The following is a 57,671-nucleotide window of genomic DNA, read 5'->3' on the forward strand; positions in this document are numbered from 1 at the left end:
GTAATGCCCCGGCAAGCCGGGGCATAGAGTGCGAATTGCGCAAGCGCAATTCGGATTCCCGCGCAAGCGCGGGAATGAATTCCGTAAACGGAATTCTAAAGGCGGTGCCTATTCGCGCAGGCGCGAATAGGGGGATTCCCGCAAGCGGGAATCCTGGGCGTCCGCTGCGCTCCCGCCCTACCGGCTTCGCCGGGCAGCGAGGAGTGAGGGTGCATCAGGACGTGTGCTGTGTAAGGTCTGGGTTCTGGCTTGCTGTCCCCTGGGTCTGTTGTCCTGGTGTCTCCTTGTTTCTGACTGCTCGTCATGTGGGATTGAAAAGCTGCTCATTGGCTGCCGGATTTGGGGGGAAGGGTGCAGGTCTAGGTATTCGGATCGTCTCGCGCTCGCCGAAGCGCACTGTTGGGTGAGCGAGTTGAACCCTTTTGGATCGCTCGACATCCTCCGCGTGCATCACATTTTTTTGCTGTGTAAGTTCTGGGATTCTGACCGTCCCCCGGATCGAGGTCTCCCCTCTGTATCTGTCCGGGATTTGTGTGTCCCATTCTGGCCATGCTGGATGGCCAATAATGAACGGTTAGAGGCTCACGCACAGAGGAAGAATAAAGGTGTCCGAAGAAGCGGTAACTTCCTCGGTCAAAAAATCTCTCAGCGAGCAAAGGGAGCAAGAATGAAGCTCAAGCCGATTTCCATGGACGTATTCGCTGACGCGCGCGAGGAGGCAAACACGGTGCTGGCCCGGGTTATGGGCGGCCTTGCGCCGGGTGAGCACGTGATGCGGCTGGGGGTGGACATGGACGGTCAGGAGCGCCCGTTGTCCGCCACGCTGCCGCTCACCGTGGAGGGCACCGGCACATTGGACGACGTGGTGGGTGCGGACGCGAAGTACTTCGACAACTTCGCCTTCTTGCTGGCTTGCGGGCTGGCTCAGAGCCTGTGCTACGGCGTGATGTACCTGCGCTCCCCCGCGACTGAGCCGGGCGGCCCGGTCACCGTGCAGGCGTGGCACCTGGCGTGGGGTGTGCTGAACGAGTGCAGTGCCGCTGAGGCGGCTGAGCTGGTGGGGGACGGCGAGCGGGCGGCTTTCGTGGATGCTCCGGGCGTGCATGCGGAGGATGACGGCGACGGCGAGGCGGTCTATCCGCCGGTGGCTTACACGGTCTTGTAGCGGCTTCGCGGGCTGCGGATGGCGACCTAGCCCGCGTCCCTGCCCCGGGATGGTTCACCCAGACTGTCCCGGGGTGCGCGCGGCGGGGGTGTCGGGTTCCAACGGCCTGGCACTCCCGCCGAAGGCGCGCAGCGCCGTACCCGCGCTGGGTTTCCCGCTTGCGGGGAACCGTCCCTTGAAAGCCCCGGCTTGCCGGGGCTTTTTCCCTTGCCCGGGGCGCAGCGCCGGGCCCCCCGCTCCGCGGGGAAGGATGAGACTTTCTTGTGTTCGCTGAGGTGGCGGGCGCGGCCTGCGGCTCGGTGCCGGAGGCAGGCGAGGAATGAAAGAGGCGATTGCTGCGCCCGGGATTTTTCGTTTTGTGCTGGCGGGGAATTCGGTGTCCGGTAGGCCGGTAAACCTGGTCCGGGAATTCCCCGCCAGCGTGCTTCTCCCAGCGAAGCTCTCCTATCCTAGGGGGTGTTGTGTCAGGGCGGCATGCGGTGCGGGTGGATGGGGGATGGTCGTGTCGGAGGGGATGGGGCTGCGTCGGGTGCATGAGGGTCGGTGGGTGGTGAGCCGGGCGTGGATCCGTGAGCTGACGGGTGCGTCTTCCTCGACGGTGGAGCGCTGGTATGCGCAGCGTGGGGTGCAGCCGGAGGGGCGTCGGCATCCGGAGGTCGTGCTCACGGTGGGGCGGACGCATTACTTCGATCAGCAGGCGGTGGAGGCTTTCTGGGCGGCCTGGCAGGAGGAGGTCGGCACGGGCCGGCTGGGTGCGGCAGGACGTAAGCCTGGTGACGGCCACGGCGGGTACAGCGCCGACCGGAGTCAGCGGGACCAGGCGGTGGGCGTGGCGCTGGCCGCGCTGCGCGAGGAAGGTGGTCCCCGTCGGGGGCTGGCCGCGCGTCTGGCTCGAGAGCACGGGGGCGTGGTGCGCAGCTGGCAGCGTGCCGTGGCCGAAGCCCGTGCCCTGTACGAGGCGGAAACCACAGGCACCGCTCCAGAGGGGCTGTAAGCCCCGCTGCGCCATCCTGGGTGTCCTGCAGACCATGTCGCGCCAGCATCCGGTGACCTCCCCCGGCCGTCTGTTGGACGCCCTCTCCCGATGGGCCGTCAGCTGTCATCCTTAACCGAACTCCCACCTCATCCCCTCATCTTGGAGAGCAGCATGGACCTGAGCGCTACGGGCGAACCTGTTGTGGTGCACGAGGACACCCAGGTCGACGTCGGTATCCACCTTCGGCCAGGCACCCTCACTCTCACTCTCACTCGGGATGGTGAGGACTTCGTGGTGCACCACGCCGAGGTGCAGTTCGCTTCCGTCGACGAGAAGCCGTGGGCAGCTCAGGAGGTCAAGTTTTCGGCGAAGGGTCCGGACGGCAGGTCGGTGGGCTTGACCGTGGATCTCCTCAATGATGCCTTCGACGGCCCGCGGGTTGGCGTCCCGGCCGTGGTCTGGGAGGTCGTGGCTCTCGCCGCGACCTCCGCCGGTGACGTCGGCATCACCTACGGGCCTCCTGGCCGTACCTGATGTGGGTATGCGCGGAGGCCTCGCCGACGCGCAACACACCTACAGGCGCCCCGATCCCCCGGCCGCGCGCCCACCCACCCGTCCCTTCCCGCTTCTCTTTTCTGTTCCTGGACCGGGTGTTGGGGTGTGCTGAGGGGGATGTCGGGGTCCCGACCACGCTGAAAATGCTGGGGTGACCTGCGGTGATGCACGCGCGAGGCCACGGGTGCGCGTGCCGCTGAGGGCGGGGTTGTCGGCGGGGATTTACGGCCCGGTCGGGGGTGGTGTTGTCGCACTGTGACCGTGGTCGGGCCTGGGTGGTCGGTGGTGTGGTCGGGGCCGGCTGGTGCGCTCGGACGTACGGCGGTGCCGCATCAGGGCGGCACCGCATCGGGTGCGTGCGGGAGTTGCCGATGATGACGAGAGCGAGGGCGGATGTGGGTGCCGGCGTCAGGGATCTGCTGGCTTGGGGCTATAGCCTCGGCCTGTGACCAACAGCGGCAACTGGACGGCAGAGGGCTTTCCCTCCGAGGTACCTCACCATCAGGAGGTCTTGGACGGTACGGACTGGGCGTCGCTCGCCACTGTGTACGGGACGGGCGATTCTCTGCCGTCCGCGCTGGTACGTCTCCTGGACCTCGACCCGTCGGTCAGGGCGGGTGCCGTCAAGGATGCGCTCGATGAAGTGACGCACCAGAACAGCATCTACGAAGCCACGGTGCCTGTGGCGCTGTACGTCGCGGCCGTGCTCAACCATCCGGCCACCGCGGCAGGCGAAGACGACCACGTACTTCACCCCACGCGTGAGCAGCTCCTGGACTGGCTCGCATACACCGCCTACGACGCCGACGACGAATGCGTCGCCATGGGGCGGCAGCATTTCGGTGAAGGCTTCCTCGACGCGTGTCCTCACATGCGGGCTTTCCGGGACCTTCGCCCGCAGATCTACTGCGCCGTTCAGCCCCTCCTGACCGACGGCAACGCGAGCGTGCGCGACGCGGCCCTCGTCGCTGCCATCCCTCTCACCGAGCATCCCGCCCTCACCGAACGCCGCAACGAGCTGGCCCCCCACGCCGGCCGCCTGCTGGGCACCAGCACCGACCGATTCCGGCGCGACCGCGTCCTGGACGCGCTCCAGGCATGGGGCCACGACGCAAGTGCCCTGGAGAACGCGGACGACATCACAGCCCGCGAACTACGCGCCCGCCTGGCCGATCCCGACTACTGGTGGGCAAACAACGGGACAGGCGCCAGCGCCGGAGACCCGCCGTTCTGACACAAGGACCCGCCCGGACCTGCACGGCGTGCCGGACGCCACACGTCCTACCCCTCTGAACGGCGTGGTGACCTGCGGCAAAGCCACCCAGGAGCGCCAGGGGACGGGTACCGCTGTAGGCGAGTCGTCAGCGGGATACCGGCCCGGTCGGGGGTGGTGTTGTCGCACTGTGACCGTGGTCGGGCCTGGGTGGTCGGTGGTGTGGTCGGGGCCGGCTGGTGCGCTCAGTCGCATACGCGGTGCCGCATCAGGGCGGCATCGCATCGTGTGCGTACGGGGAGTTGCCGACGATGACGAGAACGCGGGTTGATGTGGATGCCGGCGGCGGGGACCGGCTGGCGCTGGCGGTGCTGGTGCAGTACCGGATGGCGACCACCGAGCAGCTGCATCTGATCACCGCCCCCGGGGTGCGGATCGAGCAGACGAGGCGACGGTTGGCCAAGCTGCGTGCCGAGGGCCTGGTCGACCGGATCACCCTGCCGCAGGCGGGTCGTACCCGGGTGTGGTTCGCCACCGGGTACGGGGTGCAGGTTGCCGGGGAGTGGCCGGAGCTGCGCGGGCGGCGGCCGCCAAGGCTGGTGTCGGATCCGGTGGCCGCGCGGCTGCGGGTGAGCCACACCTTGACGGTCACGGAGACGGGGCTGCAGTTCCTGCTGGATGCCCGCCGTCGCGGGGAGGTGTGCCGGCCCCTGGACTTCCTGCCCGAGGTCCACCACCCCATCGGAAGCGGTGAGGCCGTCATCCCGGACGCGCTGCTCTACTACCAACGCGGAAGCCGGGTTGGTGAGGGGGGTTCGATGTTGCGGGCGTTTCTCGAGGTCGACCGGGCGACGATGGGGCCCGAACGCCTCGCTGCCAAGCTCCGCGCCTACGCCCGGCTCCACCAGTACGCCCCTACGCCGGTTGGCCGGCGCCGCACGATGGAGCAGGTCCCGGAGGAGTGGCGGCGGCGCTACCCGCTCTTCCCGCGGCTGCTGTTCGTCCTGGACGGCACCGGCACCGCCGGCATCGACAACCGTCTCCGAGCACTCCACGCGGCCGACGTCGACCACGCCGTCGCCCTCTTCCTACGCGAGGTGACGGTGCTCGCCGCGCCGATGACCGACCTCCTCCAGCACGGACCCGCCGCGGCTGTCTGGCGCCCCGTACGGGACCCGGAACGCCGGGTCGGCTGGATGGAATAGCTAGTGCCGTAGGCGGTGCGCAGCAGCAGGCGATTGCGCAGCGCTTCGTGGTTGGTCTGCGCAATCGCTCCCGTGGTCTGCGCAATGCCCCCGACCACAGGCCCGACCACGGTGGGCCGTGACCCCGACCACAAGCCCGACCACCGCAGGTCAGCGCATTGCGCAGACACTGCGCAGACCCCGGACCCAGGTGCCCCGCCACCACCCCGCCGACTGCGCAGAAGGACCGGCTGCGCACGGCCGGCGCCCACCGCCCGGTCGTGCGCAATCAGCGACCGGGCCGATTGCGCAGCCACCTGACTGCAACCGCGCTGTCGGCTGCGCAGGCGGTCGCTCGGCTGCGCAGGGCGGAGCCGACTGCGCACCGCCCGCCGCCTGGCGCCCTGTCCTGCGCCCGGCCGGCCGGGTACGGATGGGCATGGAGTGAACTCCCGTAGCTCCTTGGGAAGTTGGCAGGCATATGCGTAGCCTTGCGGTTGCACACGTGCACCACACCCGTGTCATGACGGAGAGGGAACGTGACCAGACAATCCACCACCGGACCGTTAGCCAGCGGAGCGCTTCGCACCCGCACTCGTCTCACCGCCCTGACGGCCGTGCTCTGCGCTGCCGCGGCCCTGGCCGGGTGCAGCGGCGGGGACGGCACCACCGCGGCGGAGTCCACCGCTCCCACCCTCACGGCGTCGGCCGCGCCCGTGTCGACAGCGCCGGCGGATCCGGAAGCCGAGGCGAAGGCGAGCGCGTTGACGGTCTACCGGGGCTTCTGGCAGGAGATGCAGGCGCTCTACGCCGACCGCAACGGCACCACCAAGGGCCTGGAGCAGTACGCGGCGTCCGAGACGTTGTCGAAGGCCGAGAGCGATGCGCAGCGTGCGCACGCGCAGGGCCGGATCTACCTCGGGAAGGTCACCTTCTCCGATGCGGTGGTCACCAAGACCGAGCTGGACAGCACGACGCCGAGGGTGACGCTCTCCAGCTGCCTCGATGTCTCGCGGTGGCAGCCGGTCGATGCCGAGACCCGTGTGCCCGTCACGCTGCCGGCCGATCGGATCACGAAGTACCAGGTGCTGACCACGGTGGAGAAGTGGCCGCAGGGCTGGCGGGTCGTCCGCGACGAGCCCCAGGGCAAGAAGTGCTGACCCGGACCAGGGCTACGGCGGCCGCAGCCGCCGTAGCCCTGGCGGTCGTGTTCGGTGCGGCGCCCACCGCCCTCGCGGACGGGCCCGACGGCGGGGTGAGCTGCGGTGACTACATCTGCGAGGTGGAGGCCGACGACCCAGGCCAGGCCGGCAGCACCGGGGGCCATGCGGGCAGTGAGCCGCAGGGCGGCAGCGGGAGCGGCAACGGCAGCAATCCGTGGACGTGCGTGTACGAGCTGCTTGCACCGCAGCCCCCGGCGGCCTCCCTGGACTGGGAAGGCCACACGCCCGGCGACGGCGCGGTCTACGAGCAGACCTGCCACTACCTCGACAGCCTCAACACCGTCGTGCGGTACCAGTGGCTCGCCGACCCTCCGCCCGCAGCGACTACCACCGACCCGGCCGTCCTGGCGCAGCGGGCCGTCGACTCCATGAAGCTCGCCGGCCCCGACATCGCCAGCCCGCGAGCAGCGGGGCGGTACCTGGTCGGGATGCCGATGTGGATGTGGGTCAACCAGAACCCGACCACATACGGGCCGAATACGGCGAGCGCATCGGCAGGCGGCGTCACGGTCACAGCCACCGCCAAGGTCTCCAAGATCGTGTGGACGATGGGCGACGGCGCCGTCGTGACCTGTGCTGGGCCGGGCACGCCGTACACCGCGGCCGCAGGCAAGTCGGACTCCCCCACCTGCGGACACACCTACACCCGCGCCTCCGCCGACCAAACCGGAGGCCGCTACCGGGTCACCGCGACCTCCACCTGGACCATCGACTGGCACGTCACCACCGGCGGCGCAGGACAGGCAGGCCAACTCACCGAAACCCGCCAGACCCAAATCCAGATCCCTCTCGCGGAACTCCAAGTCCTCAACTGACACCGGGCGGCGGCGCGGTCCCGGCGCGCTGCCGCCTGGAACAAGGTCGCGGCTAGTATCCATTGATTGTGCTGCATGGTGGGCAAACGGAGTGAACCGCGGAGGAACCCCCTTGCTGAGCCCCGCCGTCCCGCAGGCGGCAGAGCCGCCGCGCCTCCCGACCCCACCGCAGGCCACACGGCTGTCCGCTACCAATAGCAGGACAGCAGCCGATCCTGCCCGACTCGGAGCAAGGCCGTGCCGCTCACGCGGGCCCGGGTGCATCCGTGCTCCCGCCTGTGATCCCGAGTGATCGCGGGGGGCTCACGGACACCGAGTCCGACATCAGCACGCCGACTGCGGTCGCCCTCCGCGACGGCCGCTGTCCAAGGCTCGATCCTTGCCCCGGCCTACAGATCACAGACGCCACCGCGCCCGGACGCCTACAAATCGAAGGCACACGCCCCTCGATCAAAGGCTGCGTCCGTCACGCCACGCGACGCCGCCGGAGCGCGTGGAGTGGTCGTCTTCATCTTGCCGTCGAAGCCCGACACCGTGGAACGCCGCTACCCGGGCAGCAAGGTCCGGACAGCCGGAGGGACTACGGCCCCCGCGCCGCAGGTCTCCACAGAGAAGACCGGCGGGTGACCGAAGACGTCTCCCCATAGCGGAAAGGGCCCGCACCTCCAGGGTGCGGGCCCCTCAGTCCGTTACTCCCGGCGGGCGCGCGCCCAGACCCAGCTGAGCGCGGCGACCACCCCCTGAGCCAAGACCAGCGTGACGATCTGCCCCGAGCCGCCCTGGTCACTCGCAGGGTTCACGCCGAGACCGAGGGCAGCGGAGTAGCCCGCCGCGTATCCCCCCGCCAGAGCGAGTGTGAGCCGCCGGGGCTCGTGCGGGCCGTCGCCAGAAGCTGGCGACAGCTGCATAATCGACATGGATTCATGCGCCTTTCAATAGAGGTGTTGGATCTGCCGCCGCCCCTGGTGCTTCTTTGGACGGACTCACGTGGGGGCGGCGGAGCTATTTCAGAAGCTTCCCCGGTAGAGCACCTCCGGGGCGTCGGCATCCTCGTTGTCCTCGGATTCCGAAGGCTCACGGTGGACTGGCGAGAACTTCCGTCGAAGCACGTCCGTGAAGACTTCCTCATCCTGAATCACCTTCGCGAAGAACTCCTCCAGAGTGGCTACGCGCTGTTCGAGCGCGGACAGCGCATGAGGGTTGTCACCCTGATCAACCCGCTCGGTGTCCAAGGAGCGCGTGCGCGCCGCCATGTGATCGCGGCGCCATGGCGTCATCAAGTGCTGTCGGTAATCGGCGGCGCGCGCGACGACGGCATCCCACCCCTCGGAAGTGTCCGGGAACCAGGACGGCGTGGCATGGACGGCGGCCTGCCTGGGCACGAGGAGAGGTGCGCGGGTGACGTCGGCGTCGGCTGCCCGGATGGGTCCCTCGCCTGACACGGCGGTGGTGGCGTTGGCCAGTTCGGCAATCACATCCTGCGCAGCGATGATGTCGGCTGCGCGCTTCCACTTCGTCCACAAGGCCTCGTAGGCGTCGGGGAACAGGGGCAGCTGCCGCGGGCTGCCGTCGGGCGCGTCCTCGAAGTCCACGTTGTGTTCGATCCACTCGGTGACGAACGTGCCGTAGCGCTTCTGGACGGCCGACTTGGTCACCCCACCGAGGACCTCGCCGATGGTGTCCCACGACGTTCCGCGGATCCTCTCGGCGACGACCGCTTGCTCCAGCAGCCTCGCGGCCTCGTCAGCCAGCCGCTTTGCCTGCCGCAGCAGTTGACCTGGGGTCAGAACGTCTGGATCAGGCGCATGCGAAGTGGGCGCGGTCTCCGATGCGTTGGCCGTGGTCTCCATGGGAGTGAGGGTGGACCCGCAGGCGACTAAATGTCAACTTGGCCTCTACGAAAGGTTGCACCATCCGCTACAGACATGGTCGCGGACGAGTGATGTCGCCCCTGGTCGGGGCACCGGGACATCGGTACCCACGTCAACGATCAACGGGGCGCGGCTGGTCGACGCGGTGCTCATGCCCGGCCGGGGCACCGCCCGGGTGGCCATCAACGCGAACTTCACGGGGCCGGAGCTCGATGAGCAGAAGGGGCTGGCGAACCTGGTCAAGGGCTTGTTCAGCATGTACCGCAACCCGGCCGCGCACGAGCCGCGGCTTCACCGCACAGTCACCGACGAGGAGTTACTGGAGTTGCTGACCACGCTGTCGATGGTGCACCGGCGGCTCGACGGCTCGCACATCACGTCCTGAGTATCAGCCGCAGAGACCACCAGGCCCACCAGATGCGCCGTGTGCCCGTAGTCGTCCCGTCCTCGGTGGGCTGGAGACAGGACCGGTGGACGGCTTGGACCTCCACCTGGCCGGGCAGCGTGTTTCCCGGGCTCTGCGGGGCGCTACCCTCCATCAGACCGGTTGGCCGCCACTGCAGCCTGCACGGCGCGGCGGATTGCCATGTCGACGCGCCGCTCGTTCTCCAATTCCCAGAAGTGCCGCGCGCTGCCAGGGAACTCCCGCAGCACGGAGGCGACGACCTGAGCACCGTGACCGGACAGGGAGCGCAGCCACTTCTTGATGAAATCCTGCGGTTTCCACTGGTCGAAGTGATCGTCCCAGGTGCACATGCCTCGCGCGGCCGCCTCCAGCAGATCCCACTGCTCTTCGCGAGCTGCGAGGCGGCTTGCCCGCAGCAGCCAGTAGATGGCCCGGTCGGCCTCGGCGAAGGCTGGCCACTGGCCTCGGTCACCGTCGACCTGTGCCGCCATGGCCTCCACCAGGGTGATGGCCTGGGCCGGATTGGCCAGGAACGCAGATTCGACGGCTTCCAGGTCAAGGCGGGCGACGGCATCGAGGTACAGCTCGTAGTTGTCGGGCTGGTCGACGGCGAGCTGAACCAGCTGCCTGGCTGCGTCCTCGTCCCCTTCGGTGGTGGCTTCGAGCAGCCGCTGGGCCCGGGTGATGGGCAGTTCGGTCTGCGGGCTGGTCTCGCGCTCGACGAGCGCGATGAAGGCTGCCATGTCCTGGGGACGGGCGGCCGGATCCGGGTAGGTGGCCTGACGCACCACGCCGCGCCACGGCCCGGGTGGGGGCAGCAGCGGGATGTTCGGCTGGGGCCAGGTGCCGGTAAGGATCCATCCGATGACCTGCCCCAGACCATAGATGTCGCTCGCCGGGCAGGAGCCGTCGTGCGGGTCGGTCGAGAGCTCCGGTGCGGCCCAGCCAAGCGATCCGATCGACGCGTTCGTCAACGGCTTGTCGATGCTCGTCTCGCCACGCGGGCGCCGCGCGATACCCCAGTCGGCCACGGTCCAGCGGCCGTTCAGGAGCAGGATGTTCGACGGCTTGATGTCCCGGTGGACCCAACCCTGTTCATGGGCCTCGGCCAGCGCGGCGGCCACGGCGTCGACGAGTTCGCGCAATGCCTCATCGCTTGCCAGCTCGGTTCGCTTCTCCTCAACGGTCGCGTCCGCCATCGGCATGACGAACCAGTCGTAGGCAGGACTGAAGTCGAGGACGGGCATCACATGGGGATGTCCCCCTAGCCGCTGGGCGACCGTCACCTCGCGCACCATCCGCCGCCGTGCCCCGGAGTCCTGCCGTCGCCGCCGTTTGTAGGCCACGGGCGTGCCCGAAGCCTTGTGTTCGGCCTGGAACACGTCGGCCTGGCCCGCGCGGGCCATCGGCAGCCGTTCCAGGGCGTAGTCTTTCTTCACGCCCCGAGCGGACTCCTGCACCAGGGCGTAACCGGTGAGCTGGGGTTCCGCGCCGGCGGGCAACCGGTCGGTCCCCGGGGAGGGGCGGTGCCCGATGATGCGGGTGAGGACCGGCCTCAGGAGGGCGGGGTCGTTGTCGGGCACCGATGCCAGGAGGTAGGCCGGTCCGTCGTTCGGGGTCTGTGTCAGGCCCATGACGCGGTCGAGCCGGTACTCGACGACCGGCTCGCTGGAACCATCGCCCATCGAGGTGCGGCGGACGGTGATGCGGTTGCCGGACCCGTCAGGCGAGGCGGTCAGCACCGTGTCCGGACCGGTGACGAGCAGGTGCCCGGGGTAGTGGCTGGCGGTGCGAATCCACTCCTGCTGCCGCCCCAGGGCCGTGGTTCGACTGAGATCTGCGACAGCGCTGTGCCCGCTGGCGGCCAGGAAGAACCGGCGCCCGTCCAGCCAGGCCGCCGAGCGCACCGCGGCCTCGAACGAGACCGGGTAGCGCAGCTGAGCACCCACCGTGTCGCCAAGGCGGGTCAGCGCCAACGTCCCCTCACCCGCTCCGTAAGTGACTCCCGAACCCGACAGCACCCACGGCTCGCCGCCAGGGCCGGACAGCAGCTCCGCGCCGGGCTCGAAGCCGCCCGCGACGGCCGTCAGGGTGCCCTCGTGCCAGCGGAGCACCGCAGGCCCGGCCATAACCGTCACCGCGCCGTCGGGGCCGACTAGCGGCGCACCGTGGCAGCCGTCAACGGTCAGGAACCACCGTGTGCGGCCCCGCACCGGGTCAAGGTCCACCAGGCCGTCCTCGTACGTGACCAGCAGCGAGTCACCAGCGCGCCACGTCATACCCGACGGCTGCGCCGCAGTCATTTCACCGACGAGGGCCACGTTCGAGGTGGCGCCGCACCAGGTCTGCGTCGGCACATGAACCGTGGCGGTCAGCCGGTCGGCGGCGGTCATCGTCAGGGGCACATCCCGCGCCGGGCGGGAGATTGCCAGCTCGGCAAGCGGCAGATGGGGCTCGCGTCGGCGAAAGACGACTTGGATGAGATCGGCGAGCGGCAGCAGGCCGGCCACCGCGGCGTCCAGGTGCGTGCGGTCGAGGACCACGCCGAAACCGCGTACCCCGTCGATCAGCTGGTCGAGCTGCCGTGCTTCGTGTGTCCAGGACAGCAACACCCACCGGGTATCACCAGGCCGTCCGCTCAGGCCGGCGTCCCTCACGATGCGCGAGATCGTCCCGTCCGCTACCACGCTCTCGTCGACGGTGCAGCTGACGAGGTAGTCGCGGCCCTCGAAGTCGAAGAAGACTGCCGGTAGTGCGCCGGTCTCCGACACCTGCACTGCCGCCGCAGGCACCGTGCGCCGCAGCAGGTCGGCAACTACGCCCGCGAGCTGCTGCGCCCGGTCCCGAGCCGACGCCGTGTCGTCCACGGCCCACTGGCCATACTCGGCCAGCAGCTCTTGTACCTCGTCCACGCTGTGCCTTCTCCGCTCTCGGCCTGGTGGTCATCTGTCGGCGCCGGCCGGGCACGATTGTGTCGCACCAACGCTGAGCCGGAAGGGCTTTACAGCAGATACGGCACCGGTCGAGTTGTCGGTTTCGTCGAAGACGTACCCGGTGCAGTGAGACTGCAACTCAAGAAGGGCACGCAGGTTGCGGCCCCAGATCCATCCGGTGATCGGCTCGGTCACGCGTCCTCCGTGCTCTGCGGGAGGGTCAGCACGGCAGATGTGATCGCCGTCAGGCTGCGGCGCGGACTTGGCCTGAAAACCTGTTTCTCCGCCGCGGTGTCGGGGTCCGTCGCGTGAGGACTCAGTGCATAGTCAGCCGGTCAGCTTGCCCATCCAGTGCGGGACGTCGGCCGCCGTCAAGGTCGGGGCCCGACCGATGCCACCGGGCGGGGTGTTGTCCCGGGAAACGTCGATACCGACTTTCGACGACCAGGCCGGGCCGGGCCGCTCGCGGCTGCCCCACCCTGCGGAGAACGTCCATCCGGTCCAGGGGTGGCCGAGTGCGGCCGGGGCGAGCATCTCGGCGAGGGCGCGGCCGGCGGCAGTGTCGTGCTACGGCCGGTGTACTGCAGACGGCCGACGGTGTCGTAGCGTCCCAGCAGCGGGGCAGGGCAGGGGATCGGGTGACCGTGCCGATAATGGCCTCCTCGGTCTTGCACAGCCGGAGAACGCCATCACGTCAGTTGCGAAGCTATACCCGAGTTGTCAGTGGGTCAGTGGCTCGCTCGTGAAAGGCAATCTTCTTCCGGCGCTACCGGGGTCCACACTGATCATTTGAAGGTGAATCCCGAAGTCCACGTTAGCCCCTCGGAAGCCTGGGCAGGCGGTGGCGTGGTTCGCTCGGCGGAGGGTTCGAGTTCCGAGAGGACCCCCATGGCGACGGCCGCCGCGTTCGCTGCGGCCCGCTGCTGAGAGCCGGATGACTCGGCCACGTGCTTGTGCCCGTCGGCCCTGTCGCTGATACCACGGACGGTGAGGGTCTGAAGTACGCCTGTCAGGTGGGCCGCTTGCGCCACGCCCGCGCTCTCCATCTCGATGGCGACGGCGTCGTTGAAGTGGTGCATGAGCTGCTCGGACAGTGCCGAGGAACGGGAGTTGAGGACCACCTCGCCGGCGGCGACGGGCTTGAAGTGCACACGCCCGGACAGCTCGAGGCCGAAGCGGGCATGCCGGGCGGCTTGCTCCAGACGGTGAGAGGCTTCCCAGACACGCGGGCGGGCGTGGAAGCCGGCATCAGTGATTTTGCCGCCGTGGTACGCATACACGCGGGTGGCGACCACGACGTCCCCGAGTGCGATGTCGTCTTTCAGCCCACCCGCCACGCCGACAAAGAGGAGTGCCTCGGGGGCGAGCCAGCTGTTAGCCCGCTCGGTGATCACCGCTCCTGCCCCGTTGCCCTCGCCGATCTGCCCCAGGGCAACGAACCAGGGGGTGCCGGGCAGACGTCCGAGGTCGAAGCGGGTGCCGAGGGGGTGGGTCAGTTTCCGGATGCCGGTGAGGTGGGCGCGTGCAGCCTCATACTCCACGGAGAGTGCTGTCAGGATCACCACGCTGGGGTGTTGCTCGTTCTCTGCCATGCCACCGACCTAAGGCATCCGCGCCAGGTCCCGGTGTGGAACCTGGACATAACCGTAAGGGACGATTGAGGGGGCATGACTGGTTCCGCCATGGAAGAGCATGGGCGCGCACTTTGCACCGTAACTCAGAGGCCATCCTCTTTCCGAACCTGAGGTGCGGATTCCGCTGGTCAGGCATGGGATTGCAGCTTTCACGGAAGTCTCGGCTCGTTGCCGGTCTGGATGTTGTGGGGGGCGGATGCCGTCGATGCGGGCGGTTCTGGAAGCGCGGCGGAAGGCCGCGGCGGTGCGGGTGGAGGAGCTCGAAGGCGAACTGAACCGGGTGCGGCCGGACTTGGCGGACGCGGACTACCAGGCGTTGATGGCCGCTGCTGCGGAGGCCAGTGCCGAAGGGCTTGATGCCCGGCGGGCGGCCATGGTGCTGGGCTGGGACAGCGCGTCTGCCTCCCGCGTTGAGGGAGCGAGGGCACGGCTGAAGCGGCTGGTGGAGCGGGGCTGGCTGGTCGAGGAGAGACCGGGCCGGTTCACGTTGCCCGCGCCGGAACAGGTCGGGGGTGGTGGGCGGCCAGGCGACGGCTCATGAGCATGGTCATCGACCACAGGATGACGGCTTCGCTGGTGTCGGTGCGTCGTTCGTAGTCACGGACCAGGCGCCGGCTGCTCAAAAACCAGGCGAAGGATCTTTCCACGACCCAGCGGCGGGGCAAGTCCTGGAAGCCGCTGACGTCGTCGCTGCGGCGGACGACGTCGAGTACGAGTCCGAGGTGCTGGGCGGTCCAGTCGGCGAGATGGCCGGTGTAACCGCCGTCGGCCCAGACCCGCGCCAGTCCCCGGAAGACAGCTGTATAGTGCTGCGTTCCCGCAGGGGCACCGACCTCGCGCCGTCCTTTCCCGAGGTGCAATCCGGCGCGTCCAGCTGCCCTATACAACGGCCCTGGACGGGGAGTTGGTGGTGTGGGAGCGGGTCGGCTCGCCTCCGAGTGGCTCCAGGGACGGTTGCAGCGGCACGGCGTCGACGCGACTCGGCTCGCCGGGCAGTGGCCTGCCCACTTCGTCGTCTTCGATCTCCTGCGCGCTGGCGATTCGGGTATCAGCCTGCTCGCGCGGATTCCGGCGCTGCCGTTCAGGCCCCGCGCGTGCTGCGCCTCTCCGCGGAACCTGCCCGGGATGGCTGCACGGCAGTGGGAGTCACCGAGCAGGCGCAGGGGCGCATCCGGCTGCGGCGGGCCGGCCCTGGTGCCGGACCGGGTGTGGCCAAAGGGGGCGGTGTCTCCGTACCGGGCTCGGGGGATCTCGGCACGGAGACCCGCACCATTCAGTATCACTGTGCGGCATCTGGACGAGCTACAGGAGCGCGGCTCGCGGCCACTGCCGGAGTCAGCGTGCCCATGGCCCACTTCTGCACTCGGCCGAGCACCCTGACGCCGGAGTGAGCCCGGTCGAAGAACCGTGCATGCTCTGTGACGGTGCGGGCCTGCGCTAGGACCGCAGCAACTAGGATGCTGTGCGGGTCCGGGACCTGCGCTCTTCCTGCCGAGCGCCCAGGCACCGGGCCGGTCTCGCGGGCTGTCCCGTACCCGTTCCAGCCCACCCCGGAGGTCCCAGGTGACGTCGACCGCGCGGCCGTCCGCTCCAAAGCCCGGTCCGCCCGCGCGCCGCGAGCGCTGGTTCCAGCCGCGCCGTTCCGGTTTCCGCTGGGAACAGGAGGGTCTTGAGCACGTACGCCAGCTGATGCCGATGGCGGAGCCGTACCGTGCGTGGGCGACGTTCCAGTTTACGGGTGTCACCGGCCGGGTCAACGAGTGCGACCTGTTGATCGCCGTGCCCGGCGGCGTGTACCTACTGGAGCTAAAGGGACATCCGGGCCGAGTGGTGAACCATGGGGACACCTGGCAGTTCCACGACGACCGGGTGCGCACGCTGCGCAACCCGCTACACCTCACTGATCTCAAGGCCAAGGAGCTCAAAGCCCAGTTGGAGCGGGCAGCGCGCGCGTCGGGGATCGATCCGCGGAAGGTTCCCTTCATCAAGCCGGCGGTCTTTCTGCACGATGCCAGCCTGGTGAGCGAGTTGGACGAGTTCCAGCGCACCTCGGTCTACGGGCGCAACGAAGGCACGAGCGGCCTGCCCGGTATCTGGGACGGCCTCCTGCGTCTGCCTCCGGAGCGGGAGAGTTGGCGCATCACCCAGCAGGACGGCCAGCGACTCGAAGAGCTGATGCGGCGTATAGGGGTGAGTCACTCCACTGCCCATCTGCGGTTCGGGGACGACTGGCGGCTTGAGCCGCGTGCCCTAGACGCGGGCCCCGGCTGGGAGGACCGGCTCGCGGTGCGCGACGACGGTCTGGCCAAAGAGAGCGGCCGGGTCCGGATCTATCTGGCGGGCCAGGGGGCCTCGACGGAGCAGCGCAGTCGGGTGGACCGCGCTGCCCGACGCGAGTACCAGGTCCTGCAGGGCATCAACCACCGCGGCATCGTCCAGGCCGTGCAGATCCGCGAGCACCAGGGCGGCCCGGCGATCCTCTTCCGCCACCACGAGTCGGACCTGCGGCTTGATGCGTACCTGGACGCGTACGGCGGCCGTCTCACGCCCGCTCTCCGGTTGGATCTGGTGCGCCAGCTCGCCGAGGCCGTGCGGTATGCCCATAACCGATCCCTGTACCACAGGGCCCTGTCCGCGCGATCGGTGTATGTCACTGCGAGCGAGGACGGCTCGGACCCGGTGCTGCGGATCGCCGACTGGCAGACCGCGGCCCGAGACTTCGAGACCACCGCGCATCTCTCGCTGGGAGACACACCACTGGACTCCGGCCTAGTCGCCGACATCGCCCAGGTGTATCTCGCTCCGGAGACCAACAGGGAGTTCGCCGATCCGGTGGACCTCGATGTCTTCGGCGTCGGCAGCCTGGCCTACCTTCTCCTCACGGGGAAGGCGCCCGCCGACGTGCGCGGCGCACTGGTGGACCGGCTGGCCGCCGAGGGCGGACTGCACCCGTACGCGGTCTCCGACGGAGTCTCCGCCGCACTCGACGACCTGGTCTTCCGGGCCACCGCCTCAGACGTGCAGAACCGTCTGTCGTCCGCCGAGGAGTTCCTGCGGCTGCTCGACGCTGCGGAGGCTGATCGCGCGCATGCCGGGCGGTCCGCTGCCGTGCTCACGGATCCGCTGACGGCCCAGCCGGGCGAGCAGCTGGACGAGGAGTGGGAGGTGGTCCGTGTCCTGGGCACCGGCGCTACCGCCCGCGCCCTCCTGGTCTGCCGCACAGAGGAGAACACAGCGGATCCGGGCGCTTCAGGTGCGGCGGGGGCATCGGGCATGGCCTCCCTCCGGGTGTTCAAGGTGGCTCTCGACCGTGAGAAGGACGCACGGCTGTACGCGGAGGCGAAGGCGCTGCGGGAGGTGGGCGGCAGCCGCATAGTCAAGCTGCTCGCCGATCCCCGCGAGCTGGGCGGCCACACCGTTCTGGAGATCGAGTACGCGGGTGGGTTCAGGCCGTCCGCTGACCGGGACCCGGTCAGTCTCGGCACCCGGCTGCGCGGGGAGGGCCGACTCGGGTACGGCCAGCTGGAGCGGTTCGGGAATGATCTCTTCGACGCCTTGGACAGTCTTGCCGCCCGCGGGGTGCGCCACCGTGACATCAAGCCGGACAACCTCGGCCTGTTCAAGCGGAGCGACGGCTCCTGGCAACTGATGTTGTTCGACTTCTCCCTGGCCGACGCGCCCGATCAGGATATCCACGCGGGCACTCGCGGCTATCTCGATCCGTTCCTGGGTGGCACCCGCCGAGCCCGTTACGACGACCATGCAGAGTGGTACGCCACCGCGGTCACCCTGCACGAGATGGCCTCGGGTGAGCGCCCCGTGTGGGGTGACGGTCAGGGTGACCCGCTCACCGTCCCAAAGGCAGAACTTTATGTCGCCCGCGAGCTGTTCGAACCTGCGCTGAGTGAGGGCCTGACCGGATTCTTCGAGCGGGCGCTGCACCGCGACGTCGATCAGCGGTACGACAGCCTGCGCCAGATGCAGGAGGCCTGGCGTCAGGTGTTCCGTACGGCGGACGCGGCCCGTCCTGCAACCACGCCGGCCACGGTGGACGCCCAGGCCGAGGACGTGGAAGACGCGCGCGAGCAGGCCGCTGCGGCCGCCGGCCTGGATACCCCGCTGGATGCCGCAGGGCTCTCGCCGCGGGCCGTCTCCGTGGCGGCCGCACTGGGTGCCGCCACGGTGGGCGCGCTCCTGGACATCCCGCCGCACACGATCTCCCGCGCCCGGGGCGCCGGCAACGTCATCCGCAAGGAGCTCAACCGGCGTCACCGCCAGTGGACGCAGGAGTTGCGCCGGCGCGCAGCGTCCCGGAAACCGGTACTGATGTCGGCCGATGCCCCGGAAGAGGCCCTGGAGTCGGTGGAGACTCTGGCGGCCCGGCTCACTCCGGCGCAGGGCAATCGCCGATCCCGTCCAAGGCCGGACGTCGTCCTGGCCACGCTGGGGTTGCCGGGTGCTGCTCTGTCGGCTACCTGGCCGACCCAGCCCGCAATCGCCGACGCGCTGGGAATAAGTCAGCCGACCGTCTCGCAGCACCAGATCGCCGCGATCGAGCAGTGGGCCGCGCTGCCCTGGCTCGGCCGGGTCCGCGACGAGCTGGTCACCATCCTGTCCGAGCAGGGCAGAGTAATGACGGCACAGGAGCTGGCCGCCGAGCTGCGGGTCAGGCACGCCCACCGCGACGAGGACGATGTCGACACGGACCGGGCCGGCCTCCAGGCGACGGCCCTAGCCATCGTGCGCGCGGCTGCTGAGGCAGAGTCCCGCCGACGCGACGCGGGATCCACCGGCGGTACGGGGTCCGGGGACAGCACAGACACTGAGGTAGACGGCGCGGACGAGGTGCCGCCGAGGCTCGCCGTGCTGCGGCGCGGGGGTACGGTCCTTCTGGCTCTTGAGGACCTCCCCGGCAGCGACGACCCCACCCCGGTGGAGCTCGCCGAGTACGCCACCCGGCTCGCGCAAGTCGCCCAGGACGTGGTGGCCCGCGATCCTCTGCCCGGCCGGGCCACCGTCCTGCGTGAGCTGCGCGCCGTGGATGCACCAGAGGGGATGGCCCCGCTGGCCGACACCCGCCTGGTCGCTCTGGCCGCCGCCATGGCCGGTGGTGTGGGCGTCTCGCCGCGCTTCGAGCTGTTCCCGCTGGGGCTGAAGCTTGATCGGGCACTGCGGATCTCTCAGGCCGCCGCCGGGGTACGTTCTGGGCTGGGAATCGGTGCCGACGAGCTGCTGGCCCGGGTCCGTGCCCGTTTTCCGGGCCTCACAGTGCTGGCCGACACCACGTACGTGGAGCTGGAGGAAGCCCTCTTCGAGGCGGGCTTCCCGCTGGAACACGACCGGGGCCTCAAGCGCTTCTTCCCGCCTGCCCGAGATCCGGAGCAGAGCCGACCTGCGTACAGCGGGTCCGTGCTGACCAGCACCGGCACCATGTATGCAGCCGCGCAGGGCCAGATGGCGGAGGGCCGTGATCCACGCCGGATGCTCACGCTGCGACTGGAGAACTCCTTGCGCCGGGGCGGGTTCCTCGCCCTGACCCTCAAAGGCGCTCTGCTGCCCGGCACGGCGGAGAGGCTGGCCGCCCGTTTCGGTGTGCTGCCCGTCGCCCTTGACGAGCTGTTTCTCACCGCGATGCACGAGTTGGCCGATGAGCAGGAGGTCCGGTGGCAGGCTCTGCTGAAGGCGGACGCCAAGTTCACCACTACTGGCCGTGTCGGAACCGCCCTGGGCTCCTACACGCGGCTTGCCGCCGAGCGTGCTGGCGCCCGATGCGTGGCCCTCGCCGAGCAGGCGGGCCCGCGCACCGTCCTGCTGGTGCATCGGGCCGGCCTCGCGGCCCGCTACTGGGAGGCAGGCGGTCGTGAGCTCCTGGTGTCCCTCCAGGAGGCGTCCCGTCATCGATCCGACACCCCGCACGGCCTGTGGCTACTCGTCCCCATGGAGGACCCGCAGGCCTCCCCGACCCTGGACGGCCGCACGGTGGACGTCGTGGATCGGGTAAGCGAGTGGGAGCCCCTTGAAGGGCTGTTCATGAAGGAGCTGCTAGACCAAGGGGAACAGGAGTCGCGACAACTGCCGCACGACGCCTGACCGGTGACGGCACGTCGGGTAGCTCCGTCATGCGACAATTCGCCCCTTCGGAGCAGCGCGGCGGCCTATGATCAATGACGTGTCGGACGAAAATGCAGACGAAGAGCCCTCCGTCGAGCACCACTACGGCAGCGCCGCGGAGCGGCATTTCCATGACGCTGTGTACCTCCACGACGACCAGCGGCTGCCGACGGCCGACCACCTCTTCGGCTTCGCTGCGGAGTGCGCGGTCAAGAGCTTGCTGCTGCGCTTCACCGCCGAGGTGTCCATGACGGACAGTAAAGGGCGCACCTCGCGCAAGCCCTGGTGGAACAACCCCTCCAACAACAAGTTGGAGCCTCTGGGCCATATAGCCAACGTACTCCCTGCCGTCTCCCTCCTGACGCACGGCCGCACCGGTGCAGATCTCCTTCAAGCCATGGGCAGCCTTTCGGACTTCGCCTCCTGGACCGAGGCAGACCGCTACACCGATGGGACGAGCGTCGAAGCGTCCGTCGTCGCCTGCCGTCGGAAGGCGGCAACACTTGTCCTCGCCCTGCACGAGCAGGCTGTGATCACCGGGAAACTGTCATGACCCTGTACGACTCGCCGGTCCGCTTCGACGAGGCGCGGCCGATCGCCTTCGAGATCGCCCGCCGGGTGGCCGAGGAGGGTTTCCCCGTCCTGCTGGTCCGCGATGTCCTCGGCCGGTTCTCCCTCGTCGTGGACGATAGCGGTGAGCGTCAGACCGGTACGGAGCAGGTGAACCGGTGGCAGGCCGAGCTCACCGAGCGGCTCGGCCGGTATACGGGCGAACGCCCCCTCCTGCTGGCCTCGACGATGTTCTCGGCGAAGACACTGCTCGGCGCCCCCCGAGCGATCGACGGGCTCGCGGGGCCGACCACGGCAGGCTCGGTCCGGTTCCTGGACAACACGGTCGTTGGCGAGGATTGGGCCAGGGTTTCGACGCCCGCCGCACCCGAGGACGGCACGTCCCCCACCCGCCGTACCGCTCTGTACGGCTTCAAGGGCGGCGTGGGCCGTACGACGGCGGCCGCCATCCTTGCGCGCCGTCTCGCCGACGAGGGAAAAATCGTCCTGGTCGTCGACCTCGACCTTGAGTCGCCCGGCGTCGGCCCGCTTCTCCTGGGATCAGGCCGGTTGTGCCGTCACGGCGTCGTGGATCACCTGGTGGAGTCCACAGTGGGCAATGCGGATGGCCTGGAGATCGTCGCGCGCTCCGGGTACGAACCGTCGAACCGGGGGGAGTTGTGGATCGCCCCGGCGCGCGGTGCGGGCACCGACGACGTGCCCAACGCCTATGTGGACAAGCTCAACCGGGTCTACGCCGACGCGGCTGGCGCGAGTTTCGCCGACCGGCTGGCGGACACGGTCAGCGCCTGTGAGGAGGCGGTGGAACGGGGGGACAGCGGGCGCCGTCCCGACGTGGTACTGCTCGACAGCCGGGCGGGTATCCACGACGTCGCCGCCGTGGCCATCTCCCGCCTGTGCGACCTCGCGCTGCTTTTCGGCGCGGACAATGCGCAGACCTGGGCGGGCTACCGGGACCTCTTCGAGGCATGGCGTGATTCGGGGCAGGCCGGGCGCATCCGCAAGAAGCTTCGTATGGTGGCGTCGATGGTGCCGGACTCGGTGCACCACTCGATGGATGACTATCTCGAGAGCTATCGCTCGAACGCACACAAGTGCTTCCAGTCCACGCTGTACGACGCTGTCGTGGCCTCGGACGGGTCTCGGCCACTCGCGGTGGGCGACATGCGCCGGGATGTGTTCGCCCCGGACCTGACGGACGACGCCGGCCCCCACTACGCGGTCCCGATCCTCTTCGAGCCCGGCCTGGTCGGCATGAACGTGCCGGACTCCCCGCAGTGGCAGGACCGTGCCTTCGTGCAGGCCGCGTACCGTGACTTCCTGGACACCGCCGTCCCACTGATCATGGCGGGACCGGCCGTCGAGGACGAGCCGGAGGACGAGGACGAGGACGGCAGTTGATGACCGAGCCGCTGAGCCCCGGCGCGTACCGCGATCTGCTGTCGCGGGCGCTGGAGGGCACCGTGGACGCGGACACCCGACGGCCGACCCCGCACACCCTGTACATGCCAGACGCGCACCGGGCAGCGCTGTACGTCGACAGCACTGTGGTGCAGGGCGGCCGGGGCGTCGGCAAAACCTTCTGGGCCCGCTCGCTGCTCGACCCCGCCCTGCGCGAGGCCGCCGCCGACGAGTACCGCATCTCCCGACTGCGCCGCCTGCGGGTCTCGCCGGGCCACGGCATGGACATCGGATCGCCTCACTATCCAGGCCCACTGGCCCTGTACGGCCTGGTGGACAGCGGCGCACTGCCGGACGAGATCTGGTACGCCGTGCTGCTCACCGTCCTGGGGCAGCCGGAGTTGCGGGAACCGGCCGGGTGGGCCGACCGGGTCGCCTGGGTACGGGCTAATCGCGACCCGGCGGAGCACACCATCGCGCAGGCGGACGCCGAGGCGTACGCGGACGACGTGGTCCACCTGCTGGTCTTCGACGGCCTCGAGCACCTACACCACGACCGGGCCACGACGGACCAACTGATCGCCGGTCTGCTCCGGGTCGCGCTGCGGTTGCGGTTCGGGACCCGCAACATCCGCTTCAAGGTGTTCCTGCGCCCGGACATGTTCGACGCGGCGAAGCAACTGTTCCCCGACGCCTCCAAACTGTCGGGGAACGCGGCCTACCTGGAGTGGTCCCGCACCGACCTGTACGGGCTCCTCTTCCACCACCTGGGCAACGAGGACGACGAGGCTGCGCGCCGGTTCCGTCAGATCACCGGCGGCTGGGAGCCGGGCCCAGACCCTGACCCGTCACGGCAGGCCGACCGATACGTCCCCCCTCCTGCCTTGCGCAACGACGCCAAGGCCCAGACCCCGCTCTTCGAGCGGATCGCCGACCCCTTCATGGGCAGCAACGTCCGCAAGGGCCGGCCCTACACCTGGCTGCCAAACCACCTCATGGACAGCAAGGACCGGATCAGCCCGCGCAGTTTCCTCAAGGCCCTCGCCGTGGCCGCCGACACGACCCGCGCGTCCTACCCCTCGCACGACCGCGCCCTGCACCACGACGCCATCCGCAGCGGTGTGCGCGAGGCGTCCACCGTGCGGGTGGACCAGATCTGCGAGGACACCCCGTGGGTAGAGATGGCGATCAGGCCGCTGACCGGCTGCCAGGTGCCCCTCGCGCAGGGCAAGATCGTCGGTATCTGGAAGGAACGTGACCTCCCGCGAGAGCTACGCGAGGAGTCGGCCCGCTATGTGCAGTCCGACCGTCCGGACCTCGTACACACCGGCCCCCGCCACCCGGACGACCTACCGCGGCTGATCCAGGAACTGATCGAGCTCGGCGTACTGCGCCGCCGCGACAAGGACATCGACGAGTACTCCCTCCTCGATCTACCCGACATCTACCGCCTCGCCTTCGGCCTGGGCCGCATGGGCGGGATCCCGCTCACCGGCCGGTAGCAGGGATCGCCCCCCACCGTGCTCCTCGGCTGTCGGCCCAGGCTGGCAGGATAGGCAGGCCGGCGTGAGAGCAACACGGCGGGAACCACGAACTGAGGATGGAGAGGTCACCCGGTGTCCTCCGAGGAAATCCGCACGACCGACGCACCGTACCGGACCGACGTGGCGGACGCGTCTGCCACGTCGGTGCGCCACCCCGCACTACTCAAGGACCTCCAGAAGCAGGTCGCACTCCTGGAGAAGGACCTGCGGGAGCGCGCAGAGGCCGAGGACGAGCAGGCAGCGGCGCTACGCGGGGAGCACGGCGCGGCCCTCGAAGCGGGACGTACCTCCGTCGAAAGGTTCGAAACCTGGCGCGACGAGCGGGTGGTACAAATCGCCGCCGCCTGGGTCCTGGCGTGCGTCTTCGTCCGTTTCTGCGAGGACAATGAGCTGATCCCAGACGCCTGGCTGTCCGGACCCCGCGACGAGTTCCGCGGCCGCCACCGCGACCGACTTGCTGAGGCCCAGGACCGCCACGACGCGTTCTTTCGTCTCAGCCCCGAGCTGAACGACCGCGACTGGCTGAAGGAGTCCTTCCGGGCGCTCGGCCGCGAACACGTCATCGCGGAGGGCCTCTTCGACCCCGCGCACAATCCCCTGTGGGAACTCGACCCCTCCTACGGGGCAGCGGCCCAACTGCTCGCCTTCTGGCGTGAGCGCGGCTCCGACGGCCGGATCCGCCACGACTTCACCGACCCAGCCCTCGACACCCACTTCCTCGGCGACCTCTACCAGGACCTTTCGGAACACGCCCGCAAGACGTACGCCCTGCTCCAGACCCCGGAGTTCGTCGAAAAGTTCATTCTCGACCTAACCCTGGATCCGGCACTGGAAGAGTTCGGCCTCGACCCGGTATGGAAGTACCGCCCGCAGGGCTGGACCGGCGAAATGTACGACGAGGGCGCCCCCGACGGCGAACTGGCCGTACGCGGCCTGCGCTGCATCGACCCGGCCTGCGGCTCCGGACACTTCCTGCTCGGCCTGTTCCGCCGCATCCTCGCGAAGTGGCGCGAGACTGAACCAGGCACGGAGAACTGGACCCTGGTCCGCCGCGCCCTGGAGTCCGTCCACGGCGCCGACAAGAACCCGTACGCCGTCTCTATCGCCCGCTTCCGCCTCCTCGTCGCCATGGTCCAAGAGTGCGGGGTGGACCGGCTCTCCGCGGCCCCCTCCATGCCGATCCGCATCGCCGTCGCCGACTCACTGCTGCACGGGCGGGAGGCCGGACGCGAGACCGATCAGACCCTGGACGACGCCGAACGCGGGGAAGTCTTCACGTACCGGACGGAGGACGTCGAGGATTACGTGAAGAGCGTCGACCTGCTCGGCCGCGGCTCGTACCACGTGGTCGTCGCGAACCCTCCGTACATCACGGTCAAGGACAAGCAGGAGAACGAGAACTACCGGAAGATCTACTGGACTTGCTCCGGCAAGTACGCCCTGTCCGTGCCCTTCGCACAGCGCATCTTCGAGCTGGCGGTACGGGCTGGGGGCTCCCACCGCGACGGCGGATACACCGGCCAGATCACCGCGAACTCCTTCATGAAGCGGGAGTTCGGCGCAACGCTCATCGAGTCGTACTTCCACGGCGGCGAGTACAAGGACCCTCAGACGCGTCGCAAGCGTCACTTCAGTGGCGTCGAACTCACCCATGTCCTGGACACCTCCGGCGCCTTCATCCCCGGGCACGGCACCCCGACCGTCATTTTGGTGGGGCGAAACCAGGTCGCGCGGCAGGCTCAGCCGATTCGCGCGGTGCTGGGTGTGCGGGGCGAGCCAAGCCCTCCGCCGAAACCGGCGGAGGGGAAGGTATGGCAGGCGATTATCTCGCAATGGCGGAAGCCGGGGATTGGGCCGGAGGAGTGGGTGAGCGTTGAGGACGTGGAGCGAGGGCGGTTCGCGGAGCATCCTTGGTCGCTGAGTGGGGGTGGGGCAAGTGGAGTATTTGATGCGATCGAGCGCGCCGCAGCTTCCCGCTTGAGTACTCACGTATTCCGGCTTGGCATCTTCGGTATTCCAGGTGCGGATGAGGCGATGATCGCTCCTCAGCGGGTCTTTACAACCCGCAATGTTTCTTGCGATTACATTCGCCGCGTTGTCGTTGGGGAGGAGCTACGCGATTGGAATCAGCTCAAGGGGCAGTCGATCTTCTTCCCCTACTCCTCCACGCATTCGCTTCTCGCGGAGTCAGAACTCGCTGACGCTCTTCGCTGGATGTGGCCCAGCCGAACGGAGCTGGGTAGTCGAGCCACATTCAGCAGAGGAACATACTTCTCCGATGGGCGCCCTTGGTACGAGTGGCATCAACTCCCCAAAGATGACGGAGCGAATACCTGGTCCATCGCGTACGGCGAGGTTGCCACGCACAACCACTTTGTGCTGGACCGGGGTGGGAAAGTTTTCAAGCAGACCGCTCCAATGATCAAACTGCCCGAGATTGCAAGCGCTGAGCAACATTTTGAGCTGCTCGGAGTTCTGAACTCATCGACCGCCTGCTTCTGGATGAAACAGGTTAGCCACGTGAAGGGAGGCAGCGGTATTGGGCGTGGGGTCCAAGATGAAGCCTGGGAGAATAGATTTGCATTTAGTGGAACCCGGCTGCAAGAATTCCCTCTCCCCGCCACACTCCCTCTCCCCTGGGGGCGGGAACTCGATTCCCTGACCCAGCAACTCACCGAGCATGAGCCCTCAACACTCACCGCAGCAGCCGTCCCCACCCGAACCGCCCTCGACGAGGCCCGTTTCGCGCAGGATCGTATCCATGCCCGCATGATCCTCCTCCAGGAAGAACTCGACTGGGCCGTCTACGGGCTGTACGGGCTCCTCACGCCCGCCGAGGTCGAGCGGACCACGCTGCCCGGCGACCCCGCCAATCTGACAGACGCCGACTTGCCCCAACTCAACCTCGGTCAGCGCGCGTTCGAGATCAGTCTCGCCCGCAGCGGTGCGGAGACCGCCTGGTTCGACCGGCACGAGTCCACCCCCACCACCGAGATCCCCACGAAGGACTGGCCCGAGTCCTACCGTCGCATCGTGCAGGCACGCCTCGACCTCATCGGATCCCACAAGAACATTCAGCTTGTCGAGCGTCCCGAGTTCAAGCGCCGTTGGTACACCAGATCCTGGAAGAGGCGGGAGGCCGCGGCCCTGGTCGCCTGGCTGCTTGACGCGGCCGAGCGCGAGGAGCTGTGGTTCGAGGAGCGTGATGGCCTTGACTCCCCTCGTCCCCTCACTGTGTACCAGCTCGCCGACGCCCTGCGGCACGACGAGGACGTACAGGCCGTAGCCGCGCTCTACGCCGCCGACCACCTTGACAAGCACGACGTCCCGCTGTCCACGGTCCTCGCCGCCGTCGTCGAACCAGAGCACGTCCCCTATCTCTCCGCTCTCCGCTACAAGGAGTCCGGCCTGCGTAAGCGTGCGCAGTGGGAGCAGGTTTGGGAGCAGCAACGGGAGGAGGATCGCACCGGGGAGCGGCAGGACATCAAGGTCCCGCCGAAATACACATCGGCCGACTTCCTGAAACACAGCTTCTGGTCGAACCGCGGCAAACTCGACGTGCCCAAGGAGCGGTTCATCTCCTATCCCGGCTCTTCCCTGGACAACGACCCCTCCCTCACCCTTGGTTGGGCAGGCTGGAACCATCGCCAGCAGGCCGAGGCACTGGTCAACCTCCTCAACGACCGTCTGGAAAAGGATGGTTGGGTCAGGGAGGACCCCCGTTTCGTTCCGCTCCTGGCCGGGCTGCAGGAGGTCCTGCCCTGGGTAGAGCAGTGGTACGACGAGTACGACGAGGAGTGGGAGGGCAACCCCGCCGAGGAGTTCCGTTCTGCCCTCTCCACGGGTCTCTTCGGCCGCCGCCTCTCACAGTCCGACCTCGACGCCTGGCGCCCGGAAAACAGGAGGGGCGGACGGCGAGCGGCGGGCGAGTAACGTCGGGAGCGCTGCGAACTTCAAGATGTGAAGTCCGCAGCCCCTCGTACTCGTATCTCCAGTCAGCCGTGCCCCGCCAGCCGCAAAGGCGGCCCACCCCTCGGGCCCGGCTCGGAGGTCATGAGAACGTGAGTCTGGTCGTCACAGAGCCGGCAGCAAACGCGGTCAGGCACGACGTGGTGCCCGGCCGGCACGCCGCGCTGCAGCTGGCCCCGCGAGGAAAGGTGGCGACGGGTAGATGTCAGCGCCCCCCGTGTGGGCCGTCATCCACGCCACCGGCCCCTGATCTTCCCGCCTGCCCCGCTCGTCCCGCCCGCTCTGCCCACTCCACGCCTCGCCCGTCCCTCTTCTGCCCCCTCCGCCCTCCTCTTCCTCACCACCCGCCCCTCGTCCACCCGGGTGAGCTGGCAGGATAGGGAGACGTGGTGTGCGCGGGGCGTGGGCGAGGGTCCGGTTCCGCCGGGAGCTCGGCCTCGGCAGCCGGGCGGAATGATGCTGTGGGGAGCTGGAACGGCTGATGGCCAAGAGCAGTGGCACCGTGTTGAGGGATGTTCTCGACATCAAGGAAGACCTCCTCTCCGGCGATTTCAAGATTGAGCTGTCGAAGGGCTTTAGCGGAGAAGCGGCGGGATCGCTCGCGGAGTATGTGGTCACGCCGCAGTTGCAAGGGGAGTTCGCCAAGGCTCTGAAGCTGGTCCGCAGCGCCTTGCGGAAGAACGCCTCGCACGCCGCATATCTGCACGGTTCGTTCGGCGCCGGTAAGAGCCACTTCCTCACCGTGCTGCACGCGGTACTCAACGGGGACCCGGCCGTCGAGGGCAAGGAGCGGTTGCGGGAGGTGGTCGCGGAGCACGACGACTGGCTGCCCGGCAAGAACTTCCTCATGGTGCCGTACCACCTGATCGGTGCTGCGAGCCTGGAATCGTCCCTGCTGGGCGGGTATGTCCGCGCCATCCGCCGCCAGCACCCCGACGCCCCGACCCCGCTGGTCTTCCGGGCCGACTCCCTCCTTACCGACGCCCGCGGACTGCGGGGCTCTCTCGGTGACGAGGCGTTCACGCGGCTGCTGCCCGCGCCGAAGCCGTCGGCGGCCACGGCCTCCGCAGCTGTCGAGGACAACGAGGATGACGACGCTGAACTGGTTCCGATCGGCGCCGTACCCGCGCACGGCTGGACCACCGCTACCCTGGATGCCGCCTTCGCCGCCCCGGCCGGCGACCCACGCCGTGACGACCTGCTGTCCGCCCTGTTCAGCGGCCCCATGAAGTCCTACGCGGACAGCGCCAGCGGAGACGCGGCGGCGTACATCTCGCTGGACGACGGGCTGAGCGAGATCAGCAAGCACGCGCAGCGGCTCGGCTACGACGGCGTGGTGCTGTTCCTGGATGAGCTGGTGCTGTGGCTGCAGGCCCGGATGTCGAACCGCACCTTCATCAACGACGAGATCCAAAAGCTCGTCAAGTTGATCGAGTCCAGCAACCCCGATCGGCCGGTGCCGATCGTCTCCTTCATCTCCCGCCAGCGCGACCTCTCCCAGCTCGTCGGATCCGACATCCTCGGCTCCGACGTGGAGAACCTGCAGCAGGCGCTGGAGTACCTCAAGGAGCGCGTCACCATCGTCGACCTGGAGGACCGCAACCTCCCGGAGATCATCAAGGAGCGGGTTCTCAAGCCCCGGCCAGGCCAGGAGCCGGTACTCGACGCCGCGTTCGCCAAGATCGACAAGTCCAGCCAACTCGTCAAGGACGTCCTCCTCGACGGGGACGGCGCCACCGGCGCCGACTGGGCGGACTTCCGGTCCGTCTACCCGCTCTCCCCTGCCCTGCTGAACGTGCTCGTCGCCCTGTCCGGCGCACTCCAGCGCGAGCGCACCGGTCTCAAGCTCGTCCAGCAGCTCCTGGAGAAGAACGCCGATGCCGAAGTCGGCAGCCTGATCCCGCTCGGTGACCTATGGGATGTCCTGGTCGACGGCACGGGCGCCGCCTTCACCGACAAGCTGAAGCAGGAGTCGGAAGCCGCCCGACGGTTCCATGCCAAGGCCCGGCACCACCTCCTGGAGAAGTACGGGCGAACGGATCACCCCGACTTCGTCGCCGACGAACGCTTCGTCAAGACCCTGCTGCTCGCCGCGCTCGCCCCCGACGTGCCCGCGCTGCGTCGGCTCACCGGCGCCCGGCTCGCCGCCCTCAACCACGGCTCCGTGCGCTCACGGACCGTACCCGTACGGGACAAGGTCGTCGACCGGATGCGGGCCCTGCAGACCGAGTACCCGACCGAGCTGCGCGCCGAGGGAGAGGACGACCCCGTCTTCTCGCTGCACCTGTCCGACCTGGACGTCGAACCGCTCCTGGACGCCGTCGTTGGCGAGGACAAGGCCGGGGTGCGGCGCACCTGGGTGCGGGACCGGCTGTGGGAGGAGCTTGGCCTTGCCGGCAAGCAGGGCCAGCTCGTCGACGCGAAGAAGATCGTCTGGCGTGGTTCCGAGCGCACTGTGGAGTTCATCTTCGGCACCGTGCGCGACACTCGCAGCATCGCGGACGAACAGTTCGAGCCCGCCACGAAGGGCAACATCCGGATCGTCGTCGACTGCCCCTTCGACGAGGACACGGGACGCTCCCCCGACGACGCCTACCACCGGGTCGGTGACCTCCGCAAAGCCGGCCGCAGCGCCCCCGTCCTGGTCTGGCTCTGCGACTTCTTCTCCGAGCAGCGCAAGGCCCAGCTGGGCCGCCTGATGCGGATCAACTTTCTCCTCGAACGCGACCGCCTGTCCGACTACACCCGCAACTTCCCGCCGGACGACCGTGCCAAGGCCCGCCGCCAGCTGGAAGTGGGCCGCGAGACTCTCACCCGCGGCCTGGTCACCTCGCTGCGCGAGGTGTACGGACTCGCCGAGGCCAAGGAGGGCACCCGGGGCGCCGAGGTGCCCGACGGTCGGCATGTGTTGTCCCTGCAGCCGGAGTTTCCGCGCCCGCAGCCCGAGGGCAGCAAACCGTTCGACCAGGCCATGGTGCAGCTCGCCGACGGTCTGTTCTCCGCCCTGCACGAGAGGCACCCCGACTTCGGCCCCGGCCCGGGCAGCACCCCCAAGGCTGTCACCGCGGGCGAGCTCGCCATCACCCTGGAGTGGATCACCCGCGCCATGGACGAAGGTGGCCGGGTCGAGGTCGACAAGCACCATCTGCGCGTCGTCAAGCGCATCGTGGAACCCCTGGAGCTCGGCTCCGTCCACGACGGCCCGCTCGTCATGCGTGCCGACTGGCGTACCCGCATCAACCAGGCGGCCGCCGGGCACCAGGAACACGGCGAGCTGGCCGTCGAGGACATCCGTCGCTGGATCACCGACGACCTCGGCCTCAGCGGCCTCGACAAGCCGGTCAGCAGCCTGGTCATCGCCGCCTACGCCCTCCTCGACGACCGTTCCTGGGTGTACTACTCCGGTACCGAGACCGCCGCCCCCGCGCTGGCCGACATTGGTCCCGGCTGGATGCTGCGCGCCCAGCAGCTGCCGAGCGAGGAGGAGTACGCCGCCGCCCGGGACCGCGCCGGGCGCCTGTTCGGCGTACCCGCCAAGCCGGGCCTGTACGCCCGAAACGTCAACCAGCTCGCCGCCGACGTACTCGCCAAGGCCGCCACGTACGAGAAGAATGTCGGCGACGTCCGCCTGGTGCTGAAACGGCACGCCTCGCTCCTCGGGCTAGACGGCGATGCCCCCGCCCCCCGCAGCACGGTTCTGCGCGAGGCCGCCGCGCTCCTCGCCCGCCTCGTACGGCACACCGACGACGCCACCGGCCTCGTACGGGAGCTGACAGCCGTCTCGTACGAGACACCCGCCCGGGAGCTGGCCCACACCATGGACAGCGCCGCCGACCTCCTTGCCGCCCTGGACACCACCGACTGGCAGCTACTCACCAGCGTGCGCAACCTCAGCGGCCGCGACGACAGCGTCGGCGACCGTGCGCAGCGGCTCCTGGAGCGTATCGGTGAAGCTGCCCGCGCCCCTGAGCGCGAGCGGTCCCTGGTGCCCGTGCTCGGCGAGGTCCGCGAAACCGGTCTCGCCCTCATGAACGCGGCCCTCAGGCTGGAGCGCCCAGCCCCCGTGCCGCAGCCCCCCACCCCCCCTGGTCCCGAGCAGATCCCGCTGTCCGAGCACGGCACCCCGCCGGTCTCCTCGACTCCCGGGACTCAGACCCCGGGCTCCGTGGCGGACCCCCGGACTCCCTGGAATCCGCAGGCTCCCACCGAAGGCTCCACCCCGCTGTCCGCTGCCCGCCGCCGTGTCATCGCTCCCGGTTCCGCCGCGCTTCGGGAGGATCTCACCTCGGTACGGGAGGAGATCGAGGCGTTCCGCGCCGACCACCCGCAGACGCCGGTGGAGATTTTCTGGCACCCGGTACCCGACAGCGGCAAGGCCGCCGAAGGCACTCCGTGATGGCCGCGCGGCCCGTCGCTGGACGGCGTGCCGTCGAAGTGCTCCTGGAGACCGAGCTCCCCGGCCTGCCCGGTCATCGTCTCGTCCTGGTCGACGCCGTCTGGGACACGGCGGAGAAGGACACCGAGTTCACCGTGCGGGTCGGTACCGGGCACCGCCGCGTAGTCGTCACCGACCAGCACTCCCCGCTCGGAATCGCCGACGCCTGGCACCGCCACCTCACCCAGGGCGACCCGGACGACGACAGCGTCCTCGTCATCACCGGCACCGTCCCACCCGACCAGCTCGGTTGGGACGTGCGTGCCCACGCCGTACACCGGCACCCTCTGCCCGTGAACCGTGCAGAAATCGTCGCCCAGCTCTTCGGCGCCACCGACCTGGACCCGCGCATGCTGGGCGAGCACTGGCTGCTCGACGCCCTCCTGCAGGCCGAACCCCTCGACGGCTGGCCCCGGGTCGGCGCCGTCCTTACCCGCGACCGAGCCGTACGCGCCCTGCTCGCCGCACGGCTTGGACTGGGCGAAACCACCGCCGACACCCTGGACCTGGACGCCGACACCCTGTTCGCCTGGACCCGCACCCCGGCAGGCCCCGCACTGTTCGCCGCCCTGCCCGAGAGCGAACGGCGCGGACTCGGCGAGTGGCTGGCCCGAGCGGTCGGACCGGCCGCCCCCACCCTGCTCTCACTGGCCGCGGAAGGCCGCGGCGCCGACGCGCTGCCGCTCGGATCGCTCGCCTCGGCCGCACTCTCCTCGCCGACGGCCGAAGCCGCCGGGTTCGCCCTCGGCACCCTCTTCGGCCAGGCCCTATCCTCCTTCGACACGCTCAGGCCCTTCGCCGACGCCGCCACCGGAGTCCTCACTCGCTGGATCGCCCAGGCGGAAGGCACCAGAACGTCGGCCGACCCGGCACGCTCGCGGGTCCTCGCTGTCCTCGAACGCGCCGACCGGCTCGCTGCTGACGCCCGGCTCACCGAATTGGTCGACGGTGACCGCCTGCTGCCGTCCGGATACCTCGGCAGGCTGCGTACCCTGGCCGCCGCCCTCGACGACCGCGGCGTACCCGCGCCCGCAGCCGCCGAGGCGGCGCTGCGTGACCTCACCGCGCACCAGCTCGCCGCGCTCCATGCGGAGTCCACTGAAACAGCACGGACCGCTGTCCGTCTGGTGCGCTGGCTCGCCGCCCCGCTGCCCGGCTCCGCGACCGTCGGCCAGGCCGTCCAGGACCACCTGGCCTCCTCGAGCTGGGCCGATCTGGCCCTCGGCGTCCTCTCCGAGGGGGACGGCTCCCGCGATACGGCCGTTGGCGAGGCATACCGACGGCTGATAAGGGCTGTACGGGTCCGCCGAGCCCGCCTCGACGAGGACTTCGCCAGCCTGCTCGCGGCATGGACCGAAACCGCCTGCCAGCAGGCAGACGGCGGCGCCCTACTCATCGAGGACATCCTCGCCAAGGCTGCCGCCCCGCTCGCCCGTGATGGAGGCCGGCCCCTGATCCTCGTACTCGACGGCATGAGCGCGGACGTCGCCGTCCGGCTCGCCGGCGAACTGGACCGGCGGGTGTGGACTGAGATCGTGCCGGCTTCCCGCAATGGTGCCGCCCCACTCCGACAGGCCGCGGTGTCCATGCTGCCGTCGGTCACCAGGGTCAGCCGGGCGTCCCTGCTGTGCGGCCGTCCCTCCGAAGGCGGTCAGGCCGCGGAGCGCTCCGGGTTCGCCGCTTTCTGGAGGAAGCGCCACCGGGACGCCCAGCTCTTCCACAAAGGTGGCTACGAAGGCCCGCCCGGCCACCGGCTCGCCCCCGAACTGGTCCAGACACTGGCTTCGGACGACGTCGTCGCGGTTGTCGTCAACACCATCGATGACGCCCTGGCCGACGGCCGGGAGGGAACCAGCGGCCGCTGGGGACTGCACGACATCGGCAAACTTCCCGACCTGCTGAACGCGGCCCGCGACTACGGGCGTCCGGTCATGCTCGTCTCCGACCACGGCCACGTCATCGACCGCACCGAGCGCGGGCACCCTCCGACCGAGGCCACCGGCGTCCGGGGCGCTCGCTGGCGCACCGGCGCTCCCAAGGACGGCGAGGTCGCTCTGTTCGGGCCCCGCGTCCTGACTGACGGCAAGCGCATCACCGTGCCTTGGCGCGACGACCTGCGGTACACCGCCCGACAGGCTGGGTACCACGGCGGTGCGTCGATCGCCGAGGTGACCGTCCCCGTGATCACCCTGGTGCCGTCCGAGGGCCCTGTGCCGTCCGGCTGGATCCTGCTACCCCCTGAGGCGACCGAGCCACAGTGGTGGAACACCTCTGGGACAGCCAAAACCGATGGCCCTCACCGGAGCGAGGCCGACCAGACCCGTGTGAGTGCGGGGGCCCCTCCAGCCCCACGCATCACTCCCGAAGACGAACAGGTCGGCAGGGTCGACATGCCACAGCGACAGGCCGAGGGGGGCGCCGCCACATTCCGCCGTGGCACCCTCGGGGAGCGGACCGTGCGCAGCGCGCCGTACAGGGCCCAGCGTGAGTTCGTCCGGCTCGCCCCCAGCGACAAGGCCGTGGCCGCCGCACTGGACGCCCTGCTCGCGGCCGGCGGAAAGCTGTCGCCCAGCGCCGTCGCCGCGGCCGCCCAGGCCGCCACCGGCAAGTCTCAGCGCAACCCCGAGCGTTTCGCCACGATGCTCGAGCGCCTGCTCAACATCGACGGCTATCCCGTACTCCAGCTCATCGAGTCGGGCCGCACCGTTCAACTCGACAGGATGCTGCTCCATCAGCAATTTCCGGAGAGCACCGCATGACCCACCCGGCTCACGAAATCAGCGCTACACGCCGACGCGACGTCGTCGACGCCCTGCGGCGGGGCACCGTGCCGCAGGCGGGACTCGGCCTGTTCGCCGTCGGCCTGGAACGCTTCGAAGTCGCCCTTGAGGACGACCTGACCACCGTCACCCGCGGCGGAGCTGCCTTCCACGCTCTGCGCGGCGAATACGGATCCGGAAAGACGTTCTTCGCCCGATGGCTCGCCGAACGTGCGAAGCGGCGCGGGCTGGCCGTCAGCGAGGTCCAGATCTCCGAGACCGAGACCCCGCTCCACCGCCTGGAGACCGTCTACCGCAGGCTCACCGAACGCCTCACCACCGCCACCCACCAGCCCTCCGCTCTGCGCCCCATCATCGACTCCTGGTTCTACGCCTTGGAGGAGGAGGCCCTCGGTAGTGGCGCCATCTCGGATGACGACGAGGAGGCCCTGGCGGTCGCAGTCGACGAACTCCTCGAACATCGGCTCGCCGCCGTCGCCCGCACGACCCCGGCCTTCTCCGCGGCGCTGCGCGGCTATCGCCGGGCCGTGGCGGACGGCGACGGCGCCCGGGCCGAAGCGCTCATTGCCTGGCTCGGCGGACAGAAGTCCGTGGCCGCCTCTGCCAAACGTGCCGCTGGAATCCGCGGCGACCTCGACCACTTCGGAGCCCTCGGCTTCCTGCAAGGCTTGCTAACCGTGCTGAGGGACTGCGGTCATCCAGGGCTGCTACTCGTCCTCGACGAGGTGGAAACCCTGCAGCGGGTGCGCGGGGACGTCCGCGAGAAGTCCCTCAACGCGCTGCGCCAGCTCCTCGACGAGATCGACACAGGCCGCTTCCCCGGGCTATTCCTGGTCATCACCGGTACTCCCGCCTTTTACGACGGACAGCAGGGCGTGCAGCGTCTCGCTCCCCTCGCTCAACGGCTGGCCACCGACTTCACCACCGACCCGCGATTCGACTCGCCACGAGCGGTTCAGCTGCGCCTGCCCGGCTTCGACCTGTCGTCACTCGGCGAGCTGGGACGCAAGGCGCGCGACATCTACGCAGCTGACGCCCGCCACCCCGAGCGCCTCGCCGCTCGCACCGATGACGCCTACCTGGACGAACTGGCCCGCGCCATCACCGGCTCGCTCGGCGGCAAGGTTGGCATCGCCCCCCGGCTCTACCTGCGCAAGCTTGTTGCCGACGTAATGGACCGGGTCGACGAGTTCGAGGACTTCGATCCGCGCAGGCACTACTCCCTCACTCTGGACAGAGCCGAACTCAGCGCCATCGAGCGCAACGCGGCCGTGGGCGCCGAAGACATCGACCTGGACCTGGCGTGACAAGCCCTTCGTTCGACAGCTCATCCGAGCCGCCAGGGCCGGCAGCGGACGACGTCTTCGATCTCCTCGACCCCGTTCTCGGACACCACATCGTCAACACTCTTGGCTGGCATGCCCTGCGCCCTCTACAAGAAGAGGCCGTCACGCCGCTGCTCGCCGGAGAAGACGCCGTCCTGCTCGCACCCACCGCGGGCGGCAAGACCGAGGCCGCAATCTTCCCGGTGCTGACCCTCATGAACCGGCGCGGCTGGAAGGGCACCAGCGTGCTGTACGTGTGCCCGCTCAAGGCCCTCCTCAACAACCTTCAACCCCGTCTAGAGGCCTACGCCGGCTGGCTGGGCCGCAGCGTCGGCCTCTGGCACGGGGACGTCACCACCTCCCGCCGCCGCAAGCTGCTGATGCAGCGCCCCGACATCCTCCTCACCACCCCCGAGTCCCTGGAATCCATGCTGGTCAGTACCCATGTCGACCACCGCTCCTTCTTCGGCGGGCTGCAAGCCGTGGTGGTCGACGAGGTGCACGCCTTCGCGGGCGACGACCGGGGCTGGCACCTGCTGGCCGTCCTTGAACGTCTAAGTCACGTCGCTGACCGCTCCCTGCAGCGGATCGGGCTGTCCGCGACGATCGGCAACCCCGATGAACTGCTCGGCTGGCTCCAGGGCTCCGGACAGGGGCGGCGCCCCGGCCGTGTCATCGCCCCCGGTGCAAGACCACGATCCGCCCCCTCCGCCGTACCTGCCGCGGCAGATCTCGTTGCACCGACGGGCGACATCGAGCTCGACTACGTCGGCTCCGTCGCAAATGCCGCGATCGTCATCGCGGCCCTGCACCGCGGTGAGAAGCGCCTGGTCTTCTGCGAGAGTCGGCGCACCGTGGAAGAACTGGGCGAACAGCTGCGCCTGCACGGCGTCACGACCTTCCTGTCCCACGCCTCGCTCTCCGTCAACGAGCGCCGACGGGCCGAGACGGCGTTCGCCGAGGCCCGCGATTGCGTGATTGTCTCAACCAGCACCCTGGAACTCGGCATAGATGTCGGCGATTTGGACCGAGTTATCCAGCTGGACGCACCACGAACCGTCGCGTCCTTCCTCCAGCGGCTCGGCCGGACCGGCCGCCGCACCGGCGCCACCCGCAACTGTCTCTTCCTCGCCCTTGACGACGACGGACTTCTCGCTGCAGCCGCGCTCCTGCTGCAGTGGTCCCGTGGCTGGGTGGAGCCCGTCACTGCCCCTCCCGAGCCCCGTCATCTCGTCGCCCAGCAACTGCTCGCCCTGTGCCTGCAGGAACACCAGGTCGGCGAGAACGTGTGGCAGCAATGGTGGGGCGGCATCGGCCCCTTCGGCCCCGGCGCGGCCCCCGTCGTGCGCCACCTCGTCGAACACGGCTATCTGAACCAGGACGGCGGCCTGCTGTTCATCGGCCCACAGGCCGAACACCGTTACGGGCACCGCCACTTTATGAACCTGACGGCCGTCTTCACCGCACCGCCAGAGTTCACCGTCATGAACGGCCGGACCGAGATCGGCCGGACCGATCCCGACCTTCTAACCGAAGTAGTCCAAGGCCCGCGCAGACTGCTGCTCGCCGGACGCAGCTGGCTGGTCACCCACATCGACTGGAGTCGTCGACGCTGCTATGTCACTCCGGCCGACGAAGGCGGACGCGCCCGGTGGAACGGCTTCGGTGCCGAGCGTGTCCTGTCCTTCGACCTCGCCAGAGCCGCGCGCGACGTACTCCTCGGCCAAGACCCGCCCGTCCGCCTGACCCAGCGAGCCCAGACCCGGCTCGCGGACGCCCGGCACGCGCATCTGGACACCGCACATCCCGGAGGTACGGTCATCGCCCGCCGCCTCGACGGCGACATCCGCTGGTGGACCTGGGCCGGTCACCGTGCCAATGCCACCCTGGCCGCCACATTGTCCTCGGTCGTGTCACCACAGCGGCGGGCCGACGCCCAGTGGATCCGACTGCGGGACGACCTCACCGCGGAGGACTGGGCGAGCGCCGTAGCCGCCGCGAAGGCCGGCCTGAGCCTGCCCGAGGTCGACGGGCACGCCCTGCGAGGCCTAAAGTTCAGCGAAGCTCTACCCCCCAGGCTGGCCGAGGCCACCCTTGCCTCACGCACCGCGGACGAGAAAGGCGCCCTCCTCACACTCGCCGACCCAATACGGTTCACCGCTCTCCTACTCAAACGCTGATCGTTTGCTGTCATCGGCGCGTGCGTTGCATTGACCACCGAGACGGTGTGAGCAAATGCCTGCCATCGAACTGTCACGCGCTGGGGCACAGGCTGCGGAACAGAGCTTGGTTTTCCTCGTCGGTGGAGAACAGGCCAGAATCTGGCTGAGGTCGTCCCAGCTCACCAGCCCGGCGACATCAAGCGCGGGTACATGGTGGTATTCGCGGTGCAGTGCCTGAGCGAGGAAGGCTTCGCCAAGACATTTTTCCCGCCTGGGGATCGCGTGCTACGCCTCGCACGCTCTGCTCGACCTCGAACCGGTTGAGGCCTTGGGAGGAGGCGTATCGCGTGATGGCGGCCTGCGCGGTCTGGGCGGCTTCGAGCCAGACGTGCCGTTGCCGCTTGCGTTCCTCGTGATCGCTCAGCCGGTGAAGGGCGTCCCTCGCGGCGTTGGCCGCGCGCCGATATTCCACGAGTGTCTCCCACATCTCGGGGCTTACGTCGGCCTGCGGCTTCGGGTCTGGCGGCGCGGGCTGCTCGGCGGCCTGGCAAGCGATCGTTTCCAGGGCTGAGGCAGCGGGCTGTGCGGCCATGAGGCCGGAGGGCGTCGCGGTGGGCATCTGTGGCGGCTTCGGTGTGACTGCCGTGGATGACGTGGCCGTGAGTTCGGGACGGCAGGTGGGGCGGTTGCGGCTGGCCCTTGACAGCGTTCGCACGTCCTCGGGGATAGCGGGGAGCTGGCCGTCGTCGTCGAGGAGGTCTTTGTAGCGGTTGTGGTCTGCGCGGGTGGCCCAGAAGCGATGGGTCTTGTTGGGGGTGCGGAACTGGATGGGGACGATGGTGCCGGCTGCGGTGTCGCGGACCAGGTTGTCGAAGAGGACATCCTTGGGGACGGGCGTGGCGTGGTATTTGCCGCAGCGGCGGACGCCGTGGGGGCAAGGGTGGTCGGCGTGGAGATCGCAGTACCAGAAGTCCAGTTTGCGGAAGCCTGAGACGACGCGCAGGTCGCCGATCTTGGCGATGACGTGGGCGGGGAGATTGTTACTGCGGGTCCAGTGGGTGTCGTGGCGGTGTGCGTAGTCACTGCGGTCGGTGTGCCAGGCCGGGGTGATGCCGTTCTTCTCCGCCTTGGCCGCTCGGGCCCGGACACTGCGCGGGCCGTCGGTGCCGGCGGTCGAGAGCTGGACTTCCCAGCCCACGCGGACGCCGTCCACTCCCTCGATGAGAGTGTCGGTCTGGATCCAGCTGCGGCCCACGCGGGTACGCACTTCGCTGTCGCCACGGAATCCGCCCGCCTCCGCAGCCCGCAGGATCCGCTCCTGGTAGGCCTTGTGCTCGTCGCTGACAGGAACGCTGTGGCGGTCTTCGTCTTCACGCCGTTCGTGGACCGCCTCGCGGCGTCCGTTGCGCATGCGCAGATACATCGGCGCGACCACGCCGGCTTCCTGGCACACGCCTCCGCACTGCAGGTCCCGCTCCGCGACGGGAACGGCACGGGCCGAATACATCCGGTCCATGCCGTAAACCATGTCCCACAGACCCTCGTGTTCCTCGTGCCCGAGATCTTCCATCGTCAGATCAAGATGAACGCGCAGCTTCGTGTGCCAGACAATGTTCGCCACCCACTACCGCCATTCCCTCGCGAAGTGCCGTCCCCACCACGGTAAGACGCGGCACTGACAACCGGCAGAGAACAGACGCCGGGGATGCAAGGAACCAGCCGCTTCGGCACCAAGGTCATCCGAGCGGCTGGGCTTTCCCTTCGAAACACCCAGCGTCGGCGGGGGTGTTCCGTCCACCTTGTCCAAGGGAACGGATGACGTGTCGGGCCTCAGTCGCTTCCCTACACGGGGCGCGCCGAGGGCCGTTCGCTTGCCTTGGCCCAGTAGTTCGGTTCAAGCATCTCGCCAGGCCATGCGGGCTGACGGAGCGGGCCGTGAGGCCCCATCTGTTCGAAGTACGGTGCCAGGTCGATCACGGGTGTTCCGTCGACGGCATCGAGGTCGGTGACCAGGAGGTCCCTGCCTTCGACCTTGAGCAACTTCGGGTAGCTGATCGCTAGTTGGTTGGGGCGCCGGTGGTTGCGGTGGACGAAGGTACCGGTCGCCGGCCAGTTCTGGTTTCCCCGTGGACTGCGTGCGTGGAGCTGGACGTCTTCGGGCCGGGCGAGGTGGAAGCGCCAGGTCACGGTCAGGTGGGAGAACTCCTCGATTCCTTGCAGCGTTTCGAGGGGGTACGTGTCGTCGAGCCTGATGATCGATTCGACCCCGCCTTGGTAGTCGTCCTGCACGCAGGTGTGGCCGCCGATGACCGTTGCGATCGACGTGACCTCGTAGGTCGGCATCAGCGCTCGTTCCTCTCCCTGGGCGTGGCGTGTGCGGCTGCCTCCGGTCGGCGCCGCGGATCTGATCTGTGGTCAGCCTATGGCGCGCAGCATGCCTCGCGCGCGGCGGTCCAGTTCGGCGACGTGGCGGCCGCCGCGTTGCCGGACGGGCGAGAGGTCGCGCTGCATGCGGACGATGACGTCGCGGGCGCGGCCGGACTGGACGCCGGCCATGGCGTCGAGGGCTTGGTTCCAGGTGGCGCATGCCTCGTCGAGGCGTCCCTGCTGGACCTGGACGGCGCCGAGGTAGCCAAGGGTCACGCTGTGGGTGCGGGCGTATTGCTGGCGGCGCCGGGTGGCGACGCTGCGCTGGAAGTGGATCTCCGCGTCCAGCGGCTGACCCATGTCGCGCAGGGCGCAGGCGGTCTCGTGGGCCAGGGAGGCTTCCTGGAAGAAGCCCACGCGGCTGGGGGCGCTGTGGTTGTCGGCGCGGGAAAGGTCCCGCTCTGCGCGGTTGATGGCCGCGAGGGTGCCTGCGCGGTCACCGTCTGCCGCGAGGGCTCGGGCGTGAACGATGGCGAGCAGAGCCTTCTCGCGATGGCTGGCCTGGCTGTAGCGGTCGCGGGACATGGATGCGTCGGCCAGGGCAAGTGCTCGACGAGGATGTCCGAGGTCTACAGCTTGGTGCGCGAGGGCGCGCAGGATGTGGCCGCCGAGCGGCCCGTCGCCCGCTTCGGCTGCGATGCGGGCGGCGAGAGTGAGGTAGCGCTGGGCGGTTCGGTGCTCGGAGGCGTCGAAGGCCATCCATCCGGCGAGGTAGGTCATCTCCGCCACGGCCGAGTATGTGTCGCGGCGGAGCTGATCCGTGCGGAACCTGCTGCCGAGCAGGGGCACCGCTTCGTCGCGAAGGTGGCCGGCGAGCGCTGAGCGGCCGGAGGCGCCACCGCGCTGCTGATCGCGCGCGGAGTAGAACGTCGTTAGATTATGGATATCGTCGATATCGGCCTGCGTCACCAGCCTCGGGGAAACTGCTGAACGCTCGGCCGCCGTGGCCGGAGCGGCTGCCCACCAAGAGGCGGTGGGCAAGACGAGACCGGCGGCCGAGTACGCAGTGGTCGCCAACATCTTGCGTCGGTGCATATCGAGATCGTCGCTTCCCAACTCGGCCAGCACGGTCACGGGCTCGACGCTCCAGTCGGAACCGCTGTCGGTTTGGCCGTTGGCTTCACCATCCAGCCCTAGGTCGGCCAGGGTGAGGCGGCGGCCGAGCCTGCGGGACAGCGTCTCGCGAAGGATATGGGGCGCCTGACCGCTCGGCTGCGTGCCCTGCACCCACATGGCGATGTGCGAGCGGGAGATGGCGTCCAGCTCACGCACCCCGCTCTCCGCGGCTACTCGGGCGACCGCTGCCGCTACTTGTGGCTGGGACCAGCCTGCCTCGCGCAGAAGTGCAGCGAGGGCGACGTTTCGCGCACGGCCCATGGGCTGCCCCTCGGTTCCGAAATGATCTTTGACGCCTTTGACGGCCTCGATGGCCGTGCCGGCATACCCCTCAGTGGGGATTCACGGTTCGCTCAACGTAGCGGCGGGTCACTCACATTGCGCGACAGGCGTCGCCCCCGCTACGGCGATTCTCGCTCAACTTTGCTGGAGATGAACAGGAGTTGCATCATGCGCCTCTCGATGGCTCCCCGCCGGGACACCTGTCCACGCGTTGATCCCAGCAGGGAGGATCACGTCACGGTCGGGCCCGGTTCGCCGCGCAATCAGACGGTGGCCGTGGCAGAGACGGTGGCCCTCCTGCTGGACAAGGATTCGTCGCTGCCGGAGACAGCCGCCGATTGGAAGGCCTCGCGAGGCTCCCGCGTGGCCATGCCAACCGGCTCGGTTCTCGCTGGGTGCTCTGCTGCTTTGACCGACACGGAGGCCGCAGCCCTCGATCGGCTCCCGCCTCCCTGAACCTTTGTCCCAGGTGGGCCGCAGTCCTTTTCGCCGCACGCCTGATCCGAGTCACCGCCGTCGCAACCCGTGAGGCCGTGTGCTCCACGTCGTCTGCCGATCGAAGGAGGGCATCATGCCCCAGCCCACGCACAGGCCAGACACCGGCCGGATCGTCATACTCGGGGCGGGACCATGCGGTCTGGCTTGCGCCGACGAGCTGACCCGCCTCGGCCACCGCGACTTCCTGCTGCTGGAGTCCGCGGCCGCCCCGGGCGGGCTCGCCTCCTCCGTAGTGGACGCGGCCGGCTTCACGTGGGACCTGGGCGGCCACGTGGTCTTCTCCCACTTCGGCGAGTTCGACCGGCTGCTGGCCGATCTGTTCACCGCTGAGGAACTGCTGAACCACGACCGCTCCTCCTACATCCGCTACGGCGACAGATGGATGCCCTACCCCTTCCAGCACCACCTCCATCACCTCCCGCCAAAGGACGCTACGGCCTGCCTTCGCGATCTCCTGGTCGCATGTCCCAACGACAGCGGGGAATCCGCGGCACCGGCGGACTTCGCGACGTGGCTGGGCACCATGTACGGGCAGGCCCTGGTGGACCGCTTCTTCGCTCCGTACAACACCAAGATCTGGGCGACACCGCTTGAGGACATGAGTTCAGCGTGGGTGGCCGAGCGGGTGGCCCCTGTAGATGTCGAGGAGATTCTGGCCGCGTTCGTCGGTGCCGCAGCGCCCGCGCGCCGGTGGGGCCCGAACGCCACCTTCGCCTTCCCCGAGTCCGGCGGCACCGGCGAAATCTGGCGCCGGCTCGCCGCCCGCATCGACGCCGGCCGCCTGCGCACCCGGGCGCACGTGGTCGCCGTCGATCCCGGCTCCCGCACCGTCGTCCTCGCCGACGGCGAGAAAGTCCGCTATGACCACCTGGTGGCCACCGGCCCGCTGGATCAGCTCGCTAGCATGACCGCCACCTGCCCGGCTTCGCTCCGGACTGCCGCCTCGAGCCTGCGGCACACCACCGTGGCAATGGTCGGCCTGGGCTACCAGACGCCGACCACCGACAGCCGATCCTGGCTCTACTTCCCGCAACCTGACATCCCCTTCTACCGGGCCACGAACTTCAGCAAGTACGCGCCCGCCAACGTCCCCGGCGCCGACACGGGCACCTACAGCGCCTGGATGACAGAGACCTCCCTCGCCGCCGGCCAGAGCCTCGACCGCCATACTCTGGTCCGCTCCTGCGACCAGGCGCTTCGCCGTCACGGCCTGGTGCCCGAGCACACGCCGCTCGCCAGCACTCACGTCGAGGTGATCCCGTATGCCTACCCAGTCCCCACCCTGAGGCGGGACGAAGTCCTGGCGCGGGTAGTGCCGTGGATGGAAGCCCACGGTATCTACCCTCGAGGCCGGTTCGGGACCTGGCGCTACGAGATCGGCAACATGGACCACGCGGTCAAGATGGGCATCGACATCGCCCGCCGCATACTCAACGGAATGCGCGAGGAACTCCTCGCCTCCGTACCCAACCTGCTCGCGTGCCGGGTGGAGTGCCGGTCGTGACCAACGCCAAGACGGCCACGATACTTTTCGCCGGACACCGCTTCCGCATCGTCACCGACCTCACCTTCGACGCCATCCAAGAGCGGTACCTTCGGACCTTCGTCCCCGAGCACCAGCTCGCCCCACCGTGCGGGGAGGAGACAACAGTCCGTGTCCGCCACGACGCGGACTACTTCCAAAACCGGATGGCCCGCGCCGCAGGCGCCCCGTCGCTGACCGTGGTCCCGTTCCGCGAAGAGCCGTACCGCTCCTGCCAACTCGACCAGATCACCTGGTGGCAGCCCGCTCCAGACACTCACCTGCCCCAGGACCACCTCTATGCCCGGGATACGGCAGGGCGGCTATCCGTGCTCCTGAACCCTGGATCCGAGCGCAGCGAGCGGTATCTGATGCGCGTCGTCCGCGAAGTCGTCATGCGCTGCGCCGAGAACCGCGGCTGGACCTCTTTTCACGCCGCAGCCGCCGCACTCGACGACCAAGGCGTGCTCATCGCCGCTCCCTCCAGGGCAGGTAAGACCACCGTTCTGGCCGCGCTGGCCGCCCACCACAGGGCCGATCTGATCGCTTCCGACCGGGCGCTGATCACCGCCGACGCCGACGTGGTAGCCGGAGTACCAATCTCCGTCCGGATCGGCGGCGGCACCCTGTCCGCGGTCACCCCGCGCGAGGGCCTGCCGAACCCGCGCACCCTGCCCGAAGCCTTCGGCAGCACCCGCAAAGCGGCCCTGACCCCACGCGAGTTCGCCCGCGCCTTCTCCTCCCGTGTACAGGAGACGGCGCCACTGCGGCTCGTCGTCATCCCACAGCTTTGCGAGGAAGACCGCAAGCTGAGCAGCCGCATCCTCGGCTCGGCGCAGGCCCGCACCGCTCTCACCACCGCGTGCTGCACCCCGCACGACGAGGACTGGCTCGAGCCCTGGTTCGCCGTCCGGACCCGGCCGGTCGACGACCTGGCCTGCCGAGCCGCATCCGTCATCGAGAGCCTCATCGCCACGGTGCCCGTCATCGCGATCAGGGCTGGCGTGCACAGCCCTGACCTGATGGAACGGATCGCCGACACGGTGGCGGGGAGGCTCCCGTGACGCTCAGCCGCATAGCCCTGGTCGGACCGGTCGCCTCGGGCAAGTCGACGCTGTGCGCAGCGATCTCCGCTCACACCGGTCTGCCCGGCATCGACCTCGACGAGTTGTTCTGGGGGCCCCAGTGGACACCCCTGGACACGCCCGTCTTTCACAAGGGCGTCCGTGACCGCCTCGCCGGACCATCGTGGATCGCGGACGGCAACTACGGCGGCGAAGTCGCCGAGATGCTCTTGGACCGCGCCGAGCTGGTCCTGTGGCTCGACCTGCCGCTGCGCGTCTGCCTGCCCCGGCTGGTCAACCGCTCACTACGCCGGGCCGCCACCGGCGAGAAACTGTTCGCCGGAAACCGGGAGACGTTCCGCCACCTGCTGGCCCCGGACTCCATCCTGCGTTGGGGGCCTCTGCACCACCACCAGCACCGCCACCGCTGGTCCGATCGGCTCCACCCAGACCGCACGGCCGGCCTGACTGTGGTGCACCTCGACCGACCCGCCGACATCACCCCGCAGCTGCGCCGGCTCAGCCTGCTGCCCGCAACAGAGAGGAGACGTACGTGATCGCCTCCGTCGTCCGCGTGCCGTGGCACACCACCCACGGCGGCTACGACCGCCTGCTGGACCACCTGCCCGAAGTCTGCCGCATCACCCCGCCCCGACACCCAGGCGCACGGCTGGCCTTCACCGCTGCCCACCGCGTGCTCGGCCCCCAGTGCCCGCTGCCGTTCTACCCCGCCGAACACTTCGCCACTGACCTGCGGGTCCTCGCCTCCAGCCAGCCGGCGCACGTCCTGTACGGGGACGAACAGTTCTGGTTCTCCCGCCACCGCACTGGCCCGACCGCCGTCACCTACCACCAGCCGCCCGACCAACTCGCACGGTTGCTGCCCATGCGGGTATGGCAGCGCCTGGCCGCGCGGGCCGAGCAAATCATTGTCCTCGACCCCCATCAGCAAGCGTTCTTCAGCAACCTGCTCCCTGACGAGCGCGTACACCTGGTGCCCCACGGCATCGACACCACCGCCTTCACCCCCGCCGGCGCACCATCGGAGCCCGGCCGGCCGCTGGTGCTGACCGTCGGCTGGTGGCTGCGCGACTTCGACACCCTCGACGCCGTCCACCGCCTCCTGCACTGCCGCCACGGCGAGGGGATCGAGCTGACCGTCGTCACCCGGCAGGCCGCCGCCCGCCCCTGGCACCCGGCCGCCCGCGTTCTCGAAGGGATCAGTGAGAAGGAACTGATCGGCCTGTACCGGCGGGCGGCGTTCTTACTGCTGCCCCTGACCGGGGCGAGCGCCAACAATGCGCTGTTGGAGGCACTCGCCTGCGGTACCCCGGCCGTAGTCACGGACATCGGCGGCATCCGGCACTACACCGGAAACGGCCCGGCAGCCATCCTCGTCCCGTCCGGCAAGGTCCCGGCTGCGGCCGAAGCCGCCGACAAGCTCCTTACCGAGTTGGGCACCGCCGACCACACCGCGCGGCGCGTGGCCGCGCGGGAGCGAGCCGAGTCCTTCGCCTGGCCGCTGGTCGCCGACCAAATGCGCACCGTCTACCGCCTGTTAGGGGAATAGTGAGTGCTCTGGACGTGTGGCTGAACGTTGTGGTGCCGATCCTCGTGACTGGGCTGCTGGCCCGCGCGGTCTGGGCCGCCCTCGCGGTCGAGGCGAGTGCGCAGTGGCTGCTGTCCGCCGCTGTCCGCCGCCGCCCCGCCGAGGATGGGGAGGCGCCGTGGCTGGTGGTGCTGCTACCGATGCTGCGTGAACAGGCCGTCGCCGCCCAGTCGATCGCCGCGTTCACCGGGCTTGACTACCCCACCGGCCGGGCGGCCGTCGCGGTCATCACCACCGAACGCGAGCACACCACCCGCGCCCAGCACCGCAGGCGTCTGCCGGAGCTCGCGGCGCTGCCCACGCTCACTGCATCCCGGCTGCGAGGCCTCTTCCACGCCGCCCGCTGCCCCGCCGTTGCCGACACCGTCAACACCGCACCGCCCGACGAACGCCTGGCCGTGCTGGCTGAGCGGTTCGACGCCGAGCCGAGCACCGCGGACATCGTGACCGCCCTGACCACCGGCCCCACGAGCGGGCTGCCGCTGGTGCACCTGCACCAGCCCGACGTCGGCGGCCGGAAACCCGGACAGCTCAACTTCGCCCTCGACTGCCTCCGCGACGTGCTCGGGCCGCTCGGCTGGCGTGAGGATGCCCACGCCCACGACACCTTCATCCTGGTCTACGACGCCGACGCCGTCCCCGGCGCAGCCACCCTGACCGCCTTCGCCGACGCCGCCGTAGCCCACCAGACACGCACCGGCCGGGTGCCGGCACTGATCCAGCAACAGCGGCTCCCTCTGCTCATCCGCCGCCCCTTCCCACGCGGCATGGCTGGCTTGCTGCTGGCCGAGGAGTGGGTCTACCAGCTGCGGCGCTCCCTCGGCATCGAACTCGCCCGCGTACGCCTGCACCGGTGGCTCACTTACTCCCGGCTCCCGGAGCCGGTCCGGATGTGGCTGCGGCCGATGGTGTACGCCGTCGGGTGCGGCATGGCCGTCCACCTCCCCGCCCTGCGCAGGCTCGGTGGCTTCCCCGAACCGATGGAAGACGTCTGCACTGGGCACCGTCTCTCCCTCCTCGGTGCCGACTTCGCGCCATCCACAGCACTGGTCCTCGACGAGCCCTACACCGACGCGGCCGGACTGACCAACCTCCACGCGCTCGCCTTCACCTCCTCCGCCCGGCCCGACCTCCACGCCCGAGGGGTCGCTCACCTGCCCAGCGCCCTGCCGCGGCTGGCCAGGGCCGCCCTGATACTGCGGGAGTGGGCGGACGAAGCCGCCTGGCTCGTCGGCGCACCGTTGCTGACCGCCGCCGTGGCCAGCTCCTGGTGTGCAGCCCCTCTCTGGGCCGGGCTCGCCGCGGCCGGCGTCCTGCTCCATGGCCCCATCACCACTGCCCGGCTGCTCGCCCTGGCCCCGGCTCTGCACCACAGCGTTATCCCGCCCGCCGCCACCGAGCCACCGCCACGCACTGCCCGAGCGCATCCAATCGCGCTCGTCGCGGCCAGCCCCCTCCAGCCCTTCGTCCGGCTGGCCGGGCCCTGGCGGCTGATCTGGGCCAAGGCCACGGGACGCCGCCTCAGCTTCGGTAAGACTGAACGCTGAACACCTCACCCCCCGAGCAAGAGTGGGAGCCCCCGTGGCTGAAACCGTGACCACGACCATCCGCAACGCGGCCAAGGCCGTCGTCCTCCATGACGGCCGTGTCCTGCTCCAGCGCGCCCGCTGGGAGGGACAGGACTGCTACTTCCTTCCTGGTGGCGGCCAGCACCCCGGCGAGGACCTCGCGGCCACGGTCCGCCGCGAGGTCCACGAGGAGACCGGCCTGGATGTCACGCCCGAGCGCCTGCTGTGGCTGCGCGAGTACATCGGTGCCCATCACGGCGGCGCCCCGAACGACCACCGGGTTGAAGCGATCTTCCTGTGCCGACCCCAAGGCGTCCCGGGCCGGCTCGGCGGGCACGCCGAAGACGACGTACAGACCGGGCTGGAATGGGTGGAGCTGGAGAAGGTGCCTGGCCTCAACCTGCTGCCCCAGGGCCTGCGGGGTCCGATCGCCGACCTCGCCCACGGCGACCCTCCCACCCGCTACCTCGGCGACATCGCCTGACGGTGAGAATCGACGGCCGCGTCCCCGACGACGCCACCGAAATCACTACCGGCCAGGCCAACCGCGTCTGGCAGATCGGCGGACGCGAGCCGTACATCCTCAAGCACTACAGCGACCCTGCCCGTGCCGCCAACGAGGCCACCGCCCTCGCCCTCCTCACCCACCACCGGGCCCCGAGCCCCCGCCTGCTGCACGCTGACGTCGAAAGGCAGCCGGCCTGGACCGCCCAGAGCGTCGTCCAGGCCGAGCCCGTCCCCGCCGACCAGTTCCTGGATGAACTCGTCGGCCCCCTCGCCGCAGTCCATGCCATCCCCGGAACACACTTCGGGCGCCTCGCCGGAGCCGCCCGCCACCGCACCTGGCGCGACTACCTCCACGACCGTCTGAACCTCTACACAGCCACGGCACCCGCTCTCGTCACGGTCGCGGCAGCCCTCCGCCAAGACCTCGACCGAGTGAATCTCGACATCGAGCCCCGGCTGCTCCACCACGACCTTCAGCCCGGGCACCTCGTCCGCGTCCCGCAGGGCCCACGGCTACTGCTGGACTGGGAACTCGCCGCTTTCGGCGATCCGTTGTCCGACCTCGCCCGACTCGCCGTACGTCTACGGATACTCTCGCCTCTGTCCGTTCTCACCCATGGGCTCACTCCAGCCGACCAGCGTCGCCTGGACCTGTACTGGCGTCTCCACCTCCTCGCCGATGCGGCTCTGACCACCGACCCGGAAGTCCGCGCACACGCCCTGGCCCTCACCACCAGCACCATCACATGATGTGAACAGCCGCGGGCCCATCACCGGCCATCGCGACCAAAGCGAGCTGTCTCGTAACGCACCGTGGGGCAGAATCCTGGTAACCGTCCGCGAAGGGGGAGTTGATCCGGGTGCGGTCCAGCCAACAGATGCGCGACTTCGGCGTCGTCCAGTACGGCGCTCCCATCCTGGCCGAGACCGCCCGCCCCTTTGGACTCCCTGACGAGCAGGAGGGCGCCGACACCGTCATCGGCCAACTCCTCGACACCGTGGGACGTATCCGTCGCACGCACGACTCCTCCGGTAAGGGCCTGGGTCTGGCCGCCCCGCAGATCGGCATCGGCCGGGCCGCAGCCGTCGCCCAGCCGCCCGGCGCCGACCCGATCGTGCTACTCAACCCACGTATCACTGCCACTTCCACCGAGATGGACGAGAAGTTCGAAGGATGCCTGTCGTTCTTCGACGTACGGGCCCCGGTTCCCAGGCCCCTGCGGATCACCGTCGAGACGGTGACGCCGGCCGGCAGCACCGCGACTACGGTCTATGAACGGGGCGAGGCCCTGCTCATCGTGCACGAGATCGATCACCTCGACCGTCTTCTGCTGCTGAATCGGATGCGGCCCGGCGTGACCCCGATCCCCGTCGAGGAGTACCGCAAGACGGCCGAAGGCACCGGCCGGGCCTGGTCATTCGAATAGAGGAGGCTGGGCACGACCATGGCCAGGCACGCACGTCCCGGACCGCCGGATCAGCCGTCCCAGGCGATACCTAGCATCGACCCCAACGACCCGCTCGCTGCCTACCAACGGCGCAGGCGCGCGCCGATGGACATCTACCGTCGGCACCGACCCGTCGGCGGCGGGGCCACTCACGTGCGGCCCGAGGAACCGCGGATCCTGGAGTCCTGGGACGGCTTCGCATACGTGCCCGAAGGCAGTGCGCCGAACCTCGCGTCCGCGCAAGCCTGGGCAGTTGGCGGACCTGTGTAAACGACAGCGAAAGCCGGGCTCCGGACTGCCTACTCGCCCCTAGGTCGTGTCCGCAAAGTCAGGGGAGCCAGAGTCGTAGGCAGGCGAGGGTGACCAGGGCCTGGTAGTGGCGGGCGCGTTTGTCGTAGCGGGTGGCCAGGGCTTTGTTGTGCTTGAGCCTGTTGAAGCAGCGTTCGACGACGTTGCGCCGGCGGTAGGCCGCGCGGTTGAGCCGGCACCGGCTCTCGCCTCGCCGGATACGGCCGTTGATCTGGTCGATCCGCTCGGGGATGGCGGCCTTGATGCCTCGTCGGCGGAGATAGGTGCGGATCTTCGTGGACGAGTAGCCCTTGTCGGCGGCCACCAGTTCCGGCCGGGTGCGAGGACGGCCCGGCCCGCACCGCTCGATGCGGATGCGGGCCATGACCTGCTCGAACTGAGTGCAGTCGTTGACGTTGCCAGCGGTGAGGGTGAAGGCCAGGGGTCGCCCCCGGCCGTCGCAGGCGAGGTGGATCTTCGTGGTCAGTCCGCCGCGGGACCGGCCGATCGCCTCGCCCGGCCAGGGCCCCCTTTTCGGGCCCCGGCGGCATGCTGGTGGGCCCGCACGGTCGTGGAGTCGATGCATACGATCGACCAGTCGACGGCTCCCACGGCGTCGGAGTGCTGTTGGACGTGGGCGAGCAGGCGGTCCCAGGTGCCGTCCGCCGACCAGCGGCGAAAGCGTTCGTAGACGGTCTTCCACGGCCCATAGCGCTCGGGCAGATCCCGCCAGGCCGCGCCGGTGGACAGCTTCCACCAGATCCCGTTCACCACTTGGCGGCGGTCCCGCACCGGCCGGCCCATCCGGGGAGGGGCCAGCAACGGTTCGATCACCGCCCACGACTCATCGCTCAGCTCATGACGACGCACCACGAACCGACCAACGAGCAAGCGACTTTGCGGACACGCCCTAGAGCCTTTCCTTCGGATCATGTCGCTGACCAGATGAAGATGGCGGCGAGATGGAGTCCGGCGAGGTAGATGGTGGCTGTCTTGTCGTAACGAGTGGCCAGGCCGCGCCACTGCTTGAGCTTGTTGATGCACCGCTCGACGGTGTTCCGCAGTTTGTAGGCCTGGCGGTCGAAGGCCGGCGGGCGGCCGCCGCGTCGGCCGAGCCGCTTGCGGTTGGCGGCCTGGTCGGCGGGCTGCGGAATCACCGCCCGGATCCCGCGCCGTCGCAGATGACGGCGGATCGCCCGGGACGAATACGCCTTGTCGGCCAGGACCGCATCCGGAGTGATCCTGGGGCGGCCGATCCGCCGGGGCACCCGTAACCGGGCCATGACTTGCTCGAATGCGGGTGCGTCACCGGCCTGTCCAGGCGTGAGAACGAACGCCAGCGGCCTGCAGCGGCTGTCGGCGGCGAGATGGATCTTGGTGGTCAGTCCGCCGCGGGATCGTCCGAGGGCATGGTCGGTCGGCTCGCCGGCCGGGGCCCCTTTTGACGGGCCCCGGCGGCGTGCTGGTGGGCGCGGACGACGGTGGAGTCGACGGCGACGACCCAGTCGAGGTCGCCTCGGCGTCGGCCTGGGCGAGCAGGGCGGTAAAGACCTTCTCCCAGGTGCCGTCGGCCGCCCACATCCGAAGCCGGTTGTGGGCGCCCTTCCACGAGCCGAAGTGCTCGGGCAGGTCCATCCACGGCGTCCCGGTGCGGTACTTGAAGGCGATCGCGTCGATCACCTGCCGGTGATCACGCCACCGGCCTCCCCGCTTCGGCGTTCGGTCCGGCAGCAGCGGCTCGATGCGTGCCCACTGGGCGTCAGTCAACGACACACATCAACCAACGATCCGATGATCTGAAGGAAACGGCCTAGACTCGTCTGCAACCAGCCAAGGCCGATCCGGGCGCACCAAGCAGCGCAAGCCTGAAGATGGAGATTCCCGAATTCGGTCCGGTCCCAGTCCTCAGGCCGAACCTCCCCGCCCGGCCAGACAGGTAGCTTGGCGCCCCTCGAACTCGCTCTCCCCGTGGAGGACCGATGTCCAGTGCCGCCCCCAAGACTCCAGTCGAGTACTGGGACACGTACAGGCCGCATCACGGCGGGGACCTCCAGCCGCGCCCGGCGGCGGCACGCTTCGAGTGGACGGGCATTGCGGGGCATGGGCCCGGTTCGGAGTTCCTCGGCTCGCCGACAACCGCCCTGGACCTGGGGCCGGCGGAGGGAGAGAACGCCGCCTTCCTCGCCCGCAACGGCGTCCACGTCACCGCCGTGGACTTCTCTCCCGTCCAGGTGAACAGAGCTCGGAGCTTCTGGGCCGACCTCCCCGGGCTGGAATTCGTCCACGCCGAGGCCTGCACATTCCTCCGTGACGACCTGCGCCAGTGGGGCGCCATCTACTCGACGTGGGGCGCTGCGTGGTTCACCGACCCAGAGGATCTCTTTCCTTTGGTCGCCAAGCGGCTACAGCCCGGCGGTGTCTTCGCGTTCTCCCACCGCGAGCCGATCACCGGCCAGCACGGCGCGCAGAAGATGAGCGGGAAGTGGCTGGAGGGACGCGAGGCAGAGCTGACGGTGTACCGGTGGCAGTACACCGCGCAACAGTGGGCTGACATCCTGAAGCGCCACGGCTTCATCGACATCGACGCACGGATCTTGCCCGATCCCGAGCCAACGGCACTGGGCACACTGCTGGTGCGGGCCTGGTACGCCGGACGTCTCTCAAGATACCGATTCGCTGCGAACCCGCACTTCAGGACAAGGTGAGTGGTTCGCTGACACCGTCAAGCTCCAGCAGACGGCTGCGAGGCCGATGCATGGGTAATCGACTGTTCCATTTGTAGCAGGTACTGCACCAGTGTCGCCGCGTAGACAGGAGAGTCAGGGAGGGCTGCCGACGCCCACCTTCCGGAACCCCTCCTTCGCAAGGGATCTGCACCCGGGAACGCTCGACGGTCATCACACCCGGCTGAGTGGCAGGCTGCACAAGAGGACTGCGCAGCCCGCCCACCAGTCCCCAGGGAAGCCCAGCCAAGGCTCCGCGCCTGTGAGGGAACCGGTCATGTGAGTAGGGGCAGAAGGACTCCCAGGAGGGCGACGAACAGCGTCATGACGCTGAAGGCCACGAAACTCCCGCGGTTGATCGACTCTGAGACAGGGGCGCCTCCCCAGCGCGCGACGCCGAACGCGACACCCCCCATAAGTAGGGCGAACAGCAGGCCTGTAGCCAGGGCGAGCATGAGGAGTACGAGGTCATGGATGCTCACTTGGCACGCCCCGGCTGTTCGTGGGTGCCGTTCACGTGCACAGGTCGCAGCGACGTGCACAACTGCTTTTCGTGGACCCCCCGGTGGGAGGGACGAAAGGGCTGAGAGGGCATTTCCGCTCCATGGGTTAAGCCGGTTGGATAGGGTCCGATCACACCGGTGTCACGCATGGTTGCGGCAGGCCGCACCTGCACATTGCCGCAGGCCAGCGCAAGTTGCCTGGGCTGCAACACGAGGAGGTGAAGGTCGTGGGTGAGAGGCTCCCGCAGCGGCGCGGACTCGCTGAGCTCGACGAGAACCTCTCCATCGAGGTGCAGCGATGCGCACAGCGCCTGCGCGAGCTGCACGAACGAATGGACCTGCCCTCGTACGAGGTGGCGGAACGGCTGAGTGACGAGGGCATGCGCGTGGACAAGACGCGCCTGTCGAAGTTCCTAAACGGGCGCGAGGTCCCCCGTCATGCGCTGGCGGCACGGTTTCATCGGGTCCTGGCCGAAGAAGAGGGCACCGAGGTCGACCCGCAGGAAGTGTCGTTGACGCGCACACTGATGTATGAAGCAGCCCGCGCGAGCGGAGCCGCGCTGAAAGCGCGGGAACACAAACTTGCTGAGGCAGCCGAAGCGATCGAGCAGGAACGGCAACGCACGGCCCAACAGCTGACCTCTCTCAACAGCGAACTGGAGGCCGAACGTCGGCTGCGGCAAGAGGCCGAGGAAGAACTCAAGGATCTGTCCTCCCGGACCGAAGAGCAGATCGCCGCCCTCCAGGCGCAGCGCGATGCCGCGCAGCGGCGCATCGACGAGCTCCAGGACCAGGTCGCACAGGCCGAAGCGCTCCTGCGCCTGCAACGCAGCGAGGCGGCCATGATGACGCGGGCAGCAGCCGAAACGGCAGCGGAGCTCGCCCGGTGGGAGCAGGCGCCTCCGCGCGCCGCTGCGATGAACGTAATCGCAGAACGCTTCGTCGAACAGGTGGCTCAGTGGCGGGACCAGGACGAGGACCAGACGGCAGAAGCAGCGATCGAGCACCTGAGCCAGACCGAACCGCTCACCACAGCACGAGCAATCTGGAACCAGTTCCACAGCTCCCAGCGGATGTTTGACCAGCAGCGCATGATGACGGCGATTGCGCGCTTCGCGGACCCTCTGGAGCTCTACCGTTCTGTAGGCATGATCTCCTCCGGCAAGATCCACAGCAGCGACTGGACCGGAAATCTGATTGCCGCGCTCGCAGACCACGCCCCTCCCGAGACCGTGCGACGCTTCCACAAGGCCGCTCGCGAACGTCACAACACCAAGCTCGTGGCCACGCTGAATCGGCAGCTCGTCAAACGGCAGTCACGGGCCGCCCGAAAGGCCCTCATCAAGGGCTCCCCCGCCCTTCGCGAGGAGCTGAAGACCTGGCGGCGAGAAGAGGCCAAGGAACGCGCTTCAGACATCGCGTCTGCACTTCTGACGCCCTTTATCCTGCCGATCTTGAAATATCTCGACCGCCGTGAACGTCGGCAGCGGGAAAAACAGGACGCCGCAGCACAGGCGCATGAGCAAACATGACGAACATCTGAACTACCGCCCTGGTCGCCCAAACCATAGGGGACGGACCGCATCGCCTGGCTGGCCTTGAGGGGTGGGAAACTGCGTCCTTTGACCTCGCCGGCGAGGCCACCCAGGTCGCGAACCGGCTGCACGGGCTGCTGACGCAGATCCATCCGTCGCTGGAACGGGTGTTGCGGCCGCGGTTGCAGCACCCGTCCGTTCTCACGCTGCTGGAACGGTTCGGGTCACCGGCCCAGATACGCAAGGCGGGCCGTCGGCGGCTGGTCACGCTGCTGCGGCCGAAGGCGCCGAGGATGGCGGAGCGGCTGGTCAAGGAGATATTCACCGCGCTGGACGAACAGACCGTCACGGTCCCGGGGACCAAGGCGGCCGCGTTGATCGTCCCGAGCCTGGCCGGCTCGCTGACGGTCATCCTCACGCCGTGCCACCAGGACGGCTGCTCTACGATCCGGCCGAACAACAGATACGCCTCTCGGAGCCTCGAGCCCGTCTGAGCTGTACGTGGACGAAGCCAAGGGGCGCGGCCTTCAACCGTCTCTCACAGATCCTGTCCATGCTGATCCGTACCGTAAGACCGTGGTTTCCAGGATGGAGGCGACAGCGCCGGTACTCAGTAACCAGCGGCTGGCGAGTGCGACGTCGTTGGGCGCGGGGCGCCCGGCGCGCAGGTGCAGGGTGCGGATGGCGGCGCGGAGTGTTCGGTAGCTGGCATGGGAGGTTCGTCGAGATCCACTGCCGGGCCGCGGTCTTTCTCGCTGAGCTTTTCAGACTCCCGGAGACTTCGCAGGACGTCCGGGTCGGCACCACAGGCTCGGGCGAATTTCGCCCTCGCCCTCCTACTTGTCATGGACCCTGTCCGGCGTCGGCCCGCCTGGAGGCGATGACACTCGGGCACCGTGCCGGCCACGGCTGGAGTCAGACGTTCCTCAACACCCGCTTCGGGGAACGGATCGAAGCCGCGGACGGCGGCAGCGCCCACACCACCCGCACGGGGCCGCCGCCGGACAAGGCTCGGGGGATGTGGCTGGACCACTTGCATCCCGGCTTCGTGCGGAACTGGGCCGCCGACCACCTGGTCATCGGCGCGCCCGGCTGCGGCTCCTGGGCCACCGCTCGCCCGGACGACACCGGGACCTGCATCCTGCACGGCGACAAGGCCGCGCTGACATCACCCCGCGAACGGGCCAAGTACACTCCGCGGTCCGCCCTCATAGGGGTCCTCACGCGTACGTCCAAGCCGAACGACACGTCGTTCGCCCCGCTCAGGTCAGCTGCTCGCCTCCCTCGGCCTCGGCCAGAGCGCGCCGCTCATCCATCGCGAAGCCCAGCCGCTCCGCCTGGACCTGGACATCGGTCCACAGGGACAGCGTCGTGAGCGAAGTCCACGGTTCAGTCCGTTCTGGGTCATCGAGCAGCACCGTCTCGGTGTAGCCGTCAAACCACGCCTCTCCGCGGGCCCGGCCGTCCGCCCAGGCCCGGTCCTTGAACCACAACCTCTTGATGGTCGACTCCAGCAGCCGTGCGTGGAGTCCCACCTGGAAAGTAAGAGTTTGTGCGACCTCCCAGCCATTGTTGATGTGGCTCTCAAGGCGCTTGTTGTGCGGGGCGTCCTCACAGATGCCGATCTTTACTATCTCCGGATCCGAGCGATGAAGGAGGTAGATTAGGCCCGGCGCGTCGTCCTTGAAGCCGGTGAGCTTGCACTTTTGGGAGTTGCAGGCGCCCTGGCCCCGGTAGAGGTTGCCCAGGCGGGCCTCTACCTCGGCCCCGCACTCGATGCACGTCCCCGGCCAAGGGGTATTCGTGCTCTTGAATGTGTGCAGATCATCGGGAAGAAAACGGTAGGAGAGGGCGCGGTCCCATGCCTGCTCCGGGGTCAGCGGAGTGTTGGGCGCGCAGTGTATGCACGCTCCTTGACCGTTTCGGACATCGTTCAGACGAGGGGTCACATCCTTGTGACACCGGCGGCATTCGCCGAGCCACGGTATGTCGACGCCAGGGTAGGGCACCTTGGGCTCGACCAGCCCCGAGTCCACCATCATCTTGAAGGCATCATCGGGGTGGATCTCCTTCTTGGAGCAGAAACGGCAGGCCATGCCGCCGGCCCGAACCACCTTCATGAGTACCTTGATCGGATTGCCCTCGCGTGGGCAACCGACGTTGAGGCAACGACATGCCCATCCCTTGGAGTTCTTCTCGTACGGCTCCAGCGGCTCGATGTTGGCGGCTACAACGCTCTTCGCCAGCTCGTCCTCATCGAGACTGAACTTCTTTGCACGCTCCTTGTCAGCACACGGGCGACACCCCCG

Annotated in this window: 41 protein-coding genes and 3 pseudogenes (1 of these 44 running past the window's edge); 30 read left to right on the top strand and 14 right to left on the bottom strand. The window is 68.8% G+C overall.

Annotation, left to right across the window (positions count from 1 at the left end; genetic code table 11):
• The first annotated feature begins 667 nt into the window (after nt 1-667).
• The 7 genes from OG736_RS44560 to OG736_RS44590 all read left to right on the top strand — a co-directional run bounded on the left by OG736_RS44560 (nt 668) and on the right by OG736_RS44590 (nt 7,131).
• A complete protein-coding gene (locus tag OG736_RS44560) occupies nt 668-1,165 on the top strand; it encodes a hypothetical protein (RefSeq protein ID WP_327187898.1) in 498 nt (165 codons plus the stop codon).
• A 496-nt stretch (nt 1,166-1,661) separates the two neighbouring features.
• Nucleotides 1,662-2,159: a hypothetical protein gene (locus OG736_RS44565; RefSeq protein WP_327187899.1), complete on the top strand. Its 498-nt coding sequence runs from the start codon at nt 1,662-1,664 to the stop codon at nt 2,157-2,159.
• A gap of 153 nt (nt 2,160-2,312) precedes the next feature.
• Nucleotides 2,313-2,675 (top strand): hypothetical protein, encoded by a 363-nt coding sequence (locus OG736_RS44570; protein WP_327187900.1) that lies wholly within the window; start codon nt 2,313-2,315, stop codon nt 2,673-2,675.
• Between the two features lie 466 nt (nt 2,676-3,141).
• The gene (locus OG736_RS44575) at nt 3,142-3,930 is read left to right on the top strand and encodes a hypothetical protein (protein ID WP_327187901.1); all 789 of its coding nucleotides are present in this window, start codon (nt 3,142-3,144) and stop codon (nt 3,928-3,930) included.
• Between the two features lie 290 nt (nt 3,931-4,220).
• Nucleotides 4,221-5,114, top strand: a complete 894-nt coding sequence (locus OG736_RS44580; protein WP_327187902.1) for a replication-relaxation family protein — start codon at nt 4,221-4,223, stop codon at nt 5,112-5,114.
• Nucleotides 5,115-5,632: 518 nt separating this feature from the next.
• On the top strand, nt 5,633-6,253 hold the full coding sequence (locus OG736_RS44585) for a hypothetical protein (protein ID WP_327187903.1): 621 nt from the start codon (nt 5,633-5,635) through the stop codon (nt 6,251-6,253).
• Nucleotides 6,247-7,131, top strand: a complete 885-nt coding sequence (locus tag OG736_RS44590; RefSeq protein WP_327187904.1) for an ATP/GTP-binding protein — start codon at nt 6,247-6,249, stop codon at nt 7,129-7,131. Before OG736_RS44585 ends, OG736_RS44590 begins: the two co-directional genes overlap by 7 nt.
• Before the next feature lie 689 nt (nt 7,132-7,820).
• Here the strand turns inward: OG736_RS44590 and OG736_RS44595 are convergent.
• On the bottom strand, nt 7,821-8,048 hold the full coding sequence (locus OG736_RS44595) for a hypothetical protein (protein ID WP_327187905.1): 228 nt from the start codon (nt 8,046-8,048) through the stop codon (nt 7,821-7,823).
• 90 nt (nt 8,049-8,138) lie between these two features.
• Complete coding sequence (locus OG736_RS44600; protein WP_327187906.1) at nt 8,139-8,981, bottom strand: hypothetical protein; 843 nt, start codon at nt 8,979-8,981, stop codon at nt 8,139-8,141.
• Between OG736_RS44600 and OG736_RS44605 the strand changes: the two genes are divergently transcribed.
• On the top strand, nt 8,980-9,387 hold the full coding sequence (locus OG736_RS44605; RefSeq protein WP_327187907.1) for a TIGR02391 family protein: 408 nt from the start codon (nt 8,980-8,982) through the stop codon (nt 9,385-9,387). The genes OG736_RS44600 and OG736_RS44605 overlap by 2 nt on opposite strands.
• A gap of 143 nt (nt 9,388-9,530) precedes the next feature.
• On the opposite strand, the gene OG736_RS44610 is transcribed toward OG736_RS44605, so the two are convergent.
• The 4 genes from OG736_RS44610 to OG736_RS44625 form a co-directional block, all read right to left on the bottom strand.
• Complete coding sequence (locus OG736_RS44610) at nt 9,531-12,320, bottom strand: protein kinase domain-containing protein (RefSeq protein ID WP_327187908.1); 2,790 nt, start codon at nt 12,318-12,320, stop codon at nt 9,531-9,533.
• Between the two features lie 30 nt (nt 12,321-12,350).
• Entirely contained in the window at nt 12,351-12,536 is a 186-nt protein-coding gene (locus tag OG736_RS44615) for a hypothetical protein (protein WP_327187909.1), read from the bottom strand.
• Nucleotides 12,537-12,668: 132 nt separating this feature from the next.
• The gene (locus OG736_RS44620; RefSeq protein WP_327187910.1) at nt 12,669-12,875 is read right to left on the bottom strand and encodes a hypothetical protein; all 207 of its coding nucleotides are present in this window, start codon (nt 12,873-12,875) and stop codon (nt 12,669-12,671) included.
• A gap of 251 nt (nt 12,876-13,126) precedes the next feature.
• The gene (locus OG736_RS44625) at nt 13,127-13,933 is read right to left on the bottom strand and encodes a 5'-methylthioadenosine/S-adenosylhomocysteine nucleosidase family protein (protein ID WP_327187911.1); all 807 of its coding nucleotides are present in this window, start codon (nt 13,931-13,933) and stop codon (nt 13,127-13,129) included.
• A 238-nt stretch (nt 13,934-14,171) separates the two neighbouring features.
• Between OG736_RS44625 and OG736_RS44630 the strand changes: the two genes are divergently transcribed.
• The gene (locus OG736_RS44630) at nt 14,172-14,516 is read left to right on the top strand and encodes a hypothetical protein (protein ID WP_442817218.1); all 345 of its coding nucleotides are present in this window, start codon (nt 14,172-14,174) and stop codon (nt 14,514-14,516) included.
• Here OG736_RS44630 and OG736_RS44635 read toward each other — a convergent pair.
• A complete protein-coding gene (locus OG736_RS44635) occupies nt 14,458-14,835 on the bottom strand; it encodes a transposase (protein ID WP_327187912.1) in 378 nt (125 codons plus the stop codon). The genes OG736_RS44630 and OG736_RS44635 overlap by 59 nt on opposite strands.
• A gap of 703 nt (nt 14,836-15,538) precedes the next feature.
• Between OG736_RS44635 and pglW the strand changes: the two genes are divergently transcribed.
• The 9 genes from pglW to OG736_RS44680 all read left to right on the top strand — a co-directional run bounded on the left by pglW (nt 15,539) and on the right by OG736_RS44680 (nt 38,290).
• A complete protein-coding gene (gene pglW / locus OG736_RS44640) occupies nt 15,539-20,065 on the top strand; it encodes a BREX system serine/threonine kinase PglW (protein WP_327187913.1) in 4,527 nt (1,508 codons plus the stop codon).
• Nucleotides 20,066-20,144: 79 nt separating this feature from the next.
• Nucleotides 20,145-20,639 (top strand): hypothetical protein, encoded by a 495-nt coding sequence (locus OG736_RS44645; RefSeq protein ID WP_327187914.1) that lies wholly within the window; start codon nt 20,145-20,147, stop codon nt 20,637-20,639.
• Nucleotides 20,636-22,057: a KGGVGR-motif variant AAA ATPase gene (locus OG736_RS44650; RefSeq protein ID WP_327187915.1), complete on the top strand. Its 1,422-nt coding sequence runs from the start codon at nt 20,636-20,638 to the stop codon at nt 22,055-22,057. Before OG736_RS44645 ends, OG736_RS44650 begins: the two co-directional genes overlap by 4 nt.
• Nucleotides 22,057-23,559, top strand: coding sequence for a hypothetical protein (locus OG736_RS44655; RefSeq protein ID WP_327187916.1), 1,503 nt, complete (start codon nt 22,057-22,059; stop codon nt 23,557-23,559). Before OG736_RS44650 ends, OG736_RS44655 begins: the two co-directional genes overlap by 1 nt.
• Nucleotides 23,560-23,673: 114 nt before the next feature.
• Nucleotides 23,674-27,534, top strand: a complete 3,861-nt coding sequence (gene pglX / locus OG736_RS44660; protein WP_442817219.1) for a BREX-2 system adenine-specific DNA-methyltransferase PglX — start codon at nt 23,674-23,676, stop codon at nt 27,532-27,534.
• Nucleotides 27,535-28,051: 517 nt separating this feature from the next.
• A complete protein-coding gene (locus OG736_RS44665) occupies nt 28,052-31,966 on the top strand; it encodes a DUF6079 family protein (protein WP_327187917.1) in 3,915 nt (1,304 codons plus the stop codon).
• On the top strand, nt 31,966-34,764 hold the full coding sequence (pglZ, locus tag OG736_RS44670; RefSeq protein WP_327187918.1) for a BREX-2 system phosphatase PglZ: 2,799 nt from the start codon (nt 31,966-31,968) through the stop codon (nt 34,762-34,764). Before OG736_RS44665 ends, pglZ begins: the two co-directional genes overlap by 1 nt.
• Nucleotides 34,761-36,092 carry a BREX system ATP-binding protein BrxD gene (brxD, locus tag OG736_RS44675; RefSeq protein ID WP_327187919.1) on the top strand — a complete coding sequence of 444 codons (1,332 nt, stop codon included), beginning with the start codon at nt 34,761-34,763 and terminating at the stop codon, nt 36,090-36,092. Before pglZ ends, brxD begins: the two co-directional genes overlap by 4 nt.
• An 89-nt stretch (nt 36,093-36,181) precedes the next feature.
• Entirely contained in the window at nt 36,182-38,290 is a 2,109-nt protein-coding gene (locus OG736_RS44680) for a DEAD/DEAH box helicase (protein WP_327188320.1), read from the top strand.
• Nucleotides 38,291-38,468: 178 nt separating this feature from the next.
• On the opposite strand, the gene OG736_RS44685 is transcribed toward OG736_RS44680, so the two are convergent.
• The 3 genes from OG736_RS44685 to OG736_RS44695 form a co-directional block, all read right to left on the bottom strand.
• Entirely contained in the window at nt 38,469-39,893 is a 1,425-nt protein-coding gene (locus OG736_RS44685) for a hypothetical protein (protein WP_327187920.1), read from the bottom strand.
• A gap of 221 nt (nt 39,894-40,114) precedes the next feature.
• Nucleotides 40,115-40,615: an SAM-dependent methyltransferase gene (locus OG736_RS44690; protein WP_327187921.1), complete on the bottom strand. Its 501-nt coding sequence runs from the start codon at nt 40,613-40,615 to the stop codon at nt 40,115-40,117.
• A gap of 72 nt (nt 40,616-40,687) precedes the next feature.
• Nucleotides 40,688-42,076 carry an NsdA family TPR-like regulatory protein gene (locus OG736_RS44695; protein WP_327187922.1) on the bottom strand — a complete coding sequence of 463 codons (1,389 nt, stop codon included), beginning with the start codon at nt 42,074-42,076 and terminating at the stop codon, nt 40,688-40,690.
• Nucleotides 42,077-42,668: 592 nt separating this feature from the next.
• Here OG736_RS44695 and OG736_RS44700 point away from each other — a divergent pair.
• The 9 genes from OG736_RS44700 to OG736_RS44740 all read left to right on the top strand — a co-directional run bounded on the left by OG736_RS44700 (nt 42,669) and on the right by OG736_RS44740 (nt 50,583).
• Nucleotides 42,669-44,099, top strand: a complete 1,431-nt coding sequence (locus OG736_RS44700; protein WP_327187923.1) for a protoporphyrinogen/coproporphyrinogen oxidase — start codon at nt 42,669-42,671, stop codon at nt 44,097-44,099.
• Nucleotides 44,096-45,181, top strand: coding sequence for a hypothetical protein (locus OG736_RS44705; RefSeq protein WP_327187924.1), 1,086 nt, complete (start codon nt 44,096-44,098; stop codon nt 45,179-45,181). Before OG736_RS44700 ends, OG736_RS44705 begins: the two co-directional genes overlap by 4 nt.
• Complete coding sequence (locus OG736_RS44710) at nt 45,178-45,738, top strand: P-loop NTPase family protein (protein ID WP_327187925.1); 561 nt, start codon at nt 45,178-45,180, stop codon at nt 45,736-45,738. Before OG736_RS44705 ends, OG736_RS44710 begins: the two co-directional genes overlap by 4 nt.
• Complete coding sequence (locus tag OG736_RS44715; protein WP_327187926.1) at nt 45,735-46,751, top strand: glycosyltransferase family 4 protein; 1,017 nt, start codon at nt 45,735-45,737, stop codon at nt 46,749-46,751. The genes OG736_RS44710 and OG736_RS44715 overlap by 4 nt, the downstream gene beginning before the upstream one ends.
• Nucleotides 46,751-48,337 (top strand): hypothetical protein, encoded by a 1,587-nt coding sequence (locus OG736_RS44720; RefSeq protein WP_327187927.1) that lies wholly within the window; start codon nt 46,751-46,753, stop codon nt 48,335-48,337. Before OG736_RS44715 ends, OG736_RS44720 begins: the two co-directional genes overlap by 1 nt.
• A 34-nt stretch (nt 48,338-48,371) precedes the next feature.
• Nucleotides 48,372-48,842, top strand: coding sequence for an NUDIX domain-containing protein (locus OG736_RS44725; RefSeq protein ID WP_327187928.1), 471 nt, complete (start codon nt 48,372-48,374; stop codon nt 48,840-48,842).
• 2 nt (nt 48,843-48,844) lie between these two features.
• A complete protein-coding gene (locus tag OG736_RS44730) occupies nt 48,845-49,615 on the top strand; it encodes a phosphotransferase family protein (protein ID WP_327187929.1) in 771 nt (256 codons plus the stop codon).
• Between the two features lie 110 nt (nt 49,616-49,725).
• On the top strand, nt 49,726-50,292 hold the full coding sequence (locus OG736_RS44735) for a peptide deformylase (RefSeq protein ID WP_327187930.1): 567 nt from the start codon (nt 49,726-49,728) through the stop codon (nt 50,290-50,292).
• Between the two features lie 18 nt (nt 50,293-50,310).
• Complete coding sequence (locus OG736_RS44740; RefSeq protein WP_327187931.1) at nt 50,311-50,583, top strand: DUF6087 family protein; 273 nt, start codon at nt 50,311-50,313, stop codon at nt 50,581-50,583.
• 58 nt (nt 50,584-50,641) lie between these two features.
• Here the strand turns inward: OG736_RS44740 and OG736_RS44745 are convergent.
• Together OG736_RS44745 and OG736_RS44750 are read right to left on the bottom strand one after the other, a co-directional pair.
• Nucleotides 50,642-51,471: pseudogene (locus OG736_RS44745) on the bottom strand (IS5 family transposase).
• A 59-nt stretch (nt 51,472-51,530) separates the two neighbouring features.
• Nucleotides 51,531-52,374, bottom strand: a pseudogene (locus tag OG736_RS44750) (IS5 family transposase).
• Between the two features lie 206 nt (nt 52,375-52,580).
• Here OG736_RS44750 and OG736_RS44755 point away from each other — a divergent pair.
• Nucleotides 52,581-53,306 carry a class I SAM-dependent methyltransferase gene (locus tag OG736_RS44755; protein ID WP_327187932.1) on the top strand — a complete coding sequence of 242 codons (726 nt, stop codon included), beginning with the start codon at nt 52,581-52,583 and terminating at the stop codon, nt 53,304-53,306.
• Between the two features lie 293 nt (nt 53,307-53,599).
• Here the strand turns inward: OG736_RS44755 and OG736_RS44760 are convergent, their stop codons facing one another.
• Entirely contained in the window at nt 53,600-53,806 is a 207-nt protein-coding gene (locus tag OG736_RS44760) for a hypothetical protein (protein WP_327187933.1), read from the bottom strand.
• A 248-nt stretch (nt 53,807-54,054) separates the two neighbouring features.
• Between OG736_RS44760 and OG736_RS44765 the strand changes: the two genes are divergently transcribed.
• A complete protein-coding gene (locus OG736_RS44765; protein ID WP_142270150.1) occupies nt 54,055-55,359 on the top strand; it encodes a hypothetical protein in 1,305 nt (434 codons plus the stop codon).
• A gap of 92 nt (nt 55,360-55,451) precedes the next feature.
• Nucleotides 55,452-55,775 (top strand): annotated as a pseudogene (locus OG736_RS44770) (IS110 family transposase); the annotation flags it as partial.
• A gap of 849 nt (nt 55,776-56,624) precedes the next feature.
• Here OG736_RS44770 and OG736_RS44775 read toward each other — a convergent pair.
• Nucleotides 56,625-57,671: the 3' portion of a hypothetical protein gene (locus OG736_RS44775; protein ID WP_327187934.1), read on the bottom strand. It continues 198 nt past the right edge of the window; 1,047 of the gene's 1,245 nt are visible here — the last part of the coding sequence; its start codon lies beyond the right edge, outside the window; the stop codon is at nt 56,625-56,627.

It is taken from the genome of Streptomyces sp. NBC_01334, assembly GCF_035983595.1.
GTDB lineage: Bacteria > Actinomycetota > Actinomycetes > Streptomycetales > Streptomycetaceae > Streptomyces > Streptomyces coriariae.

Excerpts from the sequence above, each read along its gene's own strand:
- OG736_RS44560 (WP_327187898.1), top strand. The coding sequence starts at position 668 with ATGAAGCTCAAGCCGATTTCCATGGACGTATTCGCTGACGCGCGCGAG.
- OG736_RS44565 (WP_327187899.1), top strand. The coding sequence starts at position 1,662 with ATGGTCGTGTCGGAGGGGATGGGGCTGCGTCGGGTGCATGAGGGTCGG.
- OG736_RS44570 (WP_327187900.1), top strand. The coding sequence starts at position 2,313 with ATGGACCTGAGCGCTACGGGCGAACCTGTTGTGGTGCACGAGGACACC.
- OG736_RS44580 (WP_327187902.1), top strand. The coding sequence starts at position 4,221 with ATGACGAGAACGCGGGTTGATGTGGATGCCGGCGGCGGGGACCGGCTG.
- OG736_RS44595 (WP_327187905.1), bottom strand. The coding sequence starts at position 8,048 with ATGTCGATTATGCAGCTGTCGCCAGCTTCTGGCGACGGCCCGCACGAG.
- OG736_RS44605 (WP_327187907.1), top strand. The coding sequence starts at position 8,980 with ATGGGAGTGAGGGTGGACCCGCAGGCGACTAAATGTCAACTTGGCCTC.
- OG736_RS44600 (WP_327187906.1), bottom strand. The coding sequence starts at position 8,981 with ATGGAGACCACGGCCAACGCATCGGAGACCGCGCCCACTTCGCATGCG.
- OG736_RS44620 (WP_327187910.1), bottom strand. The coding sequence starts at position 12,875 with ATGCTCGCCCCGGCCGCACTCGGCCACCCCTGGACCGGATGGACGTTC.
- OG736_RS44625 (WP_327187911.1), bottom strand. The coding sequence starts at position 13,933 with ATGGCAGAGAACGAGCAACACCCCAGCGTGGTGATCCTGACAGCACTC.
- OG736_RS44630 (WP_442817218.1), top strand. The coding sequence starts at position 14,172 with ATGCCGTCGATGCGGGCGGTTCTGGAAGCGCGGCGGAAGGCCGCGGCG.
- OG736_RS44650 (WP_327187915.1), top strand. The coding sequence starts at position 20,636 with ATGACCCTGTACGACTCGCCGGTCCGCTTCGACGAGGCGCGGCCGATC.
- OG736_RS44655 (WP_327187916.1), top strand. The coding sequence starts at position 22,057 with ATGACCGAGCCGCTGAGCCCCGGCGCGTACCGCGATCTGCTGTCGCGG.
- OG736_RS44665 (WP_327187917.1), top strand. The coding sequence starts at position 28,052 with ATGGCCAAGAGCAGTGGCACCGTGTTGAGGGATGTTCTCGACATCAAG.
- pglZ (WP_327187918.1), top strand. The coding sequence starts at position 31,966 with ATGGCCGCGCGGCCCGTCGCTGGACGGCGTGCCGTCGAAGTGCTCCTG.
- brxD (WP_327187919.1), top strand. The coding sequence starts at position 34,761 with ATGACCCACCCGGCTCACGAAATCAGCGCTACACGCCGACGCGACGTC.
- OG736_RS44690 (WP_327187921.1), bottom strand. The coding sequence starts at position 40,615 with ATGCCGACCTACGAGGTCACGTCGATCGCAACGGTCATCGGCGGCCAC.
- OG736_RS44695 (WP_327187922.1), bottom strand. The coding sequence starts at position 42,076 with ATGGGCCGTGCGCGAAACGTCGCCCTCGCTGCACTTCTGCGCGAGGCA.
- OG736_RS44700 (WP_327187923.1), top strand. The coding sequence starts at position 42,669 with ATGCCCCAGCCCACGCACAGGCCAGACACCGGCCGGATCGTCATACTC.
- OG736_RS44740 (WP_327187931.1), top strand. The coding sequence starts at position 50,311 with ATGGCCAGGCACGCACGTCCCGGACCGCCGGATCAGCCGTCCCAGGCG.
- OG736_RS44755 (WP_327187932.1), top strand. The coding sequence starts at position 52,581 with ATGTCCAGTGCCGCCCCCAAGACTCCAGTCGAGTACTGGGACACGTAC.